Origin of the sequence: Sanguibacter gelidistatuariae (assembly GCF_900096585.1) — a bacterium.
In the GTDB taxonomy this organism is placed as follows: Bacteria; Actinomycetota; Actinomycetes; order Actinomycetales; family Cellulomonadaceae; genus Sanguibacter; species Sanguibacter gelidistatuariae.
Genome location: NZ_FMYH01000001.1, coordinates 794,519 through 852,189 on the forward strand (window position 1 = coordinate 794,519; position 57,671 = coordinate 852,189).

Annotated in this window: 47 protein-coding genes, 3 tRNA genes, 1 pseudogene and 1 riboswitch (2 of these 52 running past the window's edge); of the genes and pseudogenes, 27 read left to right on the forward strand and 24 right to left on the reverse strand. The window is 69.4% G+C overall.

Annotated features, from left to right (window positions below; all coding sequences use genetic code 11):
• From BLQ50_RS03575 to BLQ50_RS03585, 3 genes are all read right to left on the reverse strand, one after another.
• Positions 1-158 carry the 5' end (the start) of a flavin reductase family protein gene (locus tag BLQ50_RS03575; protein WP_093181233.1) on the reverse strand. The gene continues 382 nt to the left of window position 1, outside the view, so the window shows 158 of its 540 coding nt (coding positions 1-158); the start codon lies at positions 156-158; its stop codon lies off the left edge, out of view.
• Positions 155-793 carry an NADPH-dependent FMN reductase gene (locus BLQ50_RS03580; protein ID WP_093181234.1) on the reverse strand — a complete coding sequence of 213 codons (639 nt, stop codon included), beginning with the start codon at positions 791-793 and terminating at the stop codon, positions 155-157. Before BLQ50_RS03580 ends, BLQ50_RS03575 begins: the two co-directional genes overlap by 4 nt.
• 16 nt (positions 794-809) lie before the next feature.
• A riboswitch (SAM riboswitch) is annotated at positions 810-920 on the reverse strand.
• 126 nt (positions 921-1,046) lie between these two features.
• Positions 1,047-1,280, reverse strand: coding sequence for a hypothetical protein (locus BLQ50_RS03585; RefSeq protein ID WP_217629087.1), 234 nt, complete (start codon positions 1,278-1,280; stop codon positions 1,047-1,049).
• Between the two features lie 273 nt (positions 1,281-1,553).
• Here BLQ50_RS03585 and gdhA point away from each other — a divergent pair, with 273 nt between their 5' ends.
• From gdhA to BLQ50_RS03610, 5 genes are all read left to right on the forward strand, one after another.
• Positions 1,554-2,891 carry an NADP-specific glutamate dehydrogenase gene (gene gdhA, locus BLQ50_RS03590; RefSeq protein WP_093181236.1) on the forward strand — a complete coding sequence of 446 codons (1,338 nt, stop codon included), beginning with the start codon at positions 1,554-1,556 and terminating at the stop codon, positions 2,889-2,891.
• 173 nt (positions 2,892-3,064) lie between these two features.
• Positions 3,065-4,591, forward strand: coding sequence for an RNB domain-containing ribonuclease (locus tag BLQ50_RS03595; RefSeq protein WP_093181237.1), 1,527 nt, complete (start codon positions 3,065-3,067; stop codon positions 4,589-4,591).
• A 3-nt stretch (positions 4,592-4,594) separates the two neighbouring features.
• The gene (locus BLQ50_RS03600) at positions 4,595-4,969 is read left to right on the forward strand and encodes a sterol carrier family protein (protein ID WP_093181239.1); all 375 of its coding nucleotides are present in this window, start codon (positions 4,595-4,597) and stop codon (positions 4,967-4,969) included.
• A 279-nt stretch (positions 4,970-5,248) separates the two neighbouring features.
• Positions 5,249-9,952 carry an ExeM/NucH family extracellular endonuclease gene (locus tag BLQ50_RS03605; protein ID WP_483826436.1) on the forward strand — a complete coding sequence of 1,568 codons (4,704 nt, stop codon included), beginning with the start codon at positions 5,249-5,251 and terminating at the stop codon, positions 9,950-9,952.
• Positions 9,953-10,133: 181 nt separating this feature from the next.
• Positions 10,134-10,523, forward strand: a complete 390-nt coding sequence (locus tag BLQ50_RS03610) for a tetraspanin family protein (protein WP_093181240.1) — start codon at positions 10,134-10,136, stop codon at positions 10,521-10,523.
• Positions 10,524-10,695: 172 nt separating this feature from the next.
• On the opposite strand, the gene BLQ50_RS03615 is transcribed toward BLQ50_RS03610, so the two are convergent.
• Genes BLQ50_RS03615 through BLQ50_RS03630 form a run of 4 tightly spaced genes read right to left on the reverse strand, consistent with a single transcriptional unit; the run spans position 10,696 to position 14,498 of the window.
• Positions 10,696-11,772, reverse strand: a complete 1,077-nt coding sequence (locus BLQ50_RS03615; protein WP_093181241.1) for a sulfate/molybdate ABC transporter ATP-binding protein — start codon at positions 11,770-11,772, stop codon at positions 10,696-10,698.
• Positions 11,769-12,590: a sulfate ABC transporter permease gene (locus BLQ50_RS03620; RefSeq protein ID WP_093181243.1), complete on the reverse strand. Its 822-nt coding sequence runs from the start codon at positions 12,588-12,590 to the stop codon at positions 11,769-11,771. The genes BLQ50_RS03615 and BLQ50_RS03620 overlap by 4 nt, the downstream gene beginning before the upstream one ends.
• Complete coding sequence (gene cysT / locus BLQ50_RS03625) at positions 12,583-13,467, reverse strand: sulfate ABC transporter permease subunit CysT (RefSeq protein ID WP_245700853.1); 885 nt, start codon at positions 13,465-13,467, stop codon at positions 12,583-12,585. The genes BLQ50_RS03620 and cysT overlap by 8 nt, the downstream gene beginning before the upstream one ends.
• Positions 13,464-14,498, reverse strand: coding sequence for a sulfate ABC transporter substrate-binding protein (locus tag BLQ50_RS03630; RefSeq protein WP_093181244.1), 1,035 nt, complete (start codon positions 14,496-14,498; stop codon positions 13,464-13,466). The genes cysT and BLQ50_RS03630 overlap by 4 nt, the downstream gene beginning before the upstream one ends.
• Before the next feature lie 265 nt (positions 14,499-14,763).
• Between BLQ50_RS03630 and purF the strand changes: the two genes are divergently transcribed.
• Positions 14,764-16,311: an amidophosphoribosyltransferase gene (gene purF / locus BLQ50_RS03635; RefSeq protein ID WP_093181246.1), complete on the forward strand. Its 1,548-nt coding sequence runs from the start codon at positions 14,764-14,766 to the stop codon at positions 16,309-16,311.
• Between the two features lie 79 nt (positions 16,312-16,390).
• Entirely contained in the window at positions 16,391-17,494 is a 1,104-nt protein-coding gene (gene purM / locus BLQ50_RS03640) for a phosphoribosylformylglycinamidine cyclo-ligase (protein WP_093181247.1), read from the forward strand.
• A 152-nt stretch (positions 17,495-17,646) separates the two neighbouring features.
• Here purM and BLQ50_RS03645 read toward each other — a convergent pair whose 3' ends face one another.
• Complete coding sequence (locus BLQ50_RS03645; protein ID WP_093181685.1) at positions 17,647-17,853, reverse strand: DUF3073 domain-containing protein; 207 nt, start codon at positions 17,851-17,853, stop codon at positions 17,647-17,649.
• 327 nt (positions 17,854-18,180) lie between these two features.
• Between BLQ50_RS03645 and BLQ50_RS03650 the strand changes: the two genes are divergently transcribed.
• The gene (locus tag BLQ50_RS03650) at positions 18,181-18,390 is read left to right on the forward strand and encodes a BldC family transcriptional regulator (protein WP_093181249.1); all 210 of its coding nucleotides are present in this window, start codon (positions 18,181-18,183) and stop codon (positions 18,388-18,390) included.
• Positions 18,391-18,475: 85 nt separating this feature from the next.
• Here the strand turns inward: BLQ50_RS03650 and BLQ50_RS03655 are convergent, their stop codons facing one another.
• The 5 genes from BLQ50_RS03655 to BLQ50_RS03675 form a co-directional block, all read right to left on the reverse strand.
• Complete coding sequence (locus BLQ50_RS03655; RefSeq protein ID WP_093181250.1) at positions 18,476-18,757, reverse strand: DUF3618 domain-containing protein; 282 nt, start codon at positions 18,755-18,757, stop codon at positions 18,476-18,478.
• Entirely contained in the window at positions 18,754-19,176 is a 423-nt protein-coding gene (locus tag BLQ50_RS03660) for a phage holin family protein (RefSeq protein WP_093181687.1), read from the reverse strand. Before BLQ50_RS03660 ends, BLQ50_RS03655 begins: the two co-directional genes overlap by 4 nt.
• 234 nt (positions 19,177-19,410) lie before the next feature.
• Positions 19,411-19,483, reverse strand: a tRNA-Phe gene (locus BLQ50_RS03665).
• Between the two features lie 52 nt (positions 19,484-19,535).
• Positions 19,536-19,609 (reverse strand) — tRNA-Asp (locus BLQ50_RS03670).
• A gap of 104 nt (positions 19,610-19,713) precedes the next feature.
• Positions 19,714-19,786 (reverse strand) — tRNA-Glu (locus BLQ50_RS03675).
• 101 nt (positions 19,787-19,887) lie between these two features.
• Between BLQ50_RS03675 and BLQ50_RS03680 the strand changes: the two genes are divergently transcribed.
• The 3 genes from BLQ50_RS03680 to BLQ50_RS03690 are packed head-to-tail and all read left to right on the forward strand — an operon-like array spanning position 19,888 to position 22,505.
• Entirely contained in the window at positions 19,888-20,241 is a 354-nt protein-coding gene (locus BLQ50_RS03680; RefSeq protein ID WP_093181252.1) for a metallopeptidase family protein, read from the forward strand.
• 48 nt (positions 20,242-20,289) lie between these two features.
• Entirely contained in the window at positions 20,290-21,273 is a 984-nt protein-coding gene (galE, locus tag BLQ50_RS03685; RefSeq protein ID WP_093181253.1) for a UDP-glucose 4-epimerase GalE, read from the forward strand.
• Between the two features lie 26 nt (positions 21,274-21,299).
• Complete coding sequence (locus tag BLQ50_RS03690; protein ID WP_093181255.1) at positions 21,300-22,505, forward strand: hypothetical protein; 1,206 nt, start codon at positions 21,300-21,302, stop codon at positions 22,503-22,505.
• A 9-nt stretch (positions 22,506-22,514) separates the two neighbouring features.
• On the opposite strand, the gene BLQ50_RS03695 is transcribed toward BLQ50_RS03690, so the two are convergent.
• A complete protein-coding gene (locus tag BLQ50_RS03695) occupies positions 22,515-22,694 on the reverse strand; it encodes a hypothetical protein (protein WP_139185719.1) in 180 nt (59 codons plus the stop codon).
• 344 nt (positions 22,695-23,038) lie between these two features.
• Between BLQ50_RS03695 and BLQ50_RS03700 the strand changes: the two genes are divergently transcribed.
• The 4 genes from BLQ50_RS03700 to BLQ50_RS03715 all read left to right on the forward strand — a co-directional run bounded on the left by BLQ50_RS03700 (position 23,039) and on the right by BLQ50_RS03715 (position 26,202).
• Positions 23,039-23,614: a TerD family protein gene (locus BLQ50_RS03700; protein WP_093181258.1), complete on the forward strand. Its 576-nt coding sequence runs from the start codon at positions 23,039-23,041 to the stop codon at positions 23,612-23,614.
• 95 nt (positions 23,615-23,709) lie between these two features.
• Positions 23,710-24,831, forward strand: coding sequence for a DUF475 domain-containing protein (locus tag BLQ50_RS03705; protein WP_093181260.1), 1,122 nt, complete (start codon positions 23,710-23,712; stop codon positions 24,829-24,831).
• Between the two features lie 41 nt (positions 24,832-24,872).
• Complete coding sequence (locus BLQ50_RS03710) at positions 24,873-25,559, forward strand: TerD family protein (protein ID WP_093181261.1); 687 nt, start codon at positions 24,873-24,875, stop codon at positions 25,557-25,559.
• A gap of 67 nt (positions 25,560-25,626) precedes the next feature.
• Complete coding sequence (locus BLQ50_RS03715) at positions 25,627-26,202, forward strand: TerD family protein (protein WP_093181263.1); 576 nt, start codon at positions 25,627-25,629, stop codon at positions 26,200-26,202.
• A gap of 145 nt (positions 26,203-26,347) precedes the next feature.
• Here BLQ50_RS03715 and BLQ50_RS03720 read toward each other — a convergent pair whose 3' ends face one another.
• Positions 26,348-27,733 carry a TerD family protein gene (locus tag BLQ50_RS03720; RefSeq protein ID WP_093181264.1) on the reverse strand — a complete coding sequence of 462 codons (1,386 nt, stop codon included), beginning with the start codon at positions 27,731-27,733 and terminating at the stop codon, positions 26,348-26,350.
• Between the two features lie 172 nt (positions 27,734-27,905).
• Between BLQ50_RS03720 and BLQ50_RS03725 the strand changes: the two genes are divergently transcribed.
• Genes BLQ50_RS03725 through BLQ50_RS03745 form a run of 5 tightly spaced genes read left to right on the forward strand, consistent with a single transcriptional unit; the run spans position 27,906 to position 34,247 of the window.
• Positions 27,906-29,063: an HpcH/HpaI aldolase/citrate lyase family protein gene (locus BLQ50_RS03725; protein WP_093181266.1), complete on the forward strand. Its 1,158-nt coding sequence runs from the start codon at positions 27,906-27,908 to the stop codon at positions 29,061-29,063.
• The gene (locus BLQ50_RS03730; protein ID WP_093181267.1) at positions 29,060-30,523 is read left to right on the forward strand and encodes a phosphoribosyltransferase family protein; all 1,464 of its coding nucleotides are present in this window, start codon (positions 29,060-29,062) and stop codon (positions 30,521-30,523) included. The genes BLQ50_RS03725 and BLQ50_RS03730 overlap by 4 nt, the downstream gene beginning before the upstream one ends.
• A gap of 11 nt (positions 30,524-30,534) precedes the next feature.
• Entirely contained in the window at positions 30,535-31,821 is a 1,287-nt protein-coding gene (locus BLQ50_RS03735; RefSeq protein WP_245700854.1) for a cysteine protease StiP family protein, read from the forward strand.
• On the forward strand, positions 31,818-32,723 hold the full coding sequence (locus BLQ50_RS03740; protein ID WP_093181269.1) for an HAD family hydrolase: 906 nt from the start codon (positions 31,818-31,820) through the stop codon (positions 32,721-32,723). The genes BLQ50_RS03735 and BLQ50_RS03740 overlap by 4 nt, the downstream gene beginning before the upstream one ends.
• A gap of 9 nt (positions 32,724-32,732) precedes the next feature.
• A complete protein-coding gene (locus tag BLQ50_RS03745; protein ID WP_093181270.1) occupies positions 32,733-34,247 on the forward strand; it encodes a mechanosensitive ion channel family protein in 1,515 nt (504 codons plus the stop codon).
• Positions 34,248-34,255: 8 nt separating this feature from the next.
• Here BLQ50_RS03745 and BLQ50_RS03750 read toward each other — a convergent pair whose 3' ends face one another.
• Complete coding sequence (locus BLQ50_RS03750; protein WP_175559000.1) at positions 34,256-34,675, reverse strand: VOC family protein; 420 nt, start codon at positions 34,673-34,675, stop codon at positions 34,256-34,258.
• Between the two features lie 55 nt (positions 34,676-34,730).
• Positions 34,731-35,141 carry a hypothetical protein gene (locus BLQ50_RS03755; protein ID WP_093181272.1) on the reverse strand — a complete coding sequence of 137 codons (411 nt, stop codon included), beginning with the start codon at positions 35,139-35,141 and terminating at the stop codon, positions 34,731-34,733.
• Between the two features lie 184 nt (positions 35,142-35,325).
• On the opposite strand from BLQ50_RS03755, the gene BLQ50_RS03760 reads away from it, so the two are divergent.
• The 3 genes from BLQ50_RS03760 (at position 35,326) to BLQ50_RS03770 (ending at position 39,712) form a co-directional block, all read left to right on the forward strand.
• Positions 35,326-36,024, forward strand: coding sequence for a PadR family transcriptional regulator (locus tag BLQ50_RS03760; protein WP_093181273.1), 699 nt, complete (start codon positions 35,326-35,328; stop codon positions 36,022-36,024).
• A complete protein-coding gene (locus BLQ50_RS03765; protein WP_093181274.1) occupies positions 36,021-36,797 on the forward strand; it encodes an ABC transporter ATP-binding protein in 777 nt (258 codons plus the stop codon). The genes BLQ50_RS03760 and BLQ50_RS03765 overlap by 4 nt, the downstream gene beginning before the upstream one ends.
• A 131-nt stretch (positions 36,798-36,928) precedes the next feature.
• Entirely contained in the window at positions 36,929-39,712 is a 2,784-nt protein-coding gene (locus BLQ50_RS03770) for an ABC transporter permease (protein ID WP_139185720.1), read from the forward strand.
• Between the two features lie 98 nt (positions 39,713-39,810).
• Here the strand turns inward: BLQ50_RS03770 and BLQ50_RS03775 are convergent, their stop codons facing one another.
• A complete protein-coding gene (locus BLQ50_RS03775) occupies positions 39,811-44,370 on the reverse strand; it encodes a lamin tail domain-containing metallophosphoesterase family protein (RefSeq protein WP_175559001.1) in 4,560 nt (1,519 codons plus the stop codon).
• Between the two features lie 245 nt (positions 44,371-44,615).
• On the opposite strand from BLQ50_RS03775, the gene BLQ50_RS03780 reads away from it, so the two are divergent.
• Both BLQ50_RS03780 and BLQ50_RS03785 read left to right on the forward strand, forming a co-directional pair.
• Entirely contained in the window at positions 44,616-45,800 is a 1,185-nt protein-coding gene (locus tag BLQ50_RS03780) for a methyltransferase (protein WP_245700855.1), read from the forward strand.
• A gap of 13 nt (positions 45,801-45,813) precedes the next feature.
• Positions 45,814-46,461, forward strand: coding sequence for a GyrI-like domain-containing protein (locus tag BLQ50_RS03785; protein WP_217629088.1), 648 nt, complete (start codon positions 45,814-45,816; stop codon positions 46,459-46,461).
• Positions 46,462-46,897: 436 nt separating this feature from the next.
• Here the strand turns inward: BLQ50_RS03785 and BLQ50_RS03795 are convergent, their stop codons facing one another.
• Entirely contained in the window at positions 46,898-47,548 is a 651-nt protein-coding gene (locus BLQ50_RS03795; RefSeq protein WP_093181280.1) for a response regulator, read from the reverse strand.
• Positions 47,539-49,353 carry a sensor histidine kinase gene (locus BLQ50_RS03800; protein ID WP_093181281.1) on the reverse strand — a complete coding sequence of 605 codons (1,815 nt, stop codon included), beginning with the start codon at positions 49,351-49,353 and terminating at the stop codon, positions 47,539-47,541. The genes BLQ50_RS03795 and BLQ50_RS03800 overlap by 10 nt, the downstream gene beginning before the upstream one ends.
• 156 nt (positions 49,354-49,509) lie before the next feature.
• On the opposite strand from BLQ50_RS03800, the gene BLQ50_RS03805 reads away from it, so the two are divergent.
• Positions 49,510-52,512, forward strand: coding sequence for an InlB B-repeat-containing protein (locus tag BLQ50_RS03805; RefSeq protein ID WP_175559002.1), 3,003 nt, complete (start codon positions 49,510-49,512; stop codon positions 52,510-52,512).
• A gap of 3 nt (positions 52,513-52,515) precedes the next feature.
• On the opposite strand, the gene BLQ50_RS03810 is transcribed toward BLQ50_RS03805, so the two are convergent.
• Positions 52,516-52,989 (reverse strand): P-loop nucleotide/nucleoside kinase family protein, encoded by a 474-nt coding sequence (locus tag BLQ50_RS03810; protein ID WP_217629089.1) that lies wholly within the window; start codon positions 52,987-52,989, stop codon positions 52,516-52,518.
• 157 nt (positions 52,990-53,146) lie between these two features.
• Between BLQ50_RS03810 and BLQ50_RS03815 the strand changes: the two genes are divergently transcribed.
• Positions 53,147-55,357 carry an NADP-dependent isocitrate dehydrogenase gene (locus tag BLQ50_RS03815; RefSeq protein WP_093181283.1) on the forward strand — a complete coding sequence of 737 codons (2,211 nt, stop codon included), beginning with the start codon at positions 53,147-53,149 and terminating at the stop codon, positions 55,355-55,357.
• 62 nt (positions 55,358-55,419) lie between these two features.
• Here the strand turns inward: BLQ50_RS03815 and BLQ50_RS18790 are convergent, their stop codons facing one another.
• The 3 genes and pseudogenes from BLQ50_RS18790 to BLQ50_RS03825 all read right to left on the reverse strand — a co-directional run.
• Complete coding sequence (locus BLQ50_RS18790) at positions 55,420-55,746, reverse strand: DapH/DapD/GlmU-related protein (RefSeq protein ID WP_217629090.1); 327 nt, start codon at positions 55,744-55,746, stop codon at positions 55,420-55,422.
• Between the two features lie 101 nt (positions 55,747-55,847).
• Positions 55,848-56,072: pseudogene (locus BLQ50_RS19330) on the reverse strand (maltose acetyltransferase domain-containing protein); the annotation flags it as partial.
• A gap of 390 nt (positions 56,073-56,462) precedes the next feature.
• Positions 56,463-57,671: the 3' portion of an AAA family ATPase gene (locus tag BLQ50_RS03825; RefSeq protein WP_093181284.1), read on the reverse strand. 795 nt of this gene lie beyond the right edge of the window; only the last 1,209 of its 2,004 coding nucleotides appear in the window; the start codon falls outside the window, past its right edge; the stop codon is at positions 56,463-56,465.

The window sequence follows — 57,671 nt, forward strand, 5'->3', positions numbered from 1 at the left end:
GTCGCCGTGAAGCCGACGGGCCCGTCCGGTCCCACGAGGGTGACCACCGCGACGCCGGCCGGGTGCTGGCGGAACACGGTCTTGTACTCCTCCGGGGTCAGCGTCGCGGCATCGGCGAGCAGGATCCGGGCGTCGCGGTCGGTGTCCTGGATGGTCATGCCGTCACCCCCACGAGGTCGGCGGAGGCCGGGAGCGGGGCTGTGCCGGCGTCGTCGGGCAGTCCGACGGCGCGGCGCAGCGCGCGGGCCGACTTGGCCAGCCATGCCGCGACCGGTGCGTCGAGGTCGGCGAGCTGGGACTCGGTGAGGGAGAGCGCGCGGGTGGGCACGATCGCCCCGAGCTCGACGAGCACGGGGCGCAGGTGCACCTCGCCGGCGAGGGCGTGGGCGGGGTTGCCCGAGACGACGAGCGGGACTGCGACGACCCCGGCGAGGCCGTCGGGTCCGTAGAGGTCGAGGAACGCCTTGAGCAGGCCTGTGTAGGAGGCCTTGTAGACGGGGGAGGCGATGACGGCCACCGTGGCGGCGGCGAGGGTCGCCGTCGCGGCATCCGCAGCGGGGTGGTCGGCGGTGAGGATCTCGGGGGCGAAGGTCGCCAGGTCGATCGTCTCGATGCTGGTGGCCTGCGTGCTGGACGGGCCGTCCAGCCGTCCGTCCAGCAGCGCGGCGATCTGCTCGCCGACCGCGGTCGCGGCGCTCAGGGTGCGCGAGCCGGCGCGCGGGTTGCCGGAGACGACGACCACGGAAAGATCGGGGCGAGTCCCGGCGTCGGGCGCCAGGTGTGTGTGCGACATGAGGTGTCCTTCGGTCCGTTCACGCTTGCCGTACCGGTTGGCACAGCCAGGTCATCTCCCGGAGCACCCCGCCGTGAGTGGGGGTTGCTGTCCGACCAGCCGGGGCTTCGCATCGGTTCTCGTGACCTTGTGGAACGGGTATAGCAATGACCGCGCGCTTGTCAGCGACTTGGCGGAGAAATCTCATGATGTGGTCGGCGCCTGCTCACACTTAGGGTTCGCGGCGATGAGCAGGTCCGCTCCGGCGATCTGGTCACGCTCGCCACCGGTTGGCGGGACGGGCGAGGCCGAGGTGGTCGCGCGGCGTGGTCCCCGTGTACTCCTCACGGAAGATTCCGCGGGCCCGCAGCAGCGGCACGACCTCCTCGACGAAGGTGTTCAGGCCGCCGGGCAGGGTGGGCGGCATGACGGCGAAGCCGTCGGCGGCGCCCTGAGTGAACCACTCGGTCATCGTGTCCGCGACCTGCTCGGGCGTCCCGGCCACCACCCGGTGACCGCGCCCGCCGGCGAGGCGGTGCAGGAAGTGTTCTCTCGTCTCACCTGCTGTGCGAATCTGATCCGTGGGCTGAGACGTTGTAACGTCATGTTTCGCGCTGCCGATCCGGGTCCCGACCTGCCACGGAATGTGCAGACAGCACAAGCCTGAGTCCTGAGACCTACAGAATCGTTGGTCCCGGACGGTAGGCTGCATCGGTGCCTGTTGGTACCACCGTCCCAGAACGGGCTGCCAGAGCAGCACAAGGATGAAGGAGAACGCCTGATGGAAGGCCAGCTCGCGCCAGTATTTGAACAGGTGCTCCGACGTAACCCCGGCGAGGTCGAGTTCCACCAGGCAGTCCGCGAGGTGTTCGAGTCGCTCGCACCCGTGCTCGCGAAGAACCCGCAGTATGCCGACGCCGCCGTGCTCGAGCGCATCTGCGAGCCCGAGCGCCAGATCATCTTCCGGGTGCCGTGGGTCGATGACAAGAACCGCGTGCAGATCAACCGTGGGTTCCGGGTCGAGTTCAACTCGGCCCTCGGCCCGTTCAAGGGCGGCCTGCGTTTCCACCCATCTGTGTACCTGGGCATCGTCAAGTTCCTCGGTTTTGAGCAGATCTTCAAGAACTCCCTGACCGGCATGCCCATCGGCGGCGGCAAGGGTGGTTCCGACTTCGACCCGCGCGGCAAGTCCAACGGCGAGGTCATGCGCTTCTGCCAGTCCTTCATGACCGAGCTGTACCGCCACATCGGTGAGTACACCGACGTCCCCGCCGGCGACATCGGCGTGGGTGGCCGCGAGATCGGCTACCTCTTCGGCCAGTACAAGCGGATCACCAACCGCTACGAGTCCGGTGTCCTCACCGGCAAGGGCCTGACCTGGGGCGGCTCGCTCGTGCGCACCGAGGCCACCGGCTACGGCACGGTCATGTTCGCCCGCGAGATGCTCAAGACCCGCGGCCTGGAATTCGAGGGCCAGCGCGTCGTCGTCTCCGGCTCCGGCAACGTCGCGATCTATGCGATCGAGAAGGCTCAGGAGCTTGGCGCGAGCGTCGTCGCCTTCTCCGACTCCTCCGGCTACATCGTCGACGAGGCGGGCATCGACCTCGACCTGCTGCGCCAGATCAAGGAGGTCGAGCGCGGCCGCGCGAGCGACTACGAGGCACGCCGCGGCTCCGCGAAGTTCGTCTCCGGCGGCTCCATCTGGGACGTGCCGGCCACGGTCGCGCTGCCCTGCGCCACGCAGAACGAGCTCGACCTCGACGCAGCCCACACGCTGCTGCGCAACGGCGTCGTCGCCGTCGCGGAGGGCGCCAACATGCCCACCACGCCCGACGCCGTTGCCGCCTTCCAGGAAGCGGGCGTGCTCTTCGCTCCGGGCAAGGCAGCCAACGCCGGTGGTGTGGCCACCTCCGCGCTGGAGATGCAGCAGAACGCCAGCCGCGACGTGTGGACCTTCGAGGACACCGCCGCCCGCCTGCAGCGCATCATGACCGGGATCCACAACAACTGCGCCGAGACCGCCGAGGAGTACGGCCAGCCGGGCAACTACGTGGCCGGTGCGAACATCGCCGGATTCACGAAGGTCGCCGACGCGATGATCGCCCTCGGCGTCATCTGATCCCACCTCGCCCCCCCGTCCCACCGAACTCGTGAATCGTCCGCCCAACTCGTGAGCCACGGCCGTCTCCTAGACGGTTCGCGCCGTAGCTCACGAGTTGGGCGACTCGTTCACGAGTTCGGCGAGACGCACGAGCGCGGGTCCGCGCCTGCTGACCGTCGTAGAGTCGGGAGGTGCCTTCACGTCATCTCCGCCTCGACCTCCCGGCGGCCACGATCCCCGAGCGGGTCCGCATCGCCTTCGAGCAGCTGCGCGCCCAGATGGAGATCCCGCTCGCCTTCCCCGACGCGGTGCTCGCTGAGGCCGAGCGCGTCATCGCCGACGCACCCGTAGTCCCTGGCCCCCTCGCCGGGGCCAGCCCGATCGGCGCCGTCCCGCTCGCCCTGGATCCCGCCCTTCTCGACCCGCCCGTCCCGGTTCTGGGCATCAAATTCGTGACCATCGACCCGCCCGGCTCGATGGATCTCGACCAGGCCCTGCACATCGAGCGGGTGCCTGCGGGCGGCTATCTCGTGCGCTACGCGATCGCCGACGTCGCGCACTTCGTGCTCCCCGGCGGCGCGATCGACCGCGAGGCCGGCTCCCGCGGCATGACCCTCTACGCCCCGGACGGGCGCACCCCGCTGCACCCGCCGATCCTGTCCGAAGGCGCAGCCAGCCTGCTCCCCGGCGTCGACCGCCCGGCTGCGGTGTGGCGCATCGTCCTCGACGAGCGCGGTGACATCACCGACGTCGACGTGCGTCGTGCGCGGGTCCGCTCCTCAGAGCGCCTCACCTACGACGAAGTCCAGTCCGCTGTCGACGCCGGCTCGGCGAGCGAGCTGCTCGAGCTGCTGCGCGAGGTCGGCGAGCTGCGCGAGGGCCTCGAACGTGAGCGCGGCGGCGTCTCTCTCAACGTCCCCGAGCAGAACGTCACCCTGCACGACGACGGCAGCTACGGCTTGGAGTTCCGCTCGGTCCTGCCCGCCGAGGGCTGGAACGCGCAGATCTCGTTGCTCACCGGCATCGCGGCGGCGCGGGTCATGCGCGAGGGCGGCATCGGGATCTTTCGCACGCTCCCGGCGAGCGACCCACGCGACGTCGAGCGGCTGCGGCGCACCGCCCGGGCGCTGGACATCACCTGGCCCACCGCGCAGTCCTACGGCGACCTGCTCGCCGGGCTCGACTCGAGCGTCCCCCAGCACGCGGCGTTCCTCAACGAGGCGACGTCCCTGTTCCGCGGTGCGGGCTACCTGGCCTTCGAGGGGGAGGTGCCCGCTGCGTCCGAGCATGCCGCGATCGCCTCCGAGTACGCCCACGTCACTGCCCCGCTGCGGCGCCTGGTGGACCGCTACGGCACGGAGATCTGCCTCGCACTGTGCGCGGGGGATCCGGTGCCCGACTGGGTTCGTCTCGCCTTCCCCGACCTGCCCAAGGCCATGTCCCGGTCCGGCCAGCGGGCGTCGTCCTTCGAGCGGGCCTCGGTCGACATCGTCGAGGCCGCGCTGCTGACCGGCGCGGTGGGCGACGTCTTCGAGGGCGTGATCGTCGACCTGGATTCCAAGGACCCACACAAGGGTGTCATCGTCGTCGACGACCCGGCGGTCCGCGGCTCGGTCACCTCGTCCGGTGGCGCGCTCCCGCTCGGGGAGGCCGTCGAGGTGCGCCTCGCCGAGGTCTCGATCGAGGACCGCGTCGTGCGTTTCTCCTACGGCGCCTAACCCGTGGCTGTCCGACGACGCACCGACCCGGCCGCCGGCCGCCTCGCCGTCTCCGCGTGGCGCTCCGGCGCAGACGACCGACCCACCGTGACCACGGCCGTGCGGTTCACGCTCGAGGAGATCGCCGACGTCGCCCCCGGGCACTCGGTCGAGGTCCGGGTCCCGCCGTGGGGGGCTGTCCAGTGCGTCGAGGGCCCCCGGCACACCCGTGGCACCCCGCCCAACGTCGTGGAGACCGACCCGAAGACCTGGCTCGAGCTGGTCACCGGCGCCACGGTCTGGGCCGACGCGGTGGCCGACGGCCGGGTGAGCGCCTCCGGCGAGCGGTCTGACATCTCCGACCTGCTGCCACTCCAGGCCACCCACCTCCGCAGCTGACCCTTCCCGCACCCTTGCGGAGAGACGGCCCGGAGGTTACCAATGGGTAACAATTCCATCTCAAACGCGCAGAGCCAGATGTTCGCCGATAACGTGCGTTGAGTTCAATGGGATGTGCCCTGCTTGATACCAGACGTTCAGATAAGCACTGTGTGATGCATTCGGTGGGTCGATGGCGACCGACGGAGACCGCTCACCAGGGCTCGGCGTCGTACTTCAGAAGGAGCAAGCGTGTTCACAAGTCATCACCGAAACGTTGCGAGTCGGAGGGTGGTGGCTGTGGCCGCCGCCCTCTCCGGCGCGCTGATCCTGGGCCCGGTGCTCTCGGCACAGGCCGCCGCACCGATGCCCGCAGCCGGAGTGGTCCCTGCCTCGGTCGACGGCGTGGGAGTCGTCATCAACGAGGCCTACCTCTCGGGTGGGAGCGCGAACGCCGTCTACGCGACCAAGTTCGTCGAGCTCTACAACCCGGGCGCCTCGCCGATCGACCTGTCCGGCTGGTCCCTGCAGTACCGGTCAGCGACCGGTACGGGCTCCTCGAGCAGCACCGCGCCGCTGACCGGGACGATCGCTGCGGGCGGCTACTACCTCGTTTCCGGTGGATCCAACGGAGCCAACGGCGCCGCGCTGCCTACGGCGGATGTCGCCGCTCCCGGGCTCAATGCCTCAGGGACGACGGGCACGCTCGCCCTGGTCGCCGCGCCCACGACGATCACGCTGCCGACCGGATCGGTCGTGGCCGACCCTCAGGTCGTCGACCTGCTCGGCTACGGCTCCTCGAACACCTTCGAGACCGCGGTCGCTCCGGCTCCCGCCGCGAACAACGTGCCCCAGTCGATCAACCGCACGGGCTTCGCCGACTCCGACAACAACGCGGCGGACTTCACGCTCTCGGCGACAGTGACACCGCAGGGTGCGAGCACCGATCCCGGCACGGACCCGACGACGGACCCCACCGTCGATCCCACGACCGACCCGACGACGGATCCCACGACAGACCCCACCGATCCACCGTCACCCACTCTCACCGCGATCGCGGACGTGCAGGGCGACGGTGACGTCAGCCCGCTCGCCGGGACGACCGTCACCACCCGCGGGATCGTCACCGCGACCTACCCGAGCGGTGGCTACAACGGTCTCTATATCCAGACCCCGGGCACCGGGGGAGATGTCGACCTGGCCACCCACACCCGCTCCGACGGGATCTTCGTCTACTCCACGGCCGCCGCGGCAGCGCTCACAGTCGGTCAGTACGTCGAGGTCACCGGGACGGTGAGCGAGTACTTCACTCTCACCCAGATCACCGCGACCGCCTACACGGTCCTCGCCGAGGCCGCCGAGGTCGTCAAGCCCGCGAACGTCGCCTACCCGGGCGACGCCGCCGCGCGCGAGACGCTCGAGGGGATGCTCCTGCAGCCCGCCGGCGACTACGTCGTCGCCGACAACTACTCGACCAACTACTACGGGTCCTTCCTCCTGGCTGCCGGCACGACGGCCTTCGCCCAGCCGACCGACGTCGGCCGGCCGGGCAGCCCCGAGGCTGCCGCGGTCGCAGCCGACGTCGCCACCCGCTCGGTCGTCCTCGACGACGGCGCGACGACGAACTTCAACTCCGCGGCCAACAAGTCCAAGCCGCTGCCCTACCTCACCGGGGGAGCGCCGGCCCGGGTCGGTGCACCTGTCACGTTCACCCAGCCGGTGATCCTCGACTACCGCTTCGACGCCTGGACCTTCCAGCCCACGACCGAGCTGACACCCGACAACGCACCGGCCGTCCAGCCGGTGACCTTCGCCGACACCCGCACCCCGGCTCCGCAGGACGTCGGCGGTGACGTCCGTCTGGCGACCTTCAACGTGCTCAACTACTTCACCACGACCGGTGACCAGCTCACCGGCTGCACCTTCTACACCGACCGTGCCGGGAACAGGATCACCGTGAACAGCGGCTGCGACGCCCGTGGCGCCGCGACCGCGGAGAGCCTGCACCGCCAGGAGGTAAAGATCGTCGCCGCGATCAACGCCCTCGACGCCGACGTCGTCTCCCTCCTGGAGATCGAGAACTCCTCGGTGTTCGGCAAGGACCGCGACGCTGCGCTGGCCACCCTGGTCGCCGCACTCAACTCCGCGGCCGGCTCGCCGGTGTGGTCCTTCGCGGCCTCCCCGGACGCGGTACCCGCCGACGAGGACGTCATCCGGACCGCCTTCATCTACCGGAATGCCGCCGTGACCACCGTTGGGGAGTCGACCATCCTCGACGCCCCGGCCTTCGACAACGCTCGGGAACCCCTCGCCCAGACCTTCGTCCCGGCCGGTGGGGACTCTTCGCAGGCCTTCACCGTCATCGCCAACCACTTCAAGTCCAAGGGCTCAGGCACCGGGGCCGACGCCGACACCGGCGACGGTCAGGGAGCCTCCAACGCGAGCCGGGTCAACCAGGCCACTGCCCTCGTCACCTTCGCCGACACGGTCAAGGCCGCCTCGGGCACCGACAAGGTCTTCCTCGTCGGCGACTTCAACTCCTACACCCAGGAAGACCCGCTCGTCGTGCTCGCCGACGCCGGCTACACGAACCTCAGCGCGGGCACCGGCAAGCACACCTACCTCTTCGGGGCCCGGGTCGGCTCCCTCGACCACGTCTTCGGATCACCGGCTGCCACGGCGGCGGTCTCCGGCGTCGACATCTGGAACATCAACTCGGTCGAACCGCTCGCCAACGAGTACAGCCGGTACAACTACAACGCCTCGATCCTCTATGACGAGTCGCCCTTCCGATCCAGCGACCACGACCCGGTCGTCGTCGGGATCAACACCGTCGCTGAGCCCATCGAGCTCAACCTGCTCGGCATCAACGACTTCCACGGGCGCATCGACGCCAACACGGTCGCCTTCGCCGGGACGGTCGAGCAGCTGCGCGCGACCAACCCCGACCGGACCGCCTTCCTGTCCGTCGGCGACAACATCGGCGCCTCGCTCTTCGCCTCGGCCTCCCAGGACGACGTCCCCACGATCGACGTCCTCAACGCCCTCGACCTGTCGGCCTCGGCCGTGGGCAACCACGAGTTCGACAAGGGCTTCGCCGACCTCACCGGCCGCGTGAGCGACGCAGCCGACTGGGAGTACCTCGGTGCCAACGTCTATATCAAGGGCACGGACGACCCCGCGCTGAGCGAGTACGTGGTCCTTGACGTCGACGGAGTACGCGTCGGCGTGATCGGCGCGGTGACCGAGGAGACCCCGACCCTGGTCACTCCGTCGGGCATCACCGACCTAGACTTCGGCGACCCCGTCGAGGCGATCAACCGGGTGGCCGCTCAGCTCGGCGACGGCGACGAGAGCAACGGCGAGGCCGACGTCATCGTCGCCCTTGTCCATGAGGGAGCGGGCTCGGGGACCCCCGAGGGCGCCACGATCGAGGAGGAGATCGCCGCGGGCGACGCCTTCGCCCACATCGTGACCGACACCGACCCCTCGGTCGACGCCATCTTCACCGGGCACACGCACAAGGAGTACGCCTGGGACGCCCCGGTCACCGGGACCGACCGCACCCGCCCGATCATCCAGACCGGTTCCTACGGCGAGAAGATCGGCCAGATCACGCTGACCCTCGACCCCGCGACGCTCGACGTGACCGACTACACGGTCGCCAACGTCGCCCGGACCACCACACCCGCAGCCGATCTCGTCGCGGCCTACCCCCGGGTGGCTGAGGTCCGGGCGATCGTCGACGCGGCGATCGCCGAGGCCGCGGTCATCGGCAACCAGCCGGTTGGTTCCGTCACGGCGGACATCACCACGGCGTACCTCGACGGCAAGCGCGACGACCGCGCCTCGGAGTCCACGCTCGGCAACCTCGTCGCGAACTCGCTGCGAGACACCCTGGCCACCCCCGAGCGCGGCGGTGCCCAGATCGGCATCGTCAACCCCGGCGGCCTGCGCGCCGACCTGCTCTACGGCGACGACGGCGTCATCACCTACGCCGAGGCGAACGCCGTCCTGCCCTTCGTCAACAACCTGTGGTCCACGACGCTCACCGGTGCCCAGCTCACCACGATCCTCGAGCAGCAGTGGCAGCCGGCGGGCAGCTCGCGGGCCTTCCTCAACCTGGGGCTCTCGGACAACGTCACCTACACCTACACGGCGACGAACGCCCCGGGGGAGCGCATCACCTCCGTGACGATCGACGGCGAGGCTCTCGACCCGGCCGCCAGCTACCGGGTGGCGACGTTCTCCTTCCTGGCGACCGGTGGGGACAACTTCACCGGGTTCACCCAGGGCACCGACGCGCGCGACTCGGGCCTGATCGACCGTGACGCGTGGATCTCCTACCTTCAGGCCCACCCGGGGCTAAGCCCCGACTTCGCCCGGCGTGGCGTGACGACCGGGGCGCTCCCCGGTGCGGTTGACCCGAGCGCGGTCGTCTCCCTCGACCTCGCCAAGCTCGACCTCACCTCGCTCGGGTCGCCGGCCAACACCTCGGTGGCGGCCTTCCTTGTGCCTTCGGGCACGGTTCTCGACCCGGCGGCGTCGCCGCTGGCGACCGCGGCCGTGACCGGAGGGGCGGCGACGGTCTCCGCCACGGTTCCCGCCGGGACCGCCGCGGGTGCCTACAACCTGCACCTGGTGGCGGCGCCGTCGGGCACGACGGTGACGATCCCGGTGACGGTCAACGCCGTCGTCCCGCCGGCGACCCTCAACATCACCTCCGACGCGTTCTCCTTCTGCCTGCTCGGGCGGTCGCAGGTGGTCGTGTACGCGACCAACCGCGAACGCACGACGGTGGCCATCACGGTGACCACACCGCTGGGGCAGCAGACCTTCGCCAAGGTCCGACCCGGGCAGACGGTCACGGCGATCTTCGGCCGCTGGGGTGCACTGCAGGCGGGAACGGCGACCGTGGTGGCCACCGGGACCGTGGGTGACAAGCCCGCCACGACCACCCAGCAGCACACCTACAAGGCGACCAGGGGAGGCCTGTTCTCCTGATCCCGGCCGCCGTCGAGGCGGCCAGCTGAACGCGTGATTCCGGTCGAGGCCTGATCCAGGTCTCGGCCGGAACCGTGTCCGCTCGGCAGTCGTGTGCGCTCCGCGAAAGGTCCGTCTCCTGCGGCGTGTTGGCCAGGTCACGATTCAGGGAGTGCCCAGCACCGGCCGATAAGATCGGCCCGTGAGCACCACACCCTCTTCCCCCTCGTCCGTGCCTGACGACTCTGCACCGGACAGCTTCGCACCGGACAGCTCGGCTCAGGACACCTCGGCGCCCGACACCTCCGTGCCCGACGCCGCGCTGTCCCCGGAGCAGATCGACGAGATCGCCGCGCAGGCGGTCCCGGCGACGATCCGGCGTGCGCCGAAGTACAAGTCCTTCTTCTGGGTGGGTGCCCTCGTCGGCATCGTCGTGGGCGTGTGGTTCGGCCTGTGGGTCTCGACCGACGGCATGATCAACCGCTGGATCTACGTCACGGTGACCGCCGTCGGCGTGACCATGGTGACCGTCCTGCTCGCCGGCCTCGCGGCAGTCTGGGCCGACCGCCGCAGCACCCGCCCCCGCCGCTAGCTCCGGCTGGCCACGCCTGTCGAGTGCGTGCTTTTGGTGGCAGCGCGTGCATTCAAACGCACGTACTGCCACCAAGCGCACGCACTCGTGACCTCGGGGCGGCCACTGGCGCACGACGTCCGGCGCCCCTCAGGGGGGCGCCGGACGTCGTCGGGCATTGCGTACTCGCTTGTCAGACGGCAGCGACCAGCTCGCGGGGCTCGGCGGCGGCTGGGGCGTCGATCGAGATCGAGCCGGGAGCCTGCCGCAGCCAGACCTTCGCCCCTGGGGCCAGCCCCAGCGTGCGGGCCTCGGCCCGGGTGAGGACCGCCTCGACGGACTGGTCCGCGCCGTCGGCCCCGGCGACCGCGACCTCGACCCGGGCCTCGAAACCGACCCGGACCGTGCGCACCACGGTGCCCTCGACGGCCGGCCCCGCAGCGGCGGTCTGCTGGGCGCCCCCGGTCGCGCCACCGGCCACGGTGTCGCCCGCGACCGGAACCGGCGCCTGGGTATGGATCTCGACGTCGTGCGGGCGGACGAGCTTGCCGTCCAGGTGCGTGACCGGGCCGAGGAAGCTCATGACGAAGTAGTTCGCCGGCGCGTCGTAGAGCTCGTCGGGGGAGCCGACCTGCTCGATCCGCCCGTTGTTGATCACGACGATCTCGTCGGCGACCTCGAGGGCCTCCTCCTGGTCGTGCGTGACGAACACGGTCGTCACCGGGATCTCGTCGTGCAAGCGGCGCAGCCAGTCGCGCAGCTCCTTGCGGACCTTGGCGTCGAGCGCTCCGAAGGGCTCGTCGAGCAGCAGCACAGAGGGCTGGATGGCCAGCGCGCGGGCGAGGGCCATGCGCTGACGCTGCCCGCCGGAGAGCTGGGACGGCAGTCTGTCGGCGAACTGCTCGAGGTGGACCAGCTTGAGCAGCTCGTGGACCCGGTCGGCGGTCTGGTCCTTGGGGGTCTTGCGGATCTCCAGGCCGAAGGCCACGTTGCGGGCCACGCTCAGGTGCTTGAACGCCGCGTAGTGCTGGAACACGAAGCCGACGTTGCGCTTGCGGGCGGGCAGCCGGGTCGCATCGCGCCCCTCGATGTCGATCCGGCCGGTGTCGGCCTGCTCAAGACCGGCGATGATCCGCAGGAGCGTGGACTTGCCGCCGCCGCTGGGCCCGAGCAGTGCGGTGAGCTGGCCGGTGGGGATGGAGACGGAGACGTCGTCGAGGGCGACGAAGTCACCGAACAACTTCGAGACGCGGGAAACTTCGATGCTCATGACAGGCCTTTCGACTGAGCCTTGGACGAGGAGTGGTCGGGTCGCAGGAAGGACACCACGACGATGCAGGCCACGGAGACGAGCGCGAGCAGGAACGCGGTCGCGTACGCGGTGGGCTGCTGGAAGTCCTGGTACTTCTGCTCCACGAGCAGCGTCGCGGTCTGGGTCTTGCCCTCGAAGTTCCCCGAGACGATCTTGACCGCCCCGAACTCACCGAGGGACCGGGCCAGGGTCAGCACGACGCCGTAGACGACGGCCCACTTGATGGCCGGCAGGGTGATCCGTCGGAAGGTCTGCACGGGGGAGGCACCCAGGCTCATGGCGGCCTGCTCCTCGTCCGTGCCCAGCTCGGTGAGCACGGGCACCACCTCGCGGATGACGAGCGGCAGCGCGACGAAGGCGGTCGCCAGCACGATGCCGGGGGTGGCGAAGATGATCTGGATGCCGTTGGCCTCAAGCCCTGGACCGAACCAGTCTCCGCGCCCGCCGTAGACGAGCACGAGCGCCAGCCCGACGACGATCGGGGAGACCGAGAGCGGCAGGTCGAGCAGGGAGCTCAGCAGGCGCTTGCCGCGGAACTCGTACCGCACGAGCAGCAGCGAGATACCGACACCGAAGATCGTGTTGAGGATGACCGCCTGGACCGCGACGATCACCGTGAGCTTGAGGGCGAAGACGACCGACGGGTCCGAGAGCGCGGTCGCGAGAGCGTCGAAGCCGTTCGCGAAGGTTGCCTTGGCCACGAGGCTGACAGGCCACGCGACGAGCAGGCCCAGGTAGACGATGACGATCGCGCGGAACGCATACGTCTTAGCCACGACGCACCACCCGTCGCTGCAGCACGTCGAGGGCGACGATGACCAGCAGGGAGACGACGAGCAGGACCGAGGCGACGGCCGCGGCCGCAGCCTGGTCCCCGTTCTCCAAGTAGCTGAGGATGCGCACGGAGGTGACCTCGGTGCGCATCGGCAGGTTCCCCGACAGCAGTACGAGTGAGCCGTACTCGCTGATCCCGCGGGCGAAGGACAGGGCCGCCCCGGCCGCGATCGCCGGGGTCAGGGCGGGCAGGATGATCCGCCGGAAGGTCGTGAACGGGCTTGCGCCCAGGGACGCCGCGGCCTCCTCGACGGACTTGTCCAGCTCGGCCAGGACCGGCTGGACGGTGCGCACCACGAAGGGCAGGGTGACGAAGAGGAACGCGAGGAACACCGCCGCCCGGGTATTGGCGACGTTGACCCCGAGGGGGCTGTTCGGCCCGTAGAGAGTGAGCAGAACAAGCCCCGCGACGATGGTCGGCAGGGCGAAGGGGATGTCGATGAGCACCTCGAGGGCGCGCTTGCCGGGGAACCGGTCCCGCACGAGCACCCACGCGATGAGCGTGCCCATGACGATGTTGACGGCCGTCACGCCCAAGGCCTGGGTGATGGTCAGGCGGAGCGCGGCCGCCGTCTGGGCGTTGGTGATTGTGGACCAGAAGACGGGCCAGCCACCGGTCGACGTCTCCACGAGCACCGCGATGAGCGGCAGCAGCGCGAGCGCCGAGAACCAGATGAGAGCGACGCCGAGACCCACCCCGGCGGTCGGGGTGAGCCGTGTGGAGCCGGGTGCCGCGCGGCGCCCGGCTCGACGTCGGGCAGGGAGGCCGGTGGCCGCCGCCTCAGGGGCGGCGGCCACCGGAGGAGCCGTCGTCGTCACGACTTCCCTGTCTCCTGCTGGATGCGCGTCACGAGGCCGTCGTCACCGAAGAACTTCTTGTTGGTGGCGGACCAGCCACCGAAGTCATCGGCGATGGTCTGCAGCTTCGCGGGAGCCGGGAACGGGTTCTTGGGGTCGTTCGCGCCCTTGACCTCGACCTTGACGGAATCGTCGAGGGGGCGGAAGCCGACCTCGGCGAAGGCCGTCTGGCCCGCGGTGCTGAGCACGAAGTCCAGGTAGCTCTGTGCCTTCGGGTCGGCCTTGATGGTCACCGCGGCCGGGTTCTCGATGAGCAGCGTGGACTCAGGAATGACGTAGTCGAAGTCCTCGCCGTTCTGACGCGCCAGGATCGCCTCGTTCTCGTAGGAGATGAGGACGTCACCGGTCCCGCTCGTGAACGCGGTGGTCGCGTCGCGTCCGCTGCCCGGCAGCGCGGCGACGTTGGTGAAGAACTTGGTCAGGTACGCCTCGGCGTCGGCGTCGCTGCCCCCGGCGGCCAGGACCGAGCCGTAGGCCGCGAGGATGTTCCACCGTGCTGAGCCGGAGGAGCCGGGGTTGGGCGAGACGATCCCGATCCCGGGGGCGACGATGTCCGCCCAGGTCTGGATGTTCTTCGGGTTGCCCTTGCGGACCACGAGAACAACGACGGAGTCGCTGACGATGCCCTTGTTGGGACCGGCGTTCCAGTCGTCGGCGACGAGGCCCTCGTCGACCAGCCGGGTCACGTCGCCCTCGAGAGAGAAGTGCACGTAGTCGGCCTTCAGGCCGGCGACGACCGCGCGGCTCTGGTCGCCCGAGGCGCCGTAGGAGGTGGTCCAGGTGGCACCGGCCCCGTCGGGGGTCGCGCCCCAGAGCTTCTGGGCCGCGTCGTTGGCGGCCTTGGGGACGGCGAACCCGACGAGCGAGAGCTCGGTGGCGGGGCCAGACGTGCTGGCGTCACCTCCCGAAGACGCGGCAGGTCCGCAGGCGGCGAGACCCAGGGCTGCGATGACTGCAACGGCCAGGGTGACACTGCGGCGTGATCTGCTCATGGTCTTCTCGTGCTTCTCTCGTTCGGGGTGATTCGGGTCACGGCTCCTGCCGTGAACCGCGACGCTACCCGATCGTCCCACCAGTCGGTCAAACACTATCCAAAGCGTGGACCTTTGTTAACGGAGGTGACGCAGGTCCTTCCCGGCCCCCGGCGCGGCGGTCGGAATGACTGTCTGGGTGCTGGTCACGGGAGTGCCCGCGCAGGCGGTGTCCATGGAGCGTTCAGATTCTGGCGCGCGTACCCGACTGTGGGATACTTGAGAGGTGGCCCCCCGTGGAGATGGACTTCTTAACCACGACCTCATGCCCGGCGAAAAAGGACCTCAGGACGCGTGTGGCGTCTTCGGTGTCTGGGCGCCCGGCGAAGAGGTCGCAAAACTCGCCTACTTCGGTCTGTACTCACTACAGCACCGCGGTCAGGAATCGGCAGGTATCGCCACCAGCAATGGTGAGCAGATCCTTGTCTACAAGGACATGGGACTCGTCTCCCAGGTGTTCGACGAGACCGCGCTCAACGCCCTCACCGGGCACATCGCGATCGGCCACTGTCGGTACTCGACGACCGGCGGTGTGACCTGGGAGAACGCCCAGCCCACTCTCGGTGCGACAGCGTCGGGCACGGTCGCTCTCGGGCACAACGGCAACCTCGTCAACACCGCCGAGCTCGTCGACCTGGTGGCCGAGCGCTACGGCGCGCAACGGCGCGGCGAGCTCGCCCGGGGCAACACGACTGACACCGCCCTGGTGACCGCTCTCCTGGCCGGCGACGAGAACCACAGCCTCGAGCAGACCGCTCTGGAGGTGCTGCCGCGCCTGCGCGGGGCCTTCTCGCTCGTCTTCATGGATGAGAAGACCCTCTACGCGGCGCGCGACCCGCAGGGTGTCCGCCCGCTCGTGCTCGGCCGCCTCGAGCGCGGCTGGGTCGTCGCGAGCGAGACCCCGGCCCTGGACATCGTGGGCGCCAGCTTCGTCCGCGAGATCGAGCCCGGCGAGCTCATCGCGATCGATGCCGACGGCCTGCGCTCCATGAAGTTCGCCAAGCCCGATCGCGCCGGCTGCGTCTTCGAGTACGTGTACCTGGCCCGCCCGGACACGTCCATCAACGGTCGCTCGGTGCACTCCGCGCGGCTGGAGATGGGCCGCGAGCTGGCCCGCCAGCACCCCGTCGAGGCGGACCTCGTCATCCCGGTCCCTGAGTCCGGCACGCCAGCTGCGGTCGGGTACGCCCAGGAGTCGGGCATCCCCTTCGGTCAGGGCCTCATGAAGAACGCCTACGTCGGGCGTACCTTCATCCAGCCGTCGGACACCCTGCGCCAGCTCGGCATCCGGCTCAAGCTCAACCCTCTCCGCGAGGTCATCAAGGGCAAGCGCCTCGTGGTCGTGGACGACTCGATCGTGCGCGGCAACACCCAGCGCGCGCTCATACGGATGCTCCGCGAGGCCGGCGCCGCCGAGATCCACGTGCGAATCAGCTCCCCGCCCGTGAAGTGGCCGTGCTTCTATGGCATCGACTTCGCGAGCCGCGCCGAGCTCATCGCCAACGGCCTCGAGCCGGACGAGGTGGGCAAGTCCCTCGGCGCCGACACCCTCGGGTACATCTCCGAGGAGGGCATGATCGCCGCGACCGAGCAGCCCGCGTCGCAGCTGTGCAGCGCGTGCTTCACCGGCAAGTACCCGATCGAGCTGCCCGACGCCGCGCACCTGGGGAAGAACCTCCTCGAGCAGGCCGAGCTCCCGCTGGGCGCGCCGCAGGACGGACTGCGGAGCCTGTCCGTCGCCACGGGCGGCGCCACGGCGCTGCAGCAGCCCTGAGAACCGCACGATCGCCCGACCATCCACAGAACGTCTGCGCTGGTGAAAGCACGAGCGCCACACCAATGGGAGTCATCTCGTGACTGAAGGCCTCACCTACGCAGCCGCCGGAGTAGACACCGCTGCGGGCGACCGCGCCGTCGAGCTCATGAAGTCCGCGGTGGCGCGCACCCACGGGCCGAACGTGGTCGGCGGGTTCGGCGGGTTCGCCGGTCTCTTCGACGTCAGCATGCTCAAGAGCTACGAGCGTCCGCTGCTCGCCTCCTCGACCGACGGCGTCGGCACCAAGGTCGCGATCGCCCAGGCGCTCGACATCCACGACACGATCGGCTTCGACCTCGTCGGCATGGTCGTCGACGACATCGTCGTGTGCGGCGCCGAGCCGCTCGTCATGACCGACTACATCGCGACCGGCAAGGTCGTCCCCGAGCGCATCGCGGACATCGTCCGTGGCATCGCCGCAGCCTGCGAGGTCGCTGGGACCGCGCTGGTCGGCGGAGAGACCGCCGAGCACCCCGGCCTGCTCAAGGTGGACGAGTACGACGTCGCCGGTGCGGCCGTCGGCGTCGTGGAGGCATCGGCGCTGCTCGGCCCGGAGAAGGTGCGCGACGGCGACGTCGTCATCGCGATGGCCTCCTCGGGACTGCACTCCAACGGCTACTCCCTCGTGCGCGCGGTCATCAGCCACGCCGGGTGGACCCTGGACCGTGAGGTCGAGGAGTTCTCCCGGACCCTCGGCGAGGAGCTGCTCGAGCCCACCCGCGTCTACGCGAGCGACTGCCTCGCGCTCGCCCGCGACGAGGCGAGCCAGGTGCACGCCTTCTCGCATGTGACCGGCGGCGGCCTCGCGGCCAACCTGGCCCGGGTACTCCCGACCGGCCTGAGCGCCTCGGTCGACCGCGGCAGCTGGGCCGTCCCGGCCGTCTTCGACGTGATGCGCGGCCTTGGTCAGGTGCCGTGGGGCGACCTGGAGAACACGCTCAACCTGGGCGTGGGCATGGTTGCCGTGGTCGGGGCAGAGGGCGCCGACGCCGCGCTGGCCAAGCTCGCCGCGCTCGGCCTGCCGGCCTGGGTGCTGGGAACCGTCTCGGCCGACGACGGCGCGAACGGCGCGGACATCACCCGCGGTTCCAAGGGTGTCGACGGTGGAGCCGTCCGCCTGACGGGGGCCTACCGGGTCTGACCCGGCAGGCCCCAACCAAACACCAAGAGCGCGTCCGATGAGCCGAACTCATCGGACGCGCTCTTTGGCGACTGGGTCTGAGGCGCACTGCGAACCGGTTGGGGGCGCGTCAGTGCTCACTCATGCGTGACACAGTTGGGGTGAGGACTAGCTCAACGGTCGTCGGACCAACCCGGATACGGGTCACGGTCCTCTGGCTCGTCGGATCTGCTCGCGCTGTGGCGAGAGTCCGTAGCTACATCGGTTCGGCTGTGACCGGTCAACTCTTGTTCGAGCGCCTTGTAGTTCGTATCGGGACTGTAGTACTTCAGATCCCGAGCGACCTTGGTCTGCTTTGCCTTCTGACGGCCGCGGCCCATGGCTCCGACCCCCTTAACGTAGAAGCGGGGCGGCAGCGTCTTCTGCACGTGCGGCCCCGGGGTAAGTTTTTTCTCTGTTCGGAGCCAACGTTACATGATCCGGGAGCCTCGGGACTACCCGGACCGGCGAACTCCCCCCGCGGGGTCGAGGTCTCAGGCGTCTCCCCAAGACCTTCACCGTAACTTTTCTGCCTTCCCCTATTTTTCACCCGCAAAACAACAAGTACGAATCGCCCGTACTGGGATAATGAATGAAAGCGCAACGATTGATCGCACAGTTCCCTCACCCCCCGGGACCGGTCGTTGCCTACAGAGAGGTGCAACATCATGGCTGTTAACCGTGGAGAACCAGAAGTCCTGCTGACCCCTGCAGAGGTCGCCAGCTTGTTCCGAGTCGACCCCAAGACCGTGACCCGTTGGGCCAAGGCCGGCAAGCTGTCGTCGATCCGCACGCTCGGTGGACACCGCCGCTACCGCGAGGCAGAGGTGAAGGGTCTGCTCGCAGACTCTGGCGTCAACATCGGTGAAGAGAGCTGAGCAGTCACCCGCTCTCTTGACACGCGAAGGGCCCTCCCGTTCGGGAGGGCCCTTCGTCGCGTGCGGACCAGCTCGACGTCGAGGGCTATCGGCGCCGCAGGATGATCACGACGGTCAGAGCGATCGCGCCGGCGGCCACCCCGAGCAGGATCTTGGCGTTGCGCGCGCGGCGCGGCGCGTCGTCGGGCAGGCCGCCGCCGGTCATGAAGGTGCCGGCATCCGTCGCCGCGAGCTTGGTGGCCGACGCCGCCTCGGCGGCGACGTGCTTCGGGTGCAGCCGGGTGGTCAGCTCGTCGACCGTCGCGGCGAGGTCCGCGCGGGCGCGCAGCACCTCGGCGCTGAGCTCTGCAGGTGTCGGCTGCCTCATGACTTGATGCCTTCCTTGATGGCGGCGACGTCGTCGCGCAGGCTCTTGACCGTGATCTCGGGGGCCGGTGAACCGGTCTTCTGGAGGAGCTTGACGCCGATCAGCGCGGCGGTCCCGGCGATCGCGACCAGGACGACGCCGACGATCAGCGCGGCCAGCCACAGCGGCACGGCGTTCGCCAGGCCTGCCATCGCTGCGTGCAGGAGGAATCCGAGGCCGTACAGGGAGAGCAGCCCGGCCACGCAGAAGAGCGCGATCCCGATGCCGGCCTTCTTGGCCTTCACAGCCATCTCGGCCTTGGCCGAGGCGATCTCGGCCCGGACCAGACGGCTGACCTGCTCGCTCAGGTTCCCGACCAAGGTGCCGATCGACGGTGTGCTCTCGGGGCTGCCGGGCAGCCCGTCATCCTTCTCGCTCATCCCCATCACGCCTTCCAGTGGTTGCAGCCGATCCGGGTGGAGGGGGCGAAAGACTGGTCGATGTCCCGCTGAACCGTCGCCCACCTGCGGATCCTATGAAGAATCGTACGGCTCTGCGATGCCCGGCGCGCTCATGTGGGGCGGCGGGTCCCGAGGCGGGGCTGGCGCCAGCCGGGTGGAACCTGGGTGGAGACAGCAAAAACCCCCTCCCAGCGGACTGGAAGGGGGTGATCGTGGCTCCGACCGGCGTCGATCCGGTGACCTCTCGATTTTCAGTCGAACGCTCTACCAACTGAGCTACAGAGCCTTGACGCGGATGCCCGGCTATCTGTGCGATAACCGGGCTACCGAGATCAAAGCGACCCCGACGGGACTTGAACCCGCGACCTCCGCCGTGACAGGGCGGCGCGCTAACCAACTGCGCTACGGGGCCTTGGATCAAACAGCGACACAAGGTCCTTCTCTTCAGTTCGTTTCCGAACCGTTGAGAATCTTACAGTACTTCTTGGTGCTCGTTTCACGCTGTCCCGAGCTCCGTACCCCCAACGGGATTCGAACCCGTGCTACCGCCGTGAAAGGGCGGCGTCCTAGGCCGCTAAACGATGGGGGCCTAGTCGCTGACGCGCCGAGGATCCGACCGCCGTAGACCTCGCAAAGCATATGGCCTCCGAGGCGTTCTGTGCAAAACCTCTGGTGGGGGAGGATGGATCCATGGTCGACATGTCACGTGAGGAGTTCGAGGAGGCGGTCAGCGACGCCCTCGATCTGGTGCCCGAGGAGCTCGCCGCACAGATGGACAACGTGGTGATATTCGTCGAGGACGAAGCCCCCGCCGACGCCCCGGACCTGCTGGGGGTCTATGACGGCGTCCCGCTGACGGAGCGCGACTTCGGGTGGGCCGCGGGTTCGCTTCCGGACCGCATCACGATCTTCCGGAACCCGACCTTGGCCATCTGCGAGAGCCGCGAGGAGGTCGTCGAAGAGGTGACGATCACCGTCATCCACGAGATCGCCCACCACTTCGGCATCGACGACGAGCGGCTCCACGAGCTCGGCTGGGCCTGAGGCGGGCAGGCACCAGAGTCGTTGTGCCAGGACGAGTAGCCTGGCCACATGACGATTCTGGTGACTGGCGGAGCTGGGTACATCGGCGCACACGTGGTGCGTCTTCTCCTCGACCGGGGCGACAAGGTGGTCGTCGTCGACGACCTGAGCACGGGGGAGGCCTCGCGGATCGGCGCGGCCACGCTCATCGAGCTCGACGTCGCGGCACCGGGCGCGCAGGAGGCCATCGCGGCCGCGCTGCGCGAGCACGAGGTCGAGGCGGTCATCCACTTCGCCGCGCGCAAGCAGGTCGGGGAGTCGATGGCGCGCCCCACCTACTACTACCAGCAGAACGTCACGGGCCTGGCGAACGTCATCGGCGCGATGGAGGACGCGGGCGTCGACAAGCTCGTCTTCTCCTCCTCCGCGGCAACCTATGGCATGCCGTCCGTCTCCGTCGTCGAGGAGAAGCTGCACGCCGAGCCGATCAACCCCTACGGCGAGACCAAGCTCATCGGGGAGTGGCTGGGTCGGGCGGCCTCGCACGCCTGGGGCCTGCGCTTCGTGGCGCTGCGGTACTTCAACGTCGCCGGCTCCGGCTGGGACGACCTGGGCGACCCGGCCGTGCTCAACCTCGTGCCGATGGTCCTCGACCGGATCGAGCGGGGCGAGCAGCCGCGGCTCTTCGGCGACGACTACCCGACCCCGGACGGCACGTGCATCCGGGACTACATCCACGTGCTCGACCTGGCCAAGGCGCACATCGCGGCGCTGTCCTACCTCGCCACGCCCACTCGCCCCTTCGACGTGTTCAATGTCGGGACCGGCACCGGGTCCTCGGTCCGTGAGGTGCTGGACGGGCTGGCCCGGGTCAGTGGCCTGACGATCGAGGCGATCATCGAGCCGCGTCGCGCGGGCGACCCGCCCCAGCTCGTCGGTTCCCCCGAGCGCATCAACGAGGTGTTCGGCTGGCGTGCGGAGGCCGGTCTCGACGAGATCCTGCAGTCTGCCTGGGACGCCTGGCAGGCTGGCCCGCGCCGCATCACGGTCTGAGACGTGACCGTATCGCGGTCGCTGACGTGAGCGCCGGCCTGCTCGCCGACCCCACCGGTGCGGTGCGGCTCACCATCCCGCGCGGATGGTCCGTGTCCGACGACGTGGGGGCCGCCTCGTGCGAGGCGCTGCCCGCCAGGGCGGACATCACCGGCCGGGTCTGCGCTGCCCAGATCCGGATCGAGGCGGCCCACCGTGGAGCCCTGGTCCCGCGGCTGACCGCCGCCGGGCGCCTCCCGGACATCACGACGACGGCCCAGGACGTGGTGCGGGACGCCTTCGCGCACGACCAGACGGCCGTGCTCGTCGACGCCCGCCCGTGGCGACTGCGGACCGGTCTCGGCGGCTGGGTCGAGGCGGTCCGGATCGACCTGGCCCACCACGACATGACGACGGCGATGGTCTCCACGACGATCCTGGTCGATGGCGGCAGTACCGGTGACGGAGGGATGGTGCGGGTGACCGCGTCCGTCCCCGTCGCCCACCACGGCGCGGTCGGGCACGCGGTCGAGTGGGCGTTGGACTCGATCGTGGTCACGGACCCGCGGGGGCCGGCGGATGCGGGCGGCTCGGCCGGGGCTGACGGCGCCGGTGGGCCAGTGACTGACGGTGCCGGTGGGCCGGCGTCGGGCCTGTTGGCGTTTGATCCGGGCTCCTGGGACGTCCGCGGATACCGACCCGCTCCGGTCACGATCGACGAGGCGTCCTTCGACGTGTTCCTGAGGGGATCGCACAAGATCAGCCCACGCTGGCGGGGACCGATGCTCGCCGCCGGGCTCATCGAGGCGCACGGGGTGGCGACGCCGGCCGGGCACTATGTGCGCCGGGCGGTCTCGCGGCCGGACCGGCGCATCCTGATCCAGGTGTGGGAAGGTTCCGAGCCCGCGCGCGCCCAGATCTGCGCCGACATCCTCGAGGGTCGAGCGGTTCTGCGGTCCACCCTCCCCGCGCACGTCCAGGATGCATGGCAGCAGCCCGGTGGACCGGGTGGTCTGGCCGGTCTCGAGGTACGAGACATGGCGGCCGTCCCGGCTCGGCTCGGCGAGTGGCTGGGCCTGGGGATGGCGGGACCCGGGCGGTCGTTCGTGCTGCGACCGGACCTCACCGCATCGATGCACGTCGCCCAGATCATGGCTCCGGGGACCCCGGCCGTGAGGCAGGGGGTCGCGCTCGCCCCCACGGACGAGAGCCCCGCGCAGCTGTGGGCCCGGCTGGTCGCGATGCTGGACTGAGGCGCGGGACTACTTGATGAACTTGTTCACGGCCCAGCAGAGCACCAGGCCCACGACGAACCCGGCGAGGATGAACAGCCGCTCGGCCCGGGCCATCGAGATCGCGATCCCGATGCCGGTGCACGCGACGAGCAGCGTGCCGCCCAAGAACCAGTTGGCCTGCTGATGGCGGATCTCTTTCTCGTTCACCACCTAAGCGTGCGCCCTGGAGCCGCTGGGGTCAAAGAGCGTCCGTCTGCGTGCGGTCAGCCTGCCGGAGTTGGGGACGACGAGGGCTCTAGCAGATCTCGCGGCGGATCCGGGAACCGGTGGCCGGAACCGTGCGTTGAATCTCTTGATGAGACCGGCGCGTTCACGCCCCTGGCAGACACGATGATTGTCGGCGGTCAGGTGGGGGAGTTCTGCCCATCAGAGAGCCGCAAGAGAATCCGCTCTGGCGGGGGTGGAGCGATATAGTCGGGCCGTCGCCCACAGGGCGGCGGATCACTGAAACGGCGGGGGCATGAGCGCCCGCCCTGAGCGTTGGAGTACTCGTGGGAGTCAGTCTTACCAAGGGCGGAAACGTCTCGCTCACCAAAGAGGCACCAGGCCTGACCGCCGTCACCATCGGCCTCGGCTGGGATGCCCGTTCGACCACCGGAGTCGACTTCGACCTGGACGCCAGCGCGATCCTCGTCGGGACGAACGGCAAGGTCCTCTCGGACGGCCACTTCGTCTTCTTCAACAACCTGACCAGCGTCGACGGCTCCGTCCAGCACACCGGTGACAACCTCACCGGTGAGGGCGACGGCGACGACGAGCAGATCAACGTCAACCTCGCGACCGTCCCGGCCGAGGTCGACAAGATCGTCTTCCCCGTCTCGATCTACGACGCCACGACCCGGTCGCAGAGCTTCGGCCAGGTCCGCAACGCCTTCATCCGCGTCATCAACCAGGCAGGCGGCGCCGAGATCGCCCGCTACGACCTCAGCGAGGACGCCTCGACCGAGACCGCCATGGTCTTCGGCGAGCTGTACCGCAACGGCACCGACTGGAAGTTCCGCGCGGTCGGCCAGGGCTACGCCGAGGGTCTTGCGGGCATCGCCCGTGACTTCGGCGTCGGCGTCTGACACACCCAGCATCACCTCCAGGGGGTGGCGCGGATCTTTCCGTGCCACCCCCTGGGCGCACGTCTCCGCTGAGCATCACCTAGACAAGGAACCGCATGTTTTTGCGCACTTTTGGATGGTCGCTTGCCGTCACCGTCGCGGCACTGATCACCGCCCTCTTCTACGGCGGGTGGAACGCGTTCGTCCTCTGTCTGATCCTCGGGGTCCTTGAGGTCTCGCTCAGCTTCGACAATGCTGTCGTCAACGCCAAGGTCCTCGAGCGCATGAGCGAGGCCTGGCAGAAGATCTTCCTCACCGTCGGTGTCCTCATCGCTGTCTTCGGCATGCGGCTCGTCTTCCCGCTGCTCATCGTCGGGGTGACCGCGAACCTCGGACCCATCGACGCGCTCAACCTCGCGATGGAGAAGGGGGACCCCAGCGTCCCGGGAACCTACGGCTACGTCCTGGCCGAGGCGCACCCGCAGATCGCCGCCTTCGGTGGTCTCTTCCTCCTCATGCTGTTCCTCGACTTCATCTTCGAAGAGCGCGAGATCAGCTGGCTGACCTGGATCGAGCGCCCGCTGGCCCGCGTCGGCAAGCTGGCGAACCTCTCCGTCGTCGTCGGTGGCGTTGCGCTCGTGCTCGCGGCGGAGTTCCTCGCCGAAGACTCTCACGTGGTGCTTCTCTCCGGGATCCTCGGCATGCTCACCTACCTCGTGGTCAACGGCCTGGGGAGCCTCTTCGAGGGCAACCTCGAGGCCGAGATCTCCGAGCACGGCGACGTGACCCCGGCCAAGGGGGCCTCGGGTCCGTCCGGTCTGGCCAAGGCCACCGGAAAGGCAGGGTTCTTCCTCTTCCTCTACCTCGAGGTGCTCGACGCGTCCTTCTCCTTCGACGGCGTCATCGGCGCCTTCGCGATCACCCCGGACCCGATCATCATCGCGCTCGGCCTCGGCTTCATCGGTGCCATGTTCGTGCGGTCCATCACGATCTTCCTGGTCCGCAAGGGCACGCTCGCCGAGTACGTCTTCCTCGAGCACGGTGCGCACTGGGCGATCGGCGCGCTCGCAGCGATCCTGCTCCTCTCGATCAAGGTCCACATGAACGAGGTCGTCACAGGCATGGTCGGCGTGGTCTTCATCGGGGCCGCCTTCCTGTCCTCGCTCCGCTACCGCAAGCTCCACCCCTCGGCCGGGGGCGCGGAGATCGAAGCGGACGCGCCCAAGGTCGAGGTCTGACCGCTCGACCCGTTCCCGTCCAGCACCCACCCGGAGGACCCATGGCCATCGACTACACACGGCGCGCACCGGCCGAGCCCGAACCGGCTGCGCCGGTCCCCGCTCCCGCGATCTCGCTGTCCAAGATCACGCTGACCAAGGCGGCGCCGAGCGTGTCGCTGACCAAGGAGTCGGTCGCCTCGGGGGTCCTGCGGGTAAACCTCAACTGGCAGAGCGGAGCCCCCGCCAAGGGGTTCCTGGCCAAGCTCACGGCCCGCCCGGTCGACCTCGACCTGGCTTGCCTCTACGAGTTCACGGACGGCTCCAAGGGCGTGGTCCAGGCGCTGGGCAACAGCTTCGAGGCCGTCGACGACTCCTCGCCCCGGCGGATCATCTGGCTCGATGGCGACGACCGCTCGGGTCAGGCGACGGGCGGGGAGAACCTCACGATCGACCTGAGCCAGACCGCGGCGATCCGGCGGGTCCTCGTCTTCGCGATGATCTACGAGGGCGTCTCCAACTGGGCGGCGGCAGACGGCGTCGTGACGCTGACACCGCCGTCGGGCGCTCAGATCGAGGTGCGCCTCGACGAGGCGGACGCGCAGTCGCGAATCTGCGCGATCGCCGAGATCACCAACGGCCCCTCGGGACTGCAGGTCCGCCGCGAGGTCAACTACATCCGGGGCGGGCACAAGGCCCTCGATGAGGCCTATGGCTGGGGCCTGAGCTGGACGCCCGGCCGCAAGTGACCTGCTCGACCGACCACCCCACGACCACCACGTCGGCGGCTCCGGCCGCGGCGGCGAAAGGACTGCCATGTCTGTGAACCTGTCCAAGGGCCAGAAGGTCTCGCTCACCAAGGCGACCGGAGGCACGCTCACCCGTGTGCGGATGGGGCTCGGCTGGGACGCGATGAAGAAGCGGGGTTTCTTCGGCAAGAAGGAGCAGGAGATCGATCTGGACGCGTCCGGGCTGCTCTTCGACGCCGCGAAGAACCTCGTCGACGTCGTGTGGTTCAACCAGCTGCAGAGCAAGGACGGCTCGGTCCTGCACACCGGTGACAACCGCACGGGCGCCGGGGACGGCGACGACGAGTCGATCATCGTCGACCTCACCCGGGTGCCGGCCGACGTCACGACGATCGTCTTCACGGTGAACTCTTTCACCGGCCAAGACTTCACCCAGATCGAGAGCGCCTTCTGCCGCCTCGTCGACGAGTCCGACAACTCCGAGATCGCCCGGTACAACCTCTCCGGCTCGGGTACCCACAACGCTCAGGTCATGGCGAAGGTCTCGCGCGACGGCGCAGGCTGGTCGATGACCGCGATCGGTGCCCCGACGTCCGGACGGACCTTCGACCAGCTCTTGCCCGCGGTCGTGCCCTACCTCTGATCACGTCGTAAGCCCGTCGGGCACCCACCTTCGGCGACCGGTTCTTCAGCCCGGTCAACATCCGATGAGTGCGGTCAGATGGCTGCCGAAATCGGACATCCGGCAGCCATTTTGACCGCACTCAGCGGATGGGTGGGTGGGTGGGTCAGGAGGGGCTGACGAAAGCGGCGGCGGGGCCGCGCATGGCTTTGACGGTGCGGCCGTCCTGGAAGGCTCCGAGGGCCTCCATCTCCCAGACCGGACCCACCCGGCGCAGCACGCACATGAACACCCCGGTGGACGGCTTGGAGTCCGTGAGGTCGAAGCGGACGAGCTCGGCGCGGGTGGTGGTGTCCACGAGGCGGCAGTAGGCGTTCTTGACGTCGGTGAACTTGTGGCTCGAGAACGAGTTGATCGTGAACACGATCGCGGTGGCCTCGGCCGGCAGCTTGTCCAGGTCGACCGTGATCACCTCGTCGTCTCCGTCGCCCTGACCTGTGACGTTGTCGCCCATGTGCTGGATCGCGCCCTTGCACGCCTTCTTCGACATGAACCAGGAGAGGTCGATGTCCTTGCCGGCCGCGTTGAGCACGATCGCCGAGGCGTCCAGGTCGACGGCCTTGGATCCCACCGCGGGGTCCCAGCCCAGTCCCAGCTGGATCCGGCTGAGCGCGGGCGCCCCCGTCTTGACCAGGCTCACCCGCTGGTTCTTCTGCAGGCTCACGCGACCCTTGTCGAGATTGACCGTCCCGCGGCTCGCGGGGGCGACCGGCGCTCCGGGGGGCGGCGGCGCGTAGCCCGGGATCGGTGCGGGTGGCATGCCCGACGCCGCGGGCTGGCCATAGCCGGGCACCTGGCCATAGCCCTGGGCGAGCTGGGCAGGGGGTGTCGGCGGGGTCGCGGGTGCGGGCCTGGAGTACTGGATGGGAGCCGATGTGGCAGCGGGAGGGGTGGCCGGAGCCGGCCGTGAATACTGGATCGGCGCGGCCGGGACGGGCGCGACAGGAGCAACAGGTGCCGGCGCGTCGTCGACCGTGATGCCGAAGTCGGTGGCAAGGCCCTCGAGGCCGGACGCGTAGCCCTGCCCGACGGCACGGAACTTCCAGTCGCCGCCGCGGCGGTAGAACTCCCCGGACAGGAACGCCGTCTCGGAGGTGGCGTCCGTCATGTCGAAGCGGGCGATCTGGACGTTCGTCGCGAGGTCGGTGAGCAGCAGGTGCAGGCCAGCGACCTGGCTGAACGTGCCGCCGTCGGCCGAGGAACCCAGGACGATGCGGTCGACGGCCTCCTCGATCCGGGTGACGTCGATCTCGAGCGCATCGCGCACCTGTGTCCCGACGGTCTCCTTCGCCAGCTTGCGGATGGCGCCCGAGGCGTGGTTCGGCTGGTTGAAGAACACGAAGTCGTCGTCGGAGCGGACCTTCCCGGAGGCTGCCAGCAGCAGGGCCGAGGCGTCGACGTCAGGGGTCGAGGGACGGGCCTCCCAGACCAGCTCGGCGCGGATCCTGGTGGCGGACAACGGGATGTTGGAGCCCTTGCTCATCTGCGTCATACGTCAATGGTGGCAGAGCCGGACGGGTGGCGGTGCAGGCTGGGGAGAAGTCCCCAGAGCGAGTGGTTCCAGGAGTTCATCTGCGTCCGTTACCTTGAGTTGCTCCTCATCGGGACGAGCACGGCGGACCCCCGTCACAACGGCGGTTCGAGTAGGCAGAGAGCCAGGAAAAATGCGCCATTTTGAGTACTTCGGCGACGCTGAGATCGAGCGTCTTTTCTTCCGAGCACCTGAGCAGTTCACAGTGGACAGCGATCCGCAGATTCTCGCCATGGCCCTGGGAGCAACCCTCTACAGTCCTGGTACCCGGCCCAACCTCGCCAAGGACATCGCCAAACAGGCCGCCCGCGGCGTCGTGTCCCTCGTGGTGTGCCTCGAAGACTCGATCTCCGATGAGGACGTCCCTGCGGCTGAGATCAACGTCGTCGAGCAGCTGCGGGCCTACGCCCAGACCGATGCATCCGGCCCCCTTCTCTTCATCCGGGTGCGCGCCGCCTACCAGATCCCGCTCATCGTCGAGGGGCTCGGCGAGCACCTCTCGGTGCTCTCGGGCTTCGTCATCCCCAAGTTCCTGGGCGAGACCGGCGTCGAGTACCTCGACGCGGTCGAGGCCGCCAGTGCGGCCGCTGGCCGCCAGGTCTACGCCATGCCGGTCCTGGAGTCGCCCGAGCTCGCGTTCCGGGAGTCGCGCGGCGGCGAGCTGGCCACCATCGCCGAGGTGCTCGCCAAGTACCGCAGCACGGTTCTCGCGGTCCGGATCGGCGCGACCGACCTGTCCTCGGCCTACGGCCTGCGACGCAACCGCGAGCTGACGATCTACCACGTGCACGTCGTCGCCGACGTGATCTCCGACATCGTCAACGTTCTCGGACGCGCGGGGGACGCCGGGTACCTCATCACTGGCCCGGTGTGGGAGTACTTCGCCCAGCACGAGCGCATCTTCAAGCCGCAGCTGCGCGAGACGCCGTTCGTCGAGCACGACGAGCGCACCCTGCGCCTGAAGATGATCAACGCGGACCTGGACGGGCTGATCCGCGAGGTGGTCCTCGACCAGGCCAACGGGCTGACCGGGAAGACCGTCATCCACCCCTCGCACGTCGCGGCCGTCCACGCGCTGTCCGTGGTCTCTCACGAGGAGTACGTCGACGCCCAGGAGATCCTCGGCGCGACGACCGGTGGGGTGAACGCCTCGCAGTACCGGAACAAGATGAACGAGGCCAAGCCGCACCGGGCGTGGGCCCAGCAGCTCATCCGCCGGGCCCGCGTCTTCGGCGTGGTCCGCGAGGAGATCACCTACGTCGACGTGCTCTCCGCGAGCCACGAGCTGTGACCGCTGCGAGCACCTGGGTCTCCGAGCGCCTCGGCGTCGGTGTCCACTCCGGGCGGTCCGCGGCGGGAATCAGCCTCGACGACCTCGTCGGGCTGGCGATCCGGCGCAACCCACGCCGGGCGCACCTGCTCGTCTCGACCGTGCTCGGCAAGCACGTGCCGACCGACCCGCGGCTCGTCTACGCGGCCGGTCGGCTGCTCGGGTTCCTGGCCGCCGGGGAGCTGACCGGGACGACCCGCGTCGCCGAGGCCGCCCTGGCGAGCGACGTCGCCGGCGCGCTGGCCCGCGCGGTCGACGCTGAGCCCGGCGCCGCCGCGCGGCTGCTCGTGGCGGTCGACGCGCTGCACGACGTCGCCGGTGCCACACCGGCGGGCACCGTCGTCGTCGGCTATGCCGAGACCGCGACGGCCCTCGGGCACTGCGTGGGCGAGGCCCTCGCGGTGCCGTCCCTGCACTCCACCCGGCGACCTGTGCCCGGGGTCAGGCCCGCGGCCGGCTTCGCCGAGGAGCACTCGCACGCGACCGAGCACCTGCTGCTGCCCGAGGACCCGTCCTTCCTGACCGCCGCGGAGACCGTGGTGCTCGTCGACGACGAGATATCCACCGGCCGGACGGCCCTCAACACGATCGAGGCGCTCCAGGCGGACCGCCCGCGCGGGCGCTACGTCGTCGCCGCGCTGATCGACCTGCGCACTCGCGCCGACCGGGAGACCTTCGCCGAGGTGGCCGCCCGGCTCGGGACCCGGATCGACGTCGTGACGCTCGCGACCGGGGAGATCACACTGCCCGCCGGGATCCTCGACGAGGCCGCGCGCCTCGTGGCAGAGGTGGTCCCGTCAGCGCTCGTGGAGCAGACAGCCGGGCAGGCGCGCCCCGCCCATGTGGAGCCGGAGCGCGAGACCGCGGCTCCCAGCCCCGCCGCCGTCACCCGAGCCCCCGTCACTCGGTTCGCGACCTGGCCCGCCCAGGTGCGCGACGGCGGCCGGCACGGTTTCCTGCCCGACCACGAGGCGCCCCTGGTGAGCGCGGCGCGCGAGGCCGCGGCCGTCGTCGGGCAGGGGCTGGTAGGGGACCGCGTCCTGGTGCTGGGCTTCGAGGAGCTCATGTACGCGCCGCTGCGCATCGCCCAGGCGCTCGCCGACCAGGTCGCCGCCGAAACGCTCGTGCGGTTCTCCACGACCACCCGCTCGCCGGTGCTCTCGGTCGACGACCCGGGCTACGCGATCCGCACGACTGTGACCTTTCCCTCACACGACGACCCCGACGACGGCCCAGGGCCACGATTTGCCCACAACGTCGCCCCGGGCGTCGACCCGGCCCGGCGATTCACCGATATCGTCGTCGTCATCGACTCGCCTGCTGACACAGCCGAGCTGTCCATGCCTGGCGGCCTGATCGACCGCGTCGCCGGGTGGTGCGACCACGTGCACGTGGTTGTCATCCCCGCGTACCGCCCCTAGGAGGCCACCCAGTGACCATCCACCCCGTGACCGCTCAGCCTGTGACCGCTCGGCCCACGCCCGACGCCGGCCCGGCGTCGGAACTTCCCGAGCCGCTCTACGGCCCGGACTTCGGCTCCTACGACGCCCATGAGGTCGCCTGGCTGCTCAGCGACCTGTCCTCAGTCGAGCTCGAGGCGCCGACCGAGGAGCGCGAGGAGGCCATCCAGTCCGGTGGCGCGCACTACGCGGAGTCCCTCCCGGTCGAGTACCAGCCCACGCAGGAGTACCAGGACCTCTTCCACTCCGCGCTGCGCGCGTCGGCGACCCGGCTCGCCCACGCGGTCGGGGTCGTGACCGACCTCGTGCTCGCCGAGCGCGGGGAGCGGGCCGTGCTCGTCTCCCTCGCCCGGGCCGGCACACCGATCGGGGTGCTCATGCGCCGCTGGGCCAGCTACGCCCACGGCCTCAACCTGCCGCACTACGCGGCGAGCATCGTGCGCGGACGCGGGATCGACCAGGTCGCGCTCGCCTACCTCGCCGCCCACCACCGTCCCGAGGACATCATGTTCGTGGACGGGTGGACCGGGAAGGGCGCGATCTCCCGCGAGCTGGCGGCCGCCGTCGAGCAGGCCAACGTGGCGCTGGGTCTGAGTGGGACGGGTCTGACCGGTGCAGGTCTGGCCGGGGCAGACCTGGGCGACGACGAGCGGGCGGGCTTCAGCGCGGACCTCGCGGTCCTCGCCGACCCGGGGCACTGCGCCGAGCTGTTCGGCACCCGCGAGGACTACCTCATCCCCTCCGCGTGCCTCAACTCGACCGTCTCGGGCCTCGTCTCGCGGACCGTGCTCAACGACGCACTGATCGGCCCGGGGATGTTCCACGGGGCGAAGTTCTACGCCGACCTGGCCCCCGCGGACGTCTCCGCGGAATTCTGCGACGTCGTGAGCATGCAGTTCTCCGAGGTGGCCGCGAGCGTGGCCGAGACGATCGCCGCGCGCCAGGCCGCGCCGGCTCCGGAGATCACCTGGGCCGGCTGGAAGGCCGTCGAGGCGATCAGCGCCGAGTACGGGCTGGGGGACGTCAACCTCGTCAAACCCGGCGTGGGTGAGACCACCCGGGTGCTGCTGCGCCGGGTGCCGTGGAAGATCCTCGTGCGCGCCGACGCGAGCGCCGAGCTCGCGCACGTGCGCCTGCTCGCCGCCCAGCGCGGCGTCGAGGTCGTCGAGGTCGAGGACCTGCCCTACTCCTGCGTGGGGCTGATCCACCCGCAGTTCACCCGGGGCGCGACCGGCGCCGACGGGACGGCCAGCCGATGAGCGGCGACAGACGCACCGGCCCGCTTTCACCCGTCACGGTCACCCCTGTCATCGCGGCGAGCGACCTCGACCGCACGCTCATCTACTCCGGCAAGGCCGCCAAGCTCGGCCTGCCGCCGGGCACCAAGCTCAAGTCGAGCCCGCTCTACGAGGACCTCGTCTGCGTGGAGATGTACAAGGGCGAACCGCTCTCGCACGTCACGCGCACAGCCCTGGCCACGATCACGGAGCTCAACACCCTCGGCGTGCTCGTCCCGGCAACCACCCGCACCCGGGCGCAGTACCACCGGATCACGCTGCCCGGCCCGCCCGCGCAGTACGCGGTCACCGCGAACGGCGGGTTTCTCCTGGTCGACGGCGTGGCCGACGCCGCGTGGAGCGCCCGGGTCGCGGCCGTGCTCGCCGAGACCTCGCACCCCTTCGCCGAGGTCGAGGGGTACATGCAGTCGGTGTTCAAGCCGGAGTGGACCAGGAAGCTGCGCAGCGCCGAGGATCTCTTCTGCTACGCGGTGGTCGAGCGGGAGGCGATGCCGGACGGGTTCGTCGACGAGGTCACCGGCTGGGCCGGCGACCACGGCTGGCGCGCGTCGCTCCAGGGCCGCAAGCTCTACCTCGTCCCCAATGAGCTGCGCAAGGGCGTGGCAGTGGCCGAGGCCGCCCGCCGGCTCGGCGCGGACACCGTCCTCGCCGCGGGCGACTCCCTGCTCGACGCCGAGATGCTCGAATCGGCGACGCGGGCGATCCGCCCCGCGCACGGCGAGCTCCACGACGTGTCGTGGATCACCCCCGGGCTCACCGTGACCGCCTCAGCAGGGGCTACGGGTGGCGAAGAGATCGCTCAGTGGCTGCTCTCAGGCGCTCTGGAGGTCCTTCACAGGGAGGCTCCCAGTTCTTCTGCCTAGCCTGGGGGCATGCCCGACGACGAACTGAACGCTGCCACGAACATCTTGGTGACCGTGCTTGCGGTGGTCCTTGCCCTCGTCCTCGCCTTTGTCCTGGCGACGGTGATCGCTGGGGTGGTGCGCCGGGTCGGGCGCAGAAGCACGCTCGTGAGCGATATCTCCCACCGCATGCGCCGTCCCCTGCGGGGGCTGCTCATGGTCGTGGCAGTCTGGACCGCGGTGCGGATCGTCACCGATCCGGCGGTGAGCTGGCTGCCAGCCGTCGAGCACCTCATGGTCATCCTCTTCATCGGCGTGGGTGCCTGGTTCATCGGGGCGCTGGCCTTTGTCGCCGAGGACAGCGTGCTCAAACGCTTCCGCACGGACGTGGCCGACAACCGGCACGCCCGCAGGGTCCGGACCCAGATCTCGGTCCTGCGCCGGCTGACCGTCGCACTCGTCGTGGTGCTCGCGCTGGCCGGCGTGCTGCTGACCTTCCCGCAGGCCCGCGCGGCCGGTGCGAGCCTGCTGGCCTCGGCCGGTGTCATCTCGATCGTCGCCGGCCTGGCCGCTCAGACCTCCCTCGCCAACATCTTCGCCGGGATGCAGGTCGCCTTCACCGACGCGATCCGCGTCGGTGACGTGGTGGTGCTCGAGGGGGAGTGGGGCCGGATCGAGGAGATCACGATGACGTACGTGGTCGTCCATCTCTGGGACGACCGCCGGCTCATCATGCCGTGCACGTACTTCACCACGACCCCCTTCCAGAACTGGACCCGGCGCTCGGCCGAGCTGCTCGGCACGGTCGAGATCGACCTCGACTGGGACGTGCCGTTGGCTCCCATGCGCGCCGAGCTCAAGCGCCTGCTCGAGGCGAGCACGCTGTGGGACAAGCGGGTGGGCATCTTGCAGGTCACCGACGCGACCGGCGGCTTCGTCCGGGTGCGGGCCATGGCCAGTGCGGCCGACGCCGGGACACTCTTCGACCTGCGCTGCTACGTCCGCGAGGGGCTCGTGGACTGGCTGCACCGGGCGGCTCCGCAGGGTGTGCCGCGGACCCGCCTGCTGCGCGGGGCGCCCGACATCGAGATGCTCCTGGGCGAGCCGGGGGTCGACGGCGCGCTGGCCGGAGCGGGAGCTGCCACGGGCGCCGCTGCGGGTGCGGCGGCTGCCGCCACGCCGAGCAAGACGCCTAGCCGGGCGGCCGCTCCCTCGCTCCCGCAACGCATCCCCGCCCGCACCCGGCCCGGCCTCCGCATGCACCTGTCCGAGCCCGGCCGGGGCATCTTCCCCGAGCCGCACGAGGACGAGACGGTCATCCTGCCGGTCGTCCGAGCGAGCGAGGAGACGCAGGTCTTCGCCCCGGTTGAGGGGCTGTTCAGTGGCAGCTCAGAGGCAGAGGAACGGTCCCGGGCGTTCTCCGGCCCCGGACAGGACGTCATCGACGAGCGCGAGCGCACCGCGCAGATGGACCGGATCGTCGACGACGAGCCGCCGGCCCACCCACGCGTGACCGGCGACACCCCGGACGGCGAGGGGCCCTGAGCCGGTCTTCACGCCTGCCGCGTGTGCCCCTGGCCGGCGGCGAGGGCGGACTCGAGCTGGGCGCCCCACCGGCCGTGGTTGTCGATGACGAAGCAGAACTCGTTGTCCTCGAGGTCCCGCATGACGACGTAGCCGTCGCCGTCGGTCAGGACCGGCTCGCCCACCTGCGACCCGCCCAGGGCGAGGGCCTGCGCGATGGCCGCCGCGGCGTCGGGCACGAGGATGTCGAGGTGCAGGCGGTTCTTGGGGGAGGACTTGGGCTCGGGGACGCGCTGGAAGGCGAGCAGCAGCGGGTCGGCCTCCACGACGGCCCAGCCGTCGTCGAGGACCGCCCACCGGGCGTCGAGGAGCGCACCCCAGAACACGGCGAGCTGGGTGACGTCGGCGCAGTCGACGACGATCTCTTGGAGGCGCACGCGTGAGGTCATAGACCGAGCGTACGAGGGTGGTGTGACACGTCGCTAGGCCGCAACCGGGCCGGGCTCATGAGCAGGCGGGCGTGTCCGGGTCCGTCGTCAGACGGAGCGTGAACACCTCGGTGTGCCCCTCCGCGTCCTGGAAGGTCACCGAGTCCTCACCGAGCAGCAGCCAGCCGTCCTGGCTCGGGTTCCCCCAGCCCGCGGGAGGGTTCCCGAAGCCGTCGCCGAGGGTGCCACCTACCCGGGCATAGCGGGATCCGTCGAAGGTGAGCTCCGTGATGCCGCAGTGCGTGAAGAGGTTGAAGGGGATGCCGCTCGGGGTCTCCGTGGGCGCATCGGACGCGCAGGAGGTCAGGGAGGTGAGGGCCAGCGCGGCCAGCAGGGCGGCCGTGGCCGCGGTGATGCGCCTCCTGGGTGCTGGTCGGCGCGCAGCCGGGGGCGCCGGGCGCGACGGGCGCGGCTGCGGTGTGGGCATCATGTCCTCCGGTCTGGTGAACCTGACCGCTCTGTGTCTTGACCACTCTTGGTCTTGACCACTCTTGTGTCCTGACCTCTCTGTGTCCCGACCAGGGCTGACCTTGCAGACGCGCCTTGACGCGCGGTGCCTGCTCGGCGAGTATGTGCTCGACAGTTACATACTGAGTATGCATGGGGGTATCGTGTCGGTTCGTCTGGGTCTGCTGGCGCTGCTCGCCGACCAGTCCATGCACGGGTATCAGCTCCGGCAGGAGTTCGAGGCGCGGACCGGTGGCACCTGGCCGCTCAACATCGGACAGGTCTACACGACGCTGGCCCGCCTCGGGAGGGACGGTCTGGTCGAAGCGGTCGGTGACGGTCCGGCGGCGCAGGGGGTCGCCGGACACGACGCGGGTGCGGCGCAAGGCCTCGGCGCCGAGGCTGCGACGGAGCGCTACGCGCTCACCGAAGCGGGCCGGGCGGAGGTCGCCCGGTGGTGGACGACGCCGGTCGCGCGCAGCGCACCCGCGCGTGACGAGCTGGCGATCAAGCTGGCGCTCGCGGTGACCGTACCCGGCGTCGATGTCGTCGACGTCGTCCAGCGCCAGCGCACCGAGTCGATGCGCGCGCTGCGCGACTTCACCCGGCTCCGGCGCGCGGCGGACGCCCGCGACGAGCCCAAGGATCTCGCGTGGACCCTCGTCCTGGACAACCTCGTGTTCACGACCGAGGCCGAGATGCGGTGGCTCGACCACGTCGAGGCGCGCCTCGCTCGGGTGGCGCGGGTGGCGCGGCTGGCTGGGGTCGCGCAACCCGACGCGTCACGGACGGGGACGACTCCATCGACGGGAGCGGGCGCCCGTGCAACCGCGTCTGCTCCCGAGAGGGGGAAGCGACGATGACGGCGCCGGAGGAGGTCGTCCTTCGGATGGACCGCGTGTGCCGCACCCACGGGCAGGGCCAGTTCCGGGTGGACGCGCTGCGCTTCGTCAACCTCACCGTCCGCGCCGGTGAGCTCGTCGCGGTCATGGGCCCATCGGGCTCGGGAAAGTCGACGCTGCTCAACCTCGCCGGCGGACTGGACACCCCGGACTCGGGAACCGTCCAGGTCATGGGCCAGCAGATCTCCACCCTCGACCAGACCGCGCGGGCCGGGCTGCGGCGCCGCGCGGTCGGCTACGTCTTCCAGGACTTCAACCTCATCCCCGCACTCACAGCAGCTGAGAACGTCTCCCTGCCGCGCGAGCTCGACGGCGTCGGTCTGCGCGCGGCCCGGAACGAGGCGCTCGCTGCGCTGGACGACGTGGGCATCGGCGACCTCGCCGACCGGTTCCCCGACGACATGTCCGGTGGGCAGCGCCAGCGGGTGGCGATCGCCCGGGCGCTCGTCGGCCCGCGCCGCCTGGTGCTGGCCGACGAGCCCACGGGGGCGCTCGACTCCACCACCGGGGAGGAGGTCATGGCCGCCCTGCGCGGGCGGATCGACGCCGGCGCGGCGGGCCTCCTGGTCACGCACGAACCCCGGTTCGCGGCCTGGGCGGACCGCACGATCTTCCTGCGCGACGGCCGCGTCGTCGACTCCACCGGAACTGACCTCACGCTCGCGTCCCTGTTGGTGGGTGGGCATGCGGAGGGTGGCCATCCGGACTTCCCGATCCCCGGCGCAGACCGATGACCCGCACTTCGGAGCCTGACGAGCCCAGGGGCGATTCACCCGATACCCATGCGATCCGAGGAGGTGGCGAGGGCGCTGGGCGCACCAGAGCTCGTGCCGCTCGGGCGCCGTGGGCCCCGTGGCGCGCGGCCTTGCGGATCGCCGGCCGGGACGCCGCTCGTTCGCGGGGCCGCACCGCACTCGTGGCGGTCCTGGTCGGTCTTCCGATCATGGCGGGCGCCGTTGCGGCCGTGCTGTGGTCCGCTGCGACCCCCAGCGACGAGGTGCTCACCCGGCAGATGCTTGGGGAGACCACGCAGGCGAAGGTCGACTGGCACGGTGCGGCGATCATGCAGCTCCCCGGGCTCTCTGGCGGGACGGCGCAGACCGCGAACGGCTCGATCGAGGCTCGCACCATGACCGAGGTCGAGGCGATCCTGCGCACGGTGCTGCCACCGGGAGACGCGGTCCATCCACAGCGGACGTTCGCGGTCGAGATGGTCGCCGGAGCCGCCGAAGTCCAGTCTTCGGGCGTCGAACGCGACTCCACGGCGGCGGAGATCGCCGGGATGGTCCGCCTGACGCGGGGGCGCCTCCCGGACCACCCCGGCGAGGTGGCCCTCTCCGCAGCCGTAGCAAGGACGCTCGACGTCGTCGCGACGGACGTCGTCGACCTCTATGTGCTCGAGCCCTCGAACGGACCGGCACGACGTGGCGAGAAGGCCACGGTCGTCGTCACGGGCGTGGTCGAATCGATCGAAGGTGCGGGCGTCCTGATGCCCGTCGGCACCTCCCCGTTGGTGGACGACCCTCGGGTCACCTCCTGGCTCGTGACCGGACCCGAGCCGGTGACCTGGGACGACGTCCAAGGATTCAACGCCGCTGGGTTCACCGTCGTCAGCTGGGACGTGGTCCGGAACCCGCCCCTGGACTCGGACGTGCCGATGATCGCCGAGCTGGGCGTCATGACCACCTCGCAGTCGAGGGCCACCATAGGCATCGTCGGAGCCGCCGTCGTCTTCGGGCTGTTCGAGATCATCCTGCTCATCGGCCCCGCGTTCGCGGTGGGTGCCAGGCGCAACGAACGCATGCTGGCTCTCGTGGCGTCCGTCGGAGGAGACCGGGCCACGTTGCGGCGCGTCGTGCTCGCCGGCGGACTCGTGATCGGTTTCGGAGCGTCGCTCGTGGCGGTCGCGGTCGGCATCGTCCTCTCCGTGCTCACGGTCGCCGTCGTGCGCCGGGTGCAGCCGCTGGCCCTGGCCGGTGACGTCCTGCCGGTGCCCGCTCTCGTGATGATTGTCGCGGCTGGGACCGCCATCGCCGTCGTCGCTGCGTGGCTCCCGGCGCGCGGGGCCGCGCGCACGGACGTCGCCGCGGTCTTGGCTGGACGGCGCGGGGAGGCGCGACCGCGTCGGCGAGTACCCGTGGTCGGGGTGATCTTGCTCGTCTCGGGTATCGCGCTCGCGCTGGCAGGGGCCGTGACCCGGTCGCCGGTCCTCGTGGTCGCCGGGGTGACGGGCATGCTCGTCGGAGTCGTGGCCAGCTCGGGCGGGATCGTCACGCTCGTGTCCCGAGCGGCACCCTGGCTCGGCCCGGCCGGCCGCTTCGCCGTGCGCGACGCCGCGCGCCAGCGCTCCCGGACCGCCCCGGCGATCGCCGCCGTCATCGCCGCGATCGCCGGCCTCGTCGCCGCGGCATCGTTCGCGGAGTCCAAGGACGCCCGGGACCTGTCCATCCGGTCCGCCGTCGTCGCCGAGGGAGTCGTCGTCGTGACGCAGCCGGCTCCCGCGGTCGAAGCGGGCAGCGTCGAGCAAGAGGGGGACCCGAGGCAGACCGTCACAGATGTGCTCGAAGCGATGCTGCCGGTCACGGCTGTCCACGAGGTCCGCACCGCAGCCTACGATCCCGCAGGGCTGACGGAGCAGGACGCGGCATCCGCAGCTGCGCACGAGCTCTACCTGTGGGTCTCCACGGCGCAGGACCCGGCCCAGGTCTGCCCGGCCTGGCGCGAGGGCGTCGAGCAGACGGAAGAGCTCTGGGCGGCGGCTGCGCAGGACTCGCGGTGCTTCGGCGCGCAGGATTCGACGACGCCGATCAGCTTCGGCGACTCCGGCTCGAGCCAGGTGATCGTCGATGACGGCACCGTCCTGGAAGCCACCGGTCTGCCGGGTGCCGCGACGGCCGCTCAGGCCCTGCGCGACGGGTTGGTCGTCGTCTCCGACGCGTCGCACGTATGGCCGGACGGGGCGGCGCGGGTGGAGGTCGAGCTCATGGACTTCCAGTCCTCGGGTGAGCCGAGTCCGACGACCGTGGTGCTGCCCGCAGTCCATGTCGACCTGCCCCGCTACCAGTACGGGGTCGTGCTTCCTCCGCAGGTCCTCGGAGAGCTGGGGCTGATCTCGGTGCCCGTGGGCTATGTCGGGGTCACAGATCGGATGCCCACCGAGGCGGAGGAAGCAGCCGCCCAGACGGCATTGACGGTGATCGAACCCGAGGCCGCCGTGTTCGTCGAGCGGGGATTCGACCCGACCGACACGCAGTTCCTGATGGCTGTCCTCGTCGCGATCGCACTCGTCGTCGGACTGGTGGCCACCGCGATCGTCATGACGCTCGCCGCGGCCGAGACCCGGCCCGACATGGCGACCCTCGGAGCGGTCGGCGCGGCGCCCCGGACCCGCCGCCGGATCGCCTCCGCCCAGGCTGGCCTGGTCACCGGGATCGGCACCGTGCTCGGGGCGGGCATCGGAGTCGCCTTCGCCTGGGTCCTCGTCCTGACCCGCCGGCATGAATACTCCCAGATCACGACCGGATGGTCGCTGCACGTCCCGTGGATCCAAGTCCTGGCGATCACGATTGGTGTGCCGGTCTGCGCCTCGCTCGGTGCGTACCTGCTCACCCGGTCCCAGCTGCCGATAACGGCGCGGCTGAGTTCCTGACCTCGGCCTACGCGGAGCGGCAGACCGGCGACGGCCGGGTGACCGGGTCGGTCACCCGGCCGTCGCCGTCGTGCATCTTGTGTGCGAGGGCCCTGCGGCTACTCCCGTGCCCCGCGTCGTGCCCGTGCGGCGACGACGGCTGTCGCGCCCGCTGTCAGCAGCGAGAACGCCAGACCGAGCAGGAGGAACAGGCCAGCCGACGTGCCGGTCATCGCCAGCTCCCCGGACGCCTTGCCCCCAGCGTCGCCCGCGGCCTTGCCCGACGACGGGGCGGCCGGGTCGGTCGCGCCCGGTGTGCCGGTGCTGCCTGAGCCCGTGCCACCCGATCCCGTGCCACCAGAACCAGCGCCACCCGTCCCGGGCTCGACCGGCTTGGTCGGCGGGTCGGTGGGCACGACCGGTCCCGCGGCCACAGTGAGCAGCTGAACGGCCGACCGGTCGATGGCCCCGAAGGGGTCGGTCGTCGTGACGTACCAGCCGTGCAGGCCGGCACCGGGGGTCTCCCAGGTGGCGGAGAGCGTCGTGCCGCTGGCCACGTCCGCGAAGGACGCGATGGCGTGGGTGGTGAGGATCTCCGCCGAGAAGAAGTCCGTGCCGAGCGACTTCGTCTGGGGCACCAGGTTGAAGTCGGCGTAGTCCATCGTGAACTCCTGGTGCTGGATCTCGAGTGACGGGTCGGTCGAGTTGAACTGGTCGAGATAGGGCGAGTAGGTCCGTGACGTGATCGTCTTGCCCTCGTTGTCGAAGTGCATGAGGCGCAGGAACGCCTGGCCCCCCTCGGGCAGGCCCTGGTAGTCGAAGAGGATCTGGTGCACCTTGCGGTCGGGGACCCCGTCACCGTCGTCGTCGAAGGCGTCCACCCGCGTGAAGGCGTCGTGGTAGTGCCCGGAGAAGACCATGATGACGTTCGGGTTGGTCGCCACGACCTCGTCGTGGATGCGCTGCGGCACCTCACCGAGACCGCCCGTGGTGAGCATGTACTCGTGCAGGTTGATGATCGCCTTGCGCTCGGGGTACCGGGCGAGGACGTCGTTCATCCAGGCGATCTCCGCGTCGCCGGGAGCCCAGCCCATGTACAGCATGATGAAGTCGAGGCCGCCGGCGGTGATCAGGTCGTAGTGACCGCGGTTGTCCTGGTAGGACCCGCCGAACCAGGGGTTCGACGCGAAGCGGGCCTCACCGAAGTACGTCGAGTACGGCCCGTAGTCGACCTCCTTGTGACCGACGTCGTGGTTCCCGGCGAGCACCCCGTAGGGCAGCTGGGCGTCGTCGAGCATCTGGTAGGCGGCCGTGGCGTTGTCCCACTGGTGCTGGTCGGTGTGGTTGTCGACGATGTCGCCGGTGTGGAAGACGTACTGCAGGTTCATCGCCTCGCGGTTGTCGAGGAAGTAGTTGTGGATGTCGAGCTGACGGTCGTAGTACGTGTCGTTGTAGTACTGCGTGTCCGACTCCCAGCCGAGCGTGAAGTCGTACTCCGAGCGCGGGGTGTCGCTGCCCCCTGTCGCCCGCGCGGCGGGCCCGGTCCGGGTGGACTGGTCCGCCCCCGCGAAGCCTTCGGAGTGCTGGACGAGCACCTGGATGACGCCGCCCTTCGTGTGCCCGGTGGCCGGGACCGTGCCACCCAGGGTGAACTCGGTCGAGTCCTCCCCGATCGTCACGTGCCGGTCGAGCTCCTGCCAGGTTCCTGTCGCGACGTCCAGGACGTAGAGCAGCACCTTCGCGCCCGCATTCGCCGTGCCGGACCAGCTCACCCGGGCCAGGTAGTCGTCGCCAGAGCCTTCCGGGACGCTCACGTCGAAGAGCTGGTAGGGGAAGGCGTCGTCGGAGGTCACGGTCGCATCGATACCGTCGGCGGCGGTCATCTTGGCGAGGTCGTCGCCGCTCAGCGCCGTGCTGCCCGCGCGGTCGAGGCCGCTGGCCACGCGGGTGGTACCCGAGTAGCTGGTCACGGACGCATCCGTGGGGGAGAGGCGGTAGCCCTCGTTGAAGGTCACGTCGAGGATGTCTCCGCTGGGATCCGTGACGGTGGCCGTCAGCTCGACGCCCGGTCCGGCGACGGTGGCCGAGTCGCCCGGTGAGAGCGAGCCCGACGACGGTTTCTCGACCGGGGTGGAGAACGTCACCGTGTGCGTCGCGGCGTTCCCCGCGGCGTCCGTGGCGGTCGCTGTGAAGACGTGCGTGCCCGGCTGCAGGGTGAGGGAGGACGTCTCGAGGGGGAGGGCGACCGCGTCGTCGTCGAGCGTCGCGGTGAGCGAAGCGATGCCGGAGCCGGCGTCGGTCGCCGCGGCGTCGACCGTGAACGGACCCTGGTAGTTCTTGCCCTCCACGAGCGGGCTCGTGATGGCCGGCGCGGTGTTGTCGACGACGACCCGACGGGTCACCTCGTCGGAGCCGGTGGTCGCGCGGACGGTGTGGTCGCCGTCGGCGACCGCCCGGGTGTCCCAGCTCGCGGAGCGAGCGGTGAACGCGTCGTCGGGCAGGGTGAAGACGGCGTCGTAGAAGTCGAGCTTGCCGGCGCTGTCGCCCATGTTGAGGACCTTGGCTGGGTCCGTGTACCCGGCCGGTCGCAGGGTGCGTCCGTCGGGAAGGATCAGGCGGAGGTTCTTGATCTGGAAGTCGTCGTTGTTCTCGCCGAGGTCGATGGCCGGCGCCGCCTTGGTGCCGGCGTAGACGCTCAGGGTGAGCGTCTGGCCCTGCGTCACGTAGCTCAGCGGGACCGGGGTGGAGATGGTGTCGAAGCCGGAGTAGATGCCGTCGTCGAAGATGCGCAGGACGTCCGTGCCGATGAGCACGCCGTTCTTGAAGAACGTGTCGACGCCGCCCGCCTCGAAGGCGAAGACCGGAGCGGCCTCGAGCGCGGGCTGCGTGGTGACCGGCGCGCCGTCGATGTCGAGGGTGACCGGGGAGGGGTAGGTGTCCGCGGAGCCGGCGATCGTCGTCGTGCCGGCGACGAACTGGCCGTCGGCGACGTTGAGGCGCACGGGGGAGGTGTCGATGCCCTCGGCGGCGATGCGGCGGGTGGTCGTCGTGGTGGTGTTCGAGCCGTCGGAGGCGACGAGGTAGTAGTCGAACCAGCGCTTGCCGGTCAGGTCGGCGGCGCTGACGGCGTGGCGGTAGCCGTCCTTGCCGTCGGAGGCGAGGTTGATCGCCTGGAAGTCCGCGTCCGAGCTGCCCTTGAGGAACAGCGTGACCGTGCGGGTCAGGACGTCGTCGGTCACGGTCGCGTCGACGGTGAGGGCTTCGGTGAGGGAGAAGGTCGACGGCGTGCGGTCGGTGACCTTGGGGGCGGAGGTGTCCGCGGGGGAGGTGACGGGCGCGGCGGGGACCTGCCCGGGCGTGACGGCGCCGGGGGTCGGTGCGGCCGAACCGGTGAGCGTCTGGCGGGCGGGGGCCGCGGGGTCGTAGGCGTACTGCAGGCCCTTGCTGACCACGACGTCCTTTGCGCCGCCGAGGTTGTAGTAGGCCTTGTTCACGCTGACGCCGGTGCGCGTGGTGATCTCCAGGCCGCGCGGGCTGCCGTTGGCCATGCCGCCTGAGAACACCTCGACGAGGTCCGTACCGAGGGTCAGCGACGTACCGAAGACGGCGTTGAAGTCGGCGGCCGTCAGGGCGTCGTTCGGGCCGTTCTTGACCCACAGGACGAGAGTCTTGCCCGGGGCGATCACCGGGTCCGTCGGGGTGGAGAGCCAGTCGACGACCGAGGAGTTGGTCAGGTCCTCGAGCGGGTAGAGGTAGCGCAGCACGTAGTCGGCAAAGCTGATCGGACGGTCCGTGGTGTTGTAGACCTCGACGAACTCGTAGCCGTCCGAGCCGCCGACGTTGATCGAGTCCGGGAGGGCCTCGGTGATCATCAGGGGAGGCGTGCCGGCGGCCGGGGCGGTCGGCGGCGTCGTGGGATCCGTCGTCGGGGGCACGGTGGGGTCCGGCGTCGGTTCGCCGGTCTCCGGATCGGTCGGTTCCGTCGGCGCGACGAGCGCCTCCGCCAGGACTGTGCCCGGGCTGGGGACCCCGGCCGCGGTCAGGACATCGAGGCTGCGGGCCGACGTCGTGGACGGCAGCTTGAAGTGCGCGGAGCGCGCGGCCGCGACCGAACCGGTCGGGTAGTAGGACCAGCTGATCACCGAGCTGTCCGCGGCGACCAGACGGATGCCGCGCTCACCGCCGTTGGCCAGCCCGGCCTGGCCGGTGACACGCACGATCGGGTACGTGCCGGCGGGCTGGCCGGTCTCGGCCGCGTAGAAGTTGCGGAAGTCGTCATCGGTCTTGACCGAGGTGTCCACGTTGCCCGACGTGTAGTCGATCCAGAACACCACGGGTTGACCGGCCGGGACGACGGTGCCTGCCGGGATGGTGAGCGGCACGTCCTTGGTGCGGTCGTCGGAGTTCACGAAGGTGTACGCCAGCTTCACACCGGCGGCCGACAGGTCGATGTCCGTGCCCGAGGTGTTGACCACCTCGAAGAACTCGAAGTTGTCGTACCCGGTGTTGTCCGGGGCGATCTCGGTGACGACCAGCGGCCAGGGGGATGTGGCGGTGGCTGCTGCGGTCGCCGCGTTTGCGGCGGTCGCGGCGGTCGCGGCCAGGAGACCGCAGCCGAGAGCGACAGCCGTCACGGCCGCCACCCCCTTCGTCGTCGCCCGGGGGAGGTGGAGTGGCACGGAAGGTCCTTCTCTCATTCGAAGCGTGGATGTGGCGAACGTATGAGAGGCGGATGGCGCGGTGGTGGCCGCGGGGTGAATGGGGGGAAGCGCGAGGGTGACACAGTCGCGGCCCGGGTGGGCGGGTCGCCGCGGGATATGCTCAGGGCCACCCCGTCTCATCGTCCAGGACGCACACACGCGTCCGTTGGTGCCGCCGTCTCTCCGGCTCCATGTGGCTTTCCCTGAACCTGGAGCGTTTCCCCGTGGCACGAATCGTCGAACCCGTCAGTGTTCCCGTCACCAAGCTTGATGCCGTCGTCGGTGACGGCGCGCTCATCGGCTGGGAGGAGAACGGCACGGAGCAGACCGCCCGGTGGCGCACCGCCAACGACGTGCCCGCGCCCAGCCGGATGATCGTCATCGAGGACCACTACACCGCGAAAGAGGCCTACCGCGACGCCTCCCAGGGCGTCGCCCTGCTGTGGCGCGGCGACTTCCAGAACGCGCGCCAGCTCCTCGAGGCCATCGAACGACGCACCGAATCAGCGGAGGGTGCGACCGGCGGCACGACGGCGGAGGCCTTCTACCGCTACCGCCAGGCCCGCGCGCACCGCGCCCGGATCCTGTCCATGCTGCTCATCCCGCTCGAGGCCGGGGGCGGCGTCCCGCTGCGCCGCCCGCCCGAGATCCGCGAGGCGCTCGCCGGTGCCTACGACGCGATCGACGAGCCGTCCCTGGTGTCGCTGCGCGAGGTGATCGGGGCGATCGGCGCCAACGAATGGCGTCGCAAGGGGATCCACGTCGACGCCCTCGACGCGAGCATCCACCCGCACTACGGCGCGTTCTTCCCGGTGCGCAGCGAGTACGTCGACCTCGTCGCCCAGGCCCCGCTGCCCGCGACAGACCTCGCCTTCGACATCGGCACTGGCACCGGCGTGCTCGCCGCGGTGCTCGCTCGACGGGGAGTTTCTCGCGTCGTGGCGACTGACAGCGAGGAGCGGGCCGTCGTCTGCGCCCGCGAGAACCTCGCCCGTCTCGGCTTGGACGACCGTGTCGAGGTCGAGCTCATCGACATGTTCCCGCCCGGGCGAGCCTCCCTCGTGGTGTGCAACCCGCCGTGGGTCCCCGCGACGTCGCGCACGCTCATGGACAACGCGGTCTACGACCCCAAGAGCCGCATGCTGCTGCGCTTCCTCGGTGGCCTGGCCCTGCACCTGACGCCCGACGGCGAAGGCTGGCTCGTGCTCTCCGACCTCGCCGAGCACCTCGGCCTGCGCACGCGCGAGTGGCTGCTGGGGGCGATCGAGAATGCCGGGTTGGTCGTTCTTGAACGGCACGACATCCGGCCGACGCACCCTCGGGTGGGGGATGCGAACGACCCGCTGCACGCGGCGCGGGTCAAGGAAGTGACGTCCCTGTGGCGGCTTGCGGTGATGTCGGGGAAGTGAGCGGGCGGGGGTGATGGCCGTGGAGAAGTACGACGTCAAGCGGGCGCGCAAGGAGCTCTACTCCTCGTCGGCGAAGGACTTCACGGTCGTCGAGGTGCCTGAGCTGCGCTACCTCGCGGTCGACGGGCACGGTGATCCCAACACCGCGCCTGCCTACACCGAGGCGATCGAAGCCCTGTACTCGGTCGCCTACACGCTGAAGTTCGAGAGCAAGAAGACCCTTGGTCGGGACTTCGTCGTCGGCCCGCTGGAAGGACTCTGGCGAGCGGCCGACATGGCGGCGTTCGTCACGCGCGACAAGGCCGCGTGGGACTGGACGTTGATGATCAACCAGCCCGACTGGATCACTCCGGAGATGGTCGCGGCGGCGATCGAGGTGGCGGGGGCGAAGAAGACCCTGCCGGCGCTGGACCGCCTGTCCCTCATCACCCTCGAGGAGGGGACGTCGGTGCAGATCCTGCACGTCGGGTCCTACGACGACGAAGCACCGACCCTCGACCGGCTGCACCACGAGTACCTGCCCGCCCATGGCCTCACCTTCAACGGCGACCACCACGAGATCTACCTCTCCGACGCGCGGCGGACCGCTCCCGCCAAGCTCAAGACGATCCTCAGACAGCCGGTGGTTGCGGCGACCGGCCGCGCGGGCGTGCTCAAGTAGCGGCGACGCAGCTCCCGCCTACCCCTGGTTGGGGGAGGGGAGTCGTAGGGTTCAGACATGACGGACTCACAGTCGCAGTACACATCGGAGCAGCTGTCTTCGCGGATCCGCCTTCCCGGGGTGGCGACTGGACTCTTTGTTGTGTCACCTGTCCTGTTGCTATTCGGTTGGCAAATCTTGATGGGAACCTCTAGCCGCAGGTTCTTTGACGGGGCGCCATTTCAGGCCTCGCTCGGAACGGTGATGTTGTTGGTAGGCGTGGCGTCTCTGCTTACTGCCCTTGTACTGGTCGGAGTGCGCGCGGTCGCGCAGCAGCAGGTGGATGTCCTTCTGCAGGTTGAGCGCGACCGATACGCGCAGGCCGCGGGTGAGTAGCCGGTTCTCGTTCTGACCGCATCCGCCACAAGGGGCTGGTCGCAATCGTGCCGCGCCGGACCTACTCCTGGTTGAGGTAGTGCAGGACGGCGAGCACCCGACGGTGCGCGTCGGAGTTGACCGGGAGTGACAGCGCGTCGTAGATGCGTGAGGTGTGCTGCACCACCGCCTTCTCCGTGAGGAAGAGCCTCGCCGCGATCGACGCGTTGCTGCGCCCCTCGGCGACGAGCGCGAGCACCTCCTGCTGGCGAGCGGTCAGCCGGCCGACGGCGACGTCCGAGAGTCGCGCGCGCGCCACCATCATCGCGACGATGTCGGGGTCGATCGCGGTCCCGCCCGTCGCCACCTCGCGCAGGTCCTCCAAGAAGGTGTCGACGTCGGCGATGCGCTGCTTGAGCAGGTACCCCACGCCCCCGGCGCGGTCGCTCAGCAGCTCGACCGCGTACCGCCGCTGCACATGCTGGGAGAGCACGACGACGGCCGTGCCTGTGAACTGTGCGCGGATGCGCGCGGCCGCGACGAGGCCTTCGTCGGTGAAGGTGGGAGGCATCCGGATGTCGGTGACCACCAGGTCCGGACGGTGCGCGGCCACCGACTCCTCAAGGGCGCGGGCGTCGCCGACCGCGTCGACGACGTCAAAGCCGCCCCCGCCCAGGACCAGCTCCAGGCCGCGTCGCAGCAGCACCTCGTCTTCACCGATGACTACCCGCATGGCACCTCCACCTTGATATGAGTCCCCTGTCCGTGCTCGCTGTCCACGACGAGCGTCCCCCCGAGCACGTCGATGCGCTCGGACATCCCGAGCAGCCCCGAACCGCCGGGGGTGCGCGCGCCACCCCGGCCGTCGTCGCTCACCTCGATGTGCAGGCTCGCCTCGCGCCGCACGAGGCTCACGCGGATCCGCTGAGCCTCGGAGTACTTGACCGCGTTCGTCAGGGCCTCGGCGACGATGAAGTACGCGACGCTCTCGACCACCGGGGAGCACTCGCCGTCGACGACGCCCAGATGGAGCGTCGTCGGGATAGGCATGCGGTCGACGAGGTCCTCGGCCGCGGCGGACAGCCCCCGCTGGATGAGGGCCGCGGGCATGACCGAGTGCACGAGCCCGCGCAGCTCGGCGGCGGCATCGTCGATCCCCCGCCGCAGGGCGGTTGCCCGGATGGCGACTTGGTCCCCGCTTCCCAGGCCGGTCGCGCCCGCCATCTGCTGGGCCTCGAGCGCGAGGAGCACGAGCTTGACCTGCAGCCCGTCGTGCATGTCCTGCGCGATGCGGCGACGCTCCTGGTCAGCGGCCTCCACGAGGCGCTCTCGGGAGAGCTGGAGGGCGTGCCTGCTCGAGCGCAGCTCGGCCGTGAGCCGCTCACGGTCGAGAGCGATCGCGACCACCCGGCTCGCGGTGCGGGCCAGCTCAGGGTCGGGCATGAGTGCTTCGTCGTAGGAGATCGCCCCGATCAGGCGGCCGTCCAGCTCGACGACCTCCAGGCCACGGCGCTCACCAGACCGCGCGTCACTGATGTCGACGCCGTCGACGTCGACGAAGGTCGACCGGCCGTGCACCCAGAACCACACCTCGATCGAGGGGTCGCCGAGCGTGCGGGCCAGGGCGCTCGCGATCGCGGGCTTCTCGTCGCCGGCCGCCCCGAGCCACGCACCGAGCTCCTCGAGCTCGCCCGTGCGCGCGACGCCACCGCGCAGCACTGCCAGCGCGAACGCGACGGGTACGCCGAGGAAGGCCGAGAGCTGGAGGATGCCGACGGCCTCGGGCCCCCAGTCGAGGAGCGTGCGCACCAGGCGCGTCGAGAACAGCAGGACCGCCATCGCGACGATCCCATAGCCGTACAACGGAACCAGGACGCGGCGCTCGAGTCCGGTCGCCTGGCCGAGCCGGATGGCCAAGAGGCCCGCGGTCAGCAGCAGCACCGCGCCGCCGACCGCCGACTGGACGGCCGTTCCCGCCTCCGCCAGACCAGGTGCGTCCGTGATGATCAGCGTCGGCGCGGGGCCGTCCGCCGACAACATATACGAGGGCATCTGCAGGAAGACGGCCGTGACGTAGCCGGCGCCCACCGTGAACCTCTCGAGGCTGCCGCGGAGCTCGCCCGTCGGGAACGCAAGCAGGAGGTGCACCAGCACCGCGAGCGGGAGGCTCGCCCCGATGGTCCCGATGATCACGAACAACGGGATCTCGGTGTTGCCTGCCCCTCCGAGGAAGACGGCGCCCCCGGCGAGCAGGATCAGTGCGCCCATCCGGTTGCTCGGACGGTTGTACCAAGCGAGCAGTCCGGCGAGCAGATACACCACAAGATTGATGGGAAACAGTACGAGGACGCCAGACGCCGGGCCGTCGAGGGGCAGGAGCGCGACGAGCAGGACCGCAAAGAGCAGCCCCGAGACCAGGATCGCCAGGAGCGCCCGATCGAAGGATCGCCGGAGCGGAGAGTGCCCCGGACCGGGGGAACGCAGCGTGGTGTGCGCCCGACCCCGGACCGCTTCGGTGCTGCTGTCTGTCCGAGCCATCCCGCCCCTGTACGTGGTTGTGAGTCCGCAGGAAGTGCATGCTATCCCCCGATCGTGGCTCGCCGGAGAGGTTCGCGCCCTGGATGCTCGGATGGGTCAAGATTGGCGACCTAGGTACCCTCCGTCGCGATGGGGCGGGCGTCTAGCGTCGTGTCTATGCTGCTCACCCGCTTGCCTAGTCGCCTGCCCGGTCGCGCCGATCGACGGTCGTGCCTAGTCGCCGCCGTCCTCGCAACAGTCCTCGGTCTCGCGGGTGCGCTCACCGCGGTCGCGCTGCCGGCATCGGCCGCGGGTGTGACGACAGTGGCGACCTTTCTGGATCTTGAGGATGCCATCGCCGCGGGTGGCACGGTCCAGCTTGGTGCGGACATCGTCGGCACCGGGCTCGTCGTCACCCGCGGCAAGAATGTGACTCTTGACCTCGGTGGATATGAGCTGACCGTGATCGGGATCGGCGAGAACGGTCACCCGAACGGCCAGGCAGGCATCGAAGTGGAGGCAGGTGCCTCATTCACCCTCGACGGGTCGGGGACGCTTCGCGCGAGTGGTGCTTCTGGCTGCGCGGGCATCGGCGGCTGTGAATCGGGGATGGGGACAGTGGTGATCAACAGTGGCACTGTCATCGCCACCGGCGGTCAATGGGGGGCAGGGATCGGTACGGGTTCAGATGCGGGAGTGTCGGCAGAGCCCGGATCGGTCACCATCAACGACGGTACGGTGACGGCCACCGGGAGCTCGACCGGGGGCGCTGGAATTGGTGGCGGTGTGTATGCGGTCGTTCCCGTACTGACGATCAACGGCGGCTCTGTGACGGCAGAGGGCGGAACCCAAGCCGCTGGAATCGGCTCCGGTTGGGGAGCCGTGGGCCTCCTCGGGAGCATCTCCATCCTCGGCGGTGTGGTGAATGCGCACGGAGAGGGCGTCTGCGCGCCGGGAATCGGCACGAGCGGTCTCAGTGCGGGCGGCGCATGCAGCTGGGGAATGCCGACCGGCATCACGATCCACGATCCCGCTACCGTGACTGCATGGACGTCCAACTCGCGCGGGGTGTCGGAAACGGCCGTGCGCTTCGCCACATATGGCGGAGGTGGGTCCTTCGATAACTCGGGCACGCTCATCATCCCGAGCGGAAGCGCCTTGGACGTCTCCTACGGTGGCTCAGTCCGCAACACGGGAACCATCCGCGGAGCCATCAGCGGAGAAGTGACCGGCAACAACTTCCTGCTCTCCTTCGACAGCACCGGCGGAACGGGGGCGCCGAGCGCGGTGCGCGTCTACGCGCCGACGCTGGCGGCAGCCGGGATGCCAGTACCGGCTGCGCCCACCCGCGCGGGCGCCACATTCACGGGCTGGTCGTCGTCTCCGCTGCCGGGCGCCGGCTCGATGCTCACGACGACCACGCAGCTGTCGACCGCCACCTGGTATGCCAGCTGGCAGGGTACGTCGCACGCGGTCAACTTTGTCACCGACGGTGGCAGCACCATCGAGCCTGTGTCCGTGCTCGAAGGGGCCACGTTCACGTTGCCGACTGCTCCCACCAGGTATGGCTCCATCTTTGCGGGCTGGTACATGGGTCCCACGAGCGGCGTCCTCTGGAAAACAACCACGCCGATCATGGGTCCGACGACGCTGTACGCGCATTGGATCGCCAACATCTACACAGTGGTCTTCGACACCGGTGCACTGGGTAGCCCGGTCTCGGCGCAGACCGTGCTGCACGGCTCACATGCGACCTCCCCCGGGATACCGGCCCGTGAGGGTCACTCCTTCGCGGGCTGGTACACGGCAGCGACGGGCGGCACTCCGTGGAACGTGGGCGTGGCCATCGTGGACCACGCCACGGTGTACGCGCACTGGACCGCGGACGACTACAACATCGAGTTCAACTCCGCCGGGGGAACTCAGGTGGACGGCGTCGTGGTCGCCTACGGTCAGCCCCTCACCGAACCCGCCGATCCTGTCCTTGACGGCCACTCACTCGTGGGTTGGTTCGCGGCCGGGTCTGCGACCGCATGGGACTTCGCCGCGGGCAAGGTCACGGGCCCGACGGTCTTGACCGCACGTTGGACCCTGGACAGCTATGCCGTGACGTTCGACAGCGCGGGCGGCGGCACGGTCGGATCGCAGACCATCGAGCACGGGGCACCGCTCGACGAGCCTGAGGCGCCGACCCGCACCGGCTACGAGTTCGTCGGATGGTTCGCTCCCGGTTCCGTGACAGCTTGGAACTTCGTCTCCGACACCGTCGTGGGGTCCGTTGCCCTGACGGCGCATTGGTCGGAGCTCACGGCTGTGTCCGTGTCATTGACCCCGAACGTGGTGTCGGTGGTCTCGGGTGCTGCGGTCACGGTGACGGGCACGCTGGCTCCGGCTGGTGCGACCGGGACCATCGAGTTCTTCGACGGTACGACGTCGCTCGGGTCTGGCACCGTGTCCGCAGGGGTCTTCTCGCTGACCACGACGACGATAGGCGTAGGCGACCGCTTGCTGACCGCCGTGTTCACCCCCGCGGACACGCTGTTCGCGGGGTCGACGTCGGACCCGGTCGGGGTGCGCGTGAACGTCAAGGCCGCCCAGGGGGCCGCTCCGGCCGCCACCACCGACGACCTTCTCGACCTCGCCGGCAGGAACGGGTGGCCGGTCCGTCCCGACGGCGCCAGAACTCCGTGGTCTGCCGCCAGGGATAGCTTTGTCGACGCATTCGTCTACTCGACGCCGGTCGCGCTCGGTGTGCTGCCTGTCGTCAACGGGGTGGTTCAGCGCGGCGCGCTCGTCCTGCCGGCGCTGGCCCCAGGGATTCACCACCTGGTCTTCGTCGGGCAGACCACCGGGACGGTCACGGTGATCGAGTTCGTCGTTCCTGAGCCGACGCCGGGGTCGAGTCCGTCGCCGAGCCCGAGTCCGACGCCGAGCCCGACGCCGGGCGCACCACCGTCGGGCACGCCGACGCCGAGCCCGACGCCGCCCGCTGCGGCCACCCCGAGCGCCGCCCCTGCCGTGGACACGGCGGTCCGGGCCGCCGCGACACAGCCCGACGCGGACGGGCTCGCCACGACCGGAGCAGGGTCCGTCCCGGCGCTTGTGCTGGCCGGCATCATGATGTTGCTCGGCGTCCTCCTCGTCGCGGCGCGATCGCGCCGCCGTCTCGCAGCGAAGTAGCGGCTAGGTTGCGCTGCCGGTGAGGATCCGCAGCGGACCCTCGTCCGGCGTCGGGACCTCGAAGCCGTCGAAGTACGCCTCAGCGACGGCCCGCGGCAGGACGATCTCGTTCGGGCCGGCGTTCTTCCTGGCGTCGAGCCGGGCAAGGACAACCTCCCGCGGGGTCGCGAGGTAGTAGGTCTCCGGCGCGACGCCGTAGGGAGCCAGCAGGCGCCGGTAGTCGTCGCGGACCGCGCGGGACCAGAAGGCGAAGTCGAGCACGACGTCTGTGCCGCTCGCCACCAGGTCGACGAGCCGGCCCCGGAGCCTGGCGCGCATCTGCTCGGCGACGTCGTCGGGCAGCGGGTGCTCGTGGTGGCCGTCGCGCCATGCCTCCTCGTCGATGGACAGGCGCGTGAAGGCCGCCGCCTCGAGGGCGAGGGAGGCGGTGGTCTTGCCGGAGCCGGCGGGGCCGCACATGAAGATCACCTGAGTCATGGCGGTGATGCTAGCGGGACGGGCGCGTCGGTGGTTTGGTGGAACGCGGTGTGATTCGCGGGACATCGGGCGACCGCACGCCACGTCTCTCAGGCATCCCCTGTATCTTGATATCAAGACAAGTTCGCCATGCGCTACGCCAAGGAGCTGCCCGACGATGAGCAAAATCATCTACACCTACACCGACGAGGCGCCGATGCTGGCCACCCACTCGTTCTTCCCCGTCGTCAGCGCCTTCGCGAGCACGGCCGGTGTTGAGCTCGAGACGCGCGACATCTCCCTCGCCGGCCGCATCCTCGCCGCGTTCCCCGAGAACCTCAGCGCCGAGCAGCGGGTCGGCGACGCGCTCGCCGAGCTGGGGGCCCTGGCCACCACGCCCGAGGCGAACATCATCAAGCTGCCGAACGTCTCGGCGTCGGAGCCGCAGCTCAAGGCCGCCATCGCGGAGCTGCAGGCCAAGGGCTACGACCTGCCCAACCACCCCGACGCCCCGCAGACGGACGCCGAGAAGGACATCCGCGCGCGCTACGACAAGATCAAGGGATCCGCGGTCAACCCGGTGCTCCGCGAGGGCAACTCTGACCGCCGCGCACCGCTGTCGGTCAAGGAATACGTGCGCAAGAACCCGCACCGCATGGGCGCATGGACCACCGACTCGAAGACCAACGTCGCGACCATGGGCCACGACGACTTCTTCTCGAACGAGAAGTCGATCATCCTCGCCGCCGACGACGTCCTGCGGATCGAGCACGTCAACGCTGCCGGTTCGATCACAGTCCTGCACCCCGGCCTGAAGGTTCTGGCGGGCGAGGTCATCGACGCGACCTTCCTCAACGTCGCGAAGCTGCACGAGTTCCTCGCTCAGGCGATCGCCCGCGCCAAGGCCGAGGACGTGCTGTTCTCGGTGCACCTCAAGGCGACGATGATGAAGGTCTCCGACCCGATCATCTTCGGCCACGTCGTGCGCGCCTTCTTCCCCGCCGTGTTCGAGCAGTACGGCGCTGACCTCGCGGCCGCCGGCCTCAGCCCCAACAACGGCCTCGGCGGGATCCTCGACGGACTCGACGCGCTGGCCAACGGTGCGGAGATCCGCGCCGCCTTCGAGCAGGGCCTCGCGGACGGCCCCCGCCTGGCGATGGTCAACTCCGACAAGGGCATCACGAACCTGCACGTGCCCAGCGACGTGATCGTCGACGCCTCGATGCCGGCCATGATCCGCAGCTCGGGCCACATGTGGGGACCGGACGGCGCCGAGGCCGACACCATCGCTGTCATCCCCGACTCGAGCTACGCCGGCATCTACCAGGCCGTCATCGACGACTGCCGCGCCAACGGCGCCTACGACCCGACGACGATGGGCACCGTCCCCAACGTCGGGCTCATGGCCCAGAAGGCCGAGGAGTACGGCTCGCACGACAAGACCTTCGAGATCGCGTCTGCGGGTACCGTGCGCGTCGTCAACGCGGCGGGCGAGGCCCTCCTCGAGCACGAGGTCCAGGCCGGCGACATCTGGCGCGCCTGCCAGACCAAGGACGTCGCGATCCGCGACTGGGTCAAGCTCGCGGTCAACCGCGCCCGCGCGACGGGAACCCCCACCGTGTTCTGGCTCGACGAGAACCGCGCCCACGACGCGAACCTCATCGCGAAGATCAACGCGTACCTGCCCGAGTACGACACCACGGGCCTCGACATCCGGGTGCTCGCACCCGCCGAGGCCACCACGCTGTCGGTCGAGCGGATCCGTCGCGGCGAGGACACCATCTCGGTGACCGGCAACGTGCTGCGCGACTACAACACCGACCTGTTCCCGATCCTGGAGCTGGGCACGAGCGCCAAGATGCTCTCGATCGTGCCACTGCTCAATGGCGGTGGCCTCTTCGAGACCGGCGCCGGCGGCTCGGCCCCCAAGCACGTGCAGCAGCTCGTGGAGGAGAACTACCTCCGCTGGGACAGCCTGGGCGAGTTCCTCGCGCTGGCCGCCAGCTTCGAGCACTTCGCCGACGCGAACGACAACGCGAAGGCCCGCGTGCTCGGCGCGACCCTCGACCGTGCCACCGGCACCTTCCTGCTCGAGAACAAGTCGCCCGGCCGCAAGCTCGGCACGATCGACAACCGCGGCTCGCACTTCTTCCTCACCCTCTTCTGGGCCGAGGAGCTGGCGACGCAGACGGACGACGCCGAGCTCGCTGCGGCGTTCGCGCCGCTGGCCGCGACGCTGCGTGCGAACGAGCAGACGATCGTGGACGAGCTGATCGCCGTGCAGGGATCGCCGGTCGAGATCGGTGGGTACTACAAGGTCGACGAGGCGAAGACGGACGCTGTCATGCGTCCGTCGAGCACCTTCGCTGAGGCGCTCGCTTCGCTGTAAGGCGACATAGACGAGGGGCCTGGACGGTTTGCTGTCCGGGCCCCTCTGCATGGCGAGGTTGTTCAATGCTGGGCGACGTAGCCCGTGCGATCGGCCTCGGTGATCGCGCGCAGCACGCGGGCCGGGTTGCCCGCCGCGATGACGCCGGCCGGTACGTCGCGCGTGACGACGCTGCCCGCACCGATGATCGAGCCGGCACCGATGCTCACCCCCGGCAGGATCGTCACGCCGCCGGCGATCCAGACGCCGTCGCCGATCGTCACCGGATGCGCGTCGCATGCTCCCGCGATCCGCTCGCCGAGGTCAAAGGCGTGGTTGGGGGTGTAGATGCCGACCTTCGGGCCGATGAGCACGTCGTCGCCGATGGTGATGGCCGCACCGTCGAGCATGACGCAGTCGAAGTTCGCCCAGAACCTTTGCCTACGCGGATGTCTCTGCCGAACTCGCACCGGAAGGTCGGCTCGAAGTTGGCACCCTCACCGGCGGCGCCGAGCACCGCGCGCAGCTGCGCCTCCCGATCGGCCCGCGGCTGGCCGTACGAGGCGTTGTAGGAGTTCGTCGCGAGCACCGCCGACTGGCGCGCTGAGATGAGCTCGGCCGTGAGGTCGTCGTAGGGGTCGCCGGTGGCCATGTGGGCGAACTGCTGATGGAGGGGCGAGTAGGTCATGCCACCATGGTGGCGTCCCGGAACGGCGCATCGCGGGATGTACCGCATCACGCGTCGACATCGAGGAGACGGCTCCGTCGCTGGAGAGCGCCACCGCTCGTCAGAAATAGGAGTCGGTCGCCTTGCCTCGCCTCGGCGCGAAGTGACGCGCGGGCGACTCGAGCAGACCGCGGGCTTGAATGTTGCGAGCCCGCCCTCGCGGCATCGAAACACGAGCAATCGGGCGCTAAATGAGTCGGACGACCCAAATGTCCGCCGATTGCGCACCAAAGTGAACTATTCTCGATTCAGACTTGCCTCTGGACCATCGGCGATGTTTGTGCCTATCCCTGTCCTTGCACCTTCGGTGTTACAAGACCAATCAAAAATTGGCGTGCGTATCCTGCACTACAGTACGCAGGCATGTGACTAGAAGGCCTTCTTCAGGCTCAACGCTCTTCAATGGGGAGGACGGCGTGTCTCACTGTTAGTCATGGTGTTTGCTTCCGTGGACGTCGTAGTGCTCTCGACGCCCAGGGCGACAAGGAGCTGCTTGTTCAAAGCTTTGAGAAGCTCCACTCCGCCCTCGCTCAGGGTCGCCCTCTTATTCTCAACTAGCCAGTTGGCGACCGCAACCTTGGAAGGTCCCTTGATCCCCTCGCTTTTGAACCAGTCCTCCATCCATTTCGAGACAGAACGGTCGGCTGCGAGTTCGATTGTAGGAAGCTCAGGGAGAACGCTCGCGGCAACCCCTGGATTGCACTCGGGAAGTAATGCTGCAATAGCGCCTCGATAGTCGCTTGGATCAATGAGATTCTCGATCCCGGGAGCGCCGAGTTCTGCGACGAGGTTCTCGGGCACGCCTGCGACGGTAAGTGACTTCTTCAACTTCAATCCACCGTCGTCGCCATCGACAAGATAAGCGACGCGAGCAGCCTCAAGGTCGAGCTTCGGCATGAAGTCTCTTGGAACTTCAGATAGACCTGGTGCAACTTGGTAGCGCAGCTCATTCTCGCCAATCGCTGACCGCATCAACGTTGGCAGGAGGATCATCTCGGTTGCGCCTTCTGCCAACACCACGAGGCGCGCTGGAGTGAAAGCCGCCGCCGCCGCACCCATCGCGAGCATTAGCGGAGAGAAGCCTGCCGAGCCCTGCCAGAAACTGTTCCTGACGTCACTGATCTGGAGGTTGTCCTCGCGTGGTACGACCACGCGAATCCCGGTTCCAAGGTCAGGGGGCAGGCATGCAGGGCTGTGGGTTGTATAGATGACTTTGACGGCATGTTCTTGCATGACGAACATGTTGACGAGATCGGCTTGTGCGTCAATGTGAAGATGATTTTCGGCTTCGTCTATGAGGAGGATGGGCAGTCGATCTGAGCCGTGCACCTTCAGAAACGCGATCAACGCAACAAACATCCTTAGCCCTGCGCTGCGCTCATCGAACACAGTGACGTTGTCGCCATCCTCCATCAGTTCTATGCGGAGTTGGTTGCCGTCTAGTTCGATATGAACTGACAGCTTCGACTGCTTCCACGCATCGCCAAAGATCGCATCCATCCGGCTATTGGCCTGAACGATTGCTGATCGTCGACGGGCAATATCACCAGTCTGCACGAAGAGAAGAAGTTGAGGCAGATCCAATGACGCGGTGCCTGCGAGGTTCTT

Coding starts and splice junctions, on each gene's coding strand:
- BLQ50_RS18790 (WP_217629090.1), bottom strand. CDS start 55,746: ATGCTCGACGGTGCGGCCATCACCATCGGCGACGACGTGCTCATCGGC.
- BLQ50_RS03750 (WP_175559000.1), bottom strand. CDS start 34,675: ATGACCTCACGCGTGCGCCTCCAAGAGATCGTCGTCGACTGCGCCGAC.
- BLQ50_RS03710 (WP_093181261.1), top strand. CDS start 24,873: ATGGCCATCGACTACACACGGCGCGCACCGGCCGAGCCCGAACCGGCT.
- BLQ50_RS03680 (WP_093181252.1), top strand. CDS start 19,888: ATGGTCGACATGTCACGTGAGGAGTTCGAGGAGGCGGTCAGCGACGCC.
- BLQ50_RS03615 (WP_093181241.1), bottom strand. CDS start 11,772: ATGAGCATCGAAGTTTCCCGCGTCTCGAAGTTGTTCGGTGACTTCGTC.
- BLQ50_RS03745 (WP_093181270.1), top strand. CDS start 32,733: ATGCCCGACGACGAACTGAACGCTGCCACGAACATCTTGGTGACCGTG.
- BLQ50_RS03645 (WP_093181685.1), bottom strand. CDS start 17,853: ATGGGCCGCGGCCGTCAGAAGGCAAAGCAGACCAAGGTCGCTCGGGAT.
- BLQ50_RS03660 (WP_093181687.1), bottom strand. CDS start 19,176: ATGAGCGAGAAGGATGACGGGCTGCCCGGCAGCCCCGAGAGCACACCG.
- BLQ50_RS03725 (WP_093181266.1), top strand. CDS start 27,906: ATGCGCCATTTTGAGTACTTCGGCGACGCTGAGATCGAGCGTCTTTTC.
- galE (WP_093181253.1), top strand. CDS start 20,290: ATGACGATTCTGGTGACTGGCGGAGCTGGGTACATCGGCGCACACGTG.
- BLQ50_RS03805 (WP_175559002.1), top strand. CDS start 49,510: ATGCTGCTCACCCGCTTGCCTAGTCGCCTGCCCGGTCGCGCCGATCGA.
- BLQ50_RS03740 (WP_093181269.1), top strand. CDS start 31,818: ATGAGCGGCGACAGACGCACCGGCCCGCTTTCACCCGTCACGGTCACC.
- BLQ50_RS03815 (WP_093181283.1), top strand. CDS start 53,147: ATGAGCAAAATCATCTACACCTACACCGACGAGGCGCCGATGCTGGCC.
- BLQ50_RS03755 (WP_093181272.1), bottom strand. CDS start 35,141: ATGCCCACACCGCAGCCGCGCCCGTCGCGCCCGGCGCCCCCGGCTGCG.
- BLQ50_RS03795 (WP_093181280.1), bottom strand. CDS start 47,548: ATGCGGGTAGTCATCGGTGAAGACGAGGTGCTGCTGCGACGCGGCCTG.
- BLQ50_RS03800 (WP_093181281.1), bottom strand. CDS start 49,353: ATGGCTCGGACAGACAGCAGCACCGAAGCGGTCCGGGGTCGGGCGCAC.
- BLQ50_RS03765 (WP_093181274.1), top strand. CDS start 36,021: ATGACGGCGCCGGAGGAGGTCGTCCTTCGGATGGACCGCGTGTGCCGC.
- BLQ50_RS03655 (WP_093181250.1), bottom strand. CDS start 18,757: ATGAGGCAGCCGACACCTGCAGAGCTCAGCGCCGAGGTGCTGCGCGCC.
- BLQ50_RS03715 (WP_093181263.1), top strand. CDS start 25,627: ATGTCTGTGAACCTGTCCAAGGGCCAGAAGGTCTCGCTCACCAAGGCG.
- BLQ50_RS03630 (WP_093181244.1), bottom strand. CDS start 14,498: ATGAGCAGATCACGCCGCAGTGTCACCCTGGCCGTTGCAGTCATCGCA.
- BLQ50_RS03580 (WP_093181234.1), bottom strand. CDS start 793: ATGTCGCACACACACCTGGCGCCCGACGCCGGGACTCGCCCCGATCTT.
- gdhA (WP_093181236.1), top strand. CDS start 1,554: ATGGAAGGCCAGCTCGCGCCAGTATTTGAACAGGTGCTCCGACGTAAC.
- BLQ50_RS03810 (WP_217629089.1), bottom strand. CDS start 52,989: ATGACTCAGGTGATCTTCATGTGCGGCCCCGCCGGCTCCGGCAAGACC.
- BLQ50_RS03720 (WP_093181264.1), bottom strand. CDS start 27,733: ATGACGCAGATGAGCAAGGGCTCCAACATCCCGTTGTCCGCCACCAGG.
- BLQ50_RS03650 (WP_093181249.1), top strand. CDS start 18,181: ATGGCTGTTAACCGTGGAGAACCAGAAGTCCTGCTGACCCCTGCAGAG.
- BLQ50_RS03785 (WP_217629088.1), top strand. CDS start 45,814: ATGGCCGTGGAGAAGTACGACGTCAAGCGGGCGCGCAAGGAGCTCTAC.
- BLQ50_RS03705 (WP_093181260.1), top strand. CDS start 23,710: ATGTTTTTGCGCACTTTTGGATGGTCGCTTGCCGTCACCGTCGCGGCA.